Annotated in this window: 57 protein-coding genes and 1 tRNA gene (1 of these 58 only partly in view); 42 read left to right on the top strand and 16 right to left on the bottom strand. The window is 74.0% G+C overall.

Features of this window, described 5'->3' with window-relative positions; translation table 11 throughout:
- Together PHK61_RS25265 and PHK61_RS25260 are read left to right on the top strand one after the other, a co-directional pair.
- On the top strand, positions 1 to 288 hold the 3' end of the coding sequence (locus PHK61_RS25265) for an NUDIX hydrolase (RefSeq protein ID WP_274283787.1). 528 nt of this gene lie to the left of the window's left edge; the window shows 288 of its 816 coding nt (coding positions 529-816); the start codon falls outside the window, past its left edge; its stop codon occupies positions 286 to 288.
- Positions 285 to 1103, top strand: a complete 819-nt coding sequence (locus PHK61_RS25260; protein ID WP_274283786.1) for an MBL fold metallo-hydrolase — start codon at positions 285 to 287, stop codon at positions 1101 to 1103. Before PHK61_RS25265 ends, PHK61_RS25260 begins: the two co-directional genes overlap by 4 nt.
- A 10-nt stretch (positions 1104 to 1113) precedes the next feature.
- On the opposite strand, the gene PHK61_RS25255 is transcribed toward PHK61_RS25260, so the two are convergent.
- From PHK61_RS25255 to PHK61_RS25240, 4 genes are all read right to left on the bottom strand, one after another.
- Positions 1114 to 1920 carry an alpha/beta fold hydrolase gene (locus PHK61_RS25255; protein WP_274283785.1) on the bottom strand — a complete coding sequence of 269 codons (807 nt, stop codon included), beginning with the start codon at positions 1918 to 1920 and terminating at the stop codon, positions 1114 to 1116.
- A gap of 9 nt (positions 1921 to 1929) precedes the next feature.
- The gene (locus PHK61_RS25250; protein ID WP_274283784.1) at positions 1930 to 2646 is read right to left on the bottom strand and encodes a helix-turn-helix domain-containing protein; all 717 of its coding nucleotides are present in this window, start codon (positions 2644 to 2646) and stop codon (positions 1930 to 1932) included.
- 44 nt (positions 2647 to 2690) lie between these two features.
- Positions 2691 to 3365, bottom strand: coding sequence for a Crp/Fnr family transcriptional regulator (locus PHK61_RS25245; protein ID WP_116708603.1), 675 nt, complete (start codon positions 3363 to 3365; stop codon positions 2691 to 2693).
- 247 nt (positions 3366 to 3612) lie between these two features.
- The gene (locus tag PHK61_RS25240) at positions 3613 to 3861 is read right to left on the bottom strand and encodes a hypothetical protein (RefSeq protein ID WP_274283783.1); all 249 of its coding nucleotides are present in this window, start codon (positions 3859 to 3861) and stop codon (positions 3613 to 3615) included.
- Between the two features lie 159 nt (positions 3862 to 4020).
- Between PHK61_RS25240 and nth the strand changes: the two genes are divergently transcribed.
- Genes nth through PHK61_RS25220 form a run of 4 tightly spaced genes read left to right on the top strand, consistent with a single transcriptional unit; the run spans position 4021 to position 7353 of the window.
- Positions 4021 to 4773 carry an endonuclease III gene (nth, locus tag PHK61_RS25235; RefSeq protein ID WP_274283782.1) on the top strand — a complete coding sequence of 251 codons (753 nt, stop codon included), beginning with the start codon at positions 4021 to 4023 and terminating at the stop codon, positions 4771 to 4773.
- Positions 4770 to 5417: a TlpA family protein disulfide reductase gene (locus tag PHK61_RS25230; protein ID WP_274283781.1), complete on the top strand. Its 648-nt coding sequence runs from the start codon at positions 4770 to 4772 to the stop codon at positions 5415 to 5417. Before nth ends, PHK61_RS25230 begins: the two co-directional genes overlap by 4 nt.
- A complete protein-coding gene (locus PHK61_RS25225) occupies positions 5414 to 6160 on the top strand; it encodes an NUDIX hydrolase (RefSeq protein WP_274283780.1) in 747 nt (248 codons plus the stop codon). The genes PHK61_RS25230 and PHK61_RS25225 overlap by 4 nt, the downstream gene beginning before the upstream one ends.
- The gene (locus PHK61_RS25220; RefSeq protein WP_274283779.1) at positions 6157 to 7353 is read left to right on the top strand and encodes a MarP family serine protease; all 1197 of its coding nucleotides are present in this window, start codon (positions 6157 to 6159) and stop codon (positions 7351 to 7353) included. The genes PHK61_RS25225 and PHK61_RS25220 overlap by 4 nt, the downstream gene beginning before the upstream one ends.
- An 88-nt stretch (positions 7354 to 7441) precedes the next feature.
- Here the strand turns inward: PHK61_RS25220 and PHK61_RS25215 are convergent, their stop codons facing one another.
- The 4 genes from PHK61_RS25215 to PHK61_RS25200 all read right to left on the bottom strand — a co-directional run bounded on the left by PHK61_RS25215 (position 7442) and on the right by PHK61_RS25200 (position 10165).
- Entirely contained in the window at positions 7442 to 8359 is a 918-nt protein-coding gene (locus tag PHK61_RS25215) for an alpha/beta fold hydrolase (RefSeq protein WP_274283778.1), read from the bottom strand.
- Between the two features lie 14 nt (positions 8360 to 8373).
- Entirely contained in the window at positions 8374 to 8853 is a 480-nt protein-coding gene (locus PHK61_RS25210) for a phage holin family protein (RefSeq protein WP_274283777.1), read from the bottom strand.
- 179 nt (positions 8854 to 9032) lie between these two features.
- Positions 9033 to 9488, bottom strand: coding sequence for an alternative ribosome rescue aminoacyl-tRNA hydrolase ArfB (gene arfB / locus PHK61_RS25205; RefSeq protein WP_274283776.1), 456 nt, complete (start codon positions 9486 to 9488; stop codon positions 9033 to 9035).
- Positions 9489 to 9505: 17 nt separating this feature from the next.
- Positions 9506 to 10165, bottom strand: a complete 660-nt coding sequence (locus PHK61_RS25200; protein WP_274283775.1) for an acetate uptake transporter — start codon at positions 10163 to 10165, stop codon at positions 9506 to 9508.
- A 191-nt stretch (positions 10166 to 10356) separates the two neighbouring features.
- On the opposite strand from PHK61_RS25200, the gene PHK61_RS25195 reads away from it, so the two are divergent.
- From PHK61_RS25195 to PHK61_RS25155, 9 genes are all read left to right on the top strand, one after another.
- The gene (locus PHK61_RS25195; protein WP_274283774.1) at positions 10357 to 11094 is read left to right on the top strand and encodes an oxidoreductase; all 738 of its coding nucleotides are present in this window, start codon (positions 10357 to 10359) and stop codon (positions 11092 to 11094) included.
- Positions 11095 to 11268: 174 nt separating this feature from the next.
- Positions 11269 to 12381 carry a septum site-determining protein Ssd gene (gene ssd / locus PHK61_RS25190; protein WP_274283773.1) on the top strand — a complete coding sequence of 371 codons (1113 nt, stop codon included), beginning with the start codon at positions 11269 to 11271 and terminating at the stop codon, positions 12379 to 12381.
- Positions 12378 to 13691: a TadA family conjugal transfer-associated ATPase gene (locus PHK61_RS25185; protein WP_274283772.1), complete on the top strand. Its 1314-nt coding sequence runs from the start codon at positions 12378 to 12380 to the stop codon at positions 13689 to 13691. The genes ssd and PHK61_RS25185 overlap by 4 nt, the downstream gene beginning before the upstream one ends.
- Complete coding sequence (locus tag PHK61_RS25180; protein WP_274283771.1) at positions 13688 to 14494, top strand: type II secretion system F family protein; 807 nt, start codon at positions 13688 to 13690, stop codon at positions 14492 to 14494. The genes PHK61_RS25185 and PHK61_RS25180 overlap by 4 nt, the downstream gene beginning before the upstream one ends.
- On the top strand, positions 14491 to 15210 hold the full coding sequence (locus PHK61_RS25175) for a type II secretion system F family protein (protein ID WP_274283770.1): 720 nt from the start codon (positions 14491 to 14493) through the stop codon (positions 15208 to 15210). The genes PHK61_RS25180 and PHK61_RS25175 overlap by 4 nt, the downstream gene beginning before the upstream one ends.
- A gap of 42 nt (positions 15211 to 15252) precedes the next feature.
- On the top strand, positions 15253 to 15477 hold the full coding sequence (locus PHK61_RS25170) for a DUF4244 domain-containing protein (RefSeq protein ID WP_274283769.1): 225 nt from the start codon (positions 15253 to 15255) through the stop codon (positions 15475 to 15477).
- Positions 15420 to 15938, top strand: coding sequence for a TadE family type IV pilus minor pilin (locus tag PHK61_RS31955; RefSeq protein WP_337994001.1), 519 nt, complete (start codon positions 15420 to 15422; stop codon positions 15936 to 15938). The genes PHK61_RS25170 and PHK61_RS31955 overlap by 58 nt, the downstream gene beginning before the upstream one ends.
- Entirely contained in the window at positions 15935 to 16393 is a 459-nt protein-coding gene (locus PHK61_RS25160) for an Rv3654c family TadE-like protein (protein ID WP_274283768.1), read from the top strand. Before PHK61_RS31955 ends, PHK61_RS25160 begins: the two co-directional genes overlap by 4 nt.
- 188 nt (positions 16394 to 16581) lie before the next feature.
- Complete coding sequence (locus PHK61_RS25155; protein WP_274283767.1) at positions 16582 to 17226, top strand: bifunctional DNA primase/polymerase; 645 nt, start codon at positions 16582 to 16584, stop codon at positions 17224 to 17226.
- A 308-nt stretch (positions 17227 to 17534) separates the two neighbouring features.
- On the opposite strand, the gene PHK61_RS25150 is transcribed toward PHK61_RS25155, so the two are convergent.
- Positions 17535 to 19895, bottom strand: a complete 2361-nt coding sequence (locus PHK61_RS25150) for a DEAD/DEAH box helicase (RefSeq protein ID WP_274283766.1) — start codon at positions 19893 to 19895, stop codon at positions 17535 to 17537.
- A gap of 229 nt (positions 19896 to 20124) precedes the next feature.
- On the opposite strand from PHK61_RS25150, the gene PHK61_RS25145 reads away from it, so the two are divergent.
- On the top strand, positions 20125 to 22443 hold the full coding sequence (locus PHK61_RS25145; protein WP_274283765.1) for a sodium-translocating pyrophosphatase: 2319 nt from the start codon (positions 20125 to 20127) through the stop codon (positions 22441 to 22443).
- A gap of 40 nt (positions 22444 to 22483) precedes the next feature.
- Here the strand turns inward: PHK61_RS25145 and PHK61_RS25140 are convergent, their stop codons facing one another.
- Entirely contained in the window at positions 22484 to 22615 is a 132-nt protein-coding gene (locus PHK61_RS25140) for a hypothetical protein (protein ID WP_274283764.1), read from the bottom strand.
- A 70-nt stretch (positions 22616 to 22685) separates the two neighbouring features.
- Here PHK61_RS25140 and PHK61_RS25135 point away from each other — a divergent pair, with 70 nt between their 5' ends.
- Both PHK61_RS25135 and topA read left to right on the top strand, forming a co-directional pair.
- Positions 22686 to 23663, top strand: coding sequence for a hypothetical protein (locus tag PHK61_RS25135; protein ID WP_274283763.1), 978 nt, complete (start codon positions 22686 to 22688; stop codon positions 23661 to 23663).
- Between the two features lie 204 nt (positions 23664 to 23867).
- Entirely contained in the window at positions 23868 to 26873 is a 3006-nt protein-coding gene (topA, locus tag PHK61_RS25130) for a type I DNA topoisomerase (protein WP_274283762.1), read from the top strand.
- A gap of 42 nt (positions 26874 to 26915) precedes the next feature.
- Here the strand turns inward: topA and PHK61_RS25125 are convergent, their stop codons facing one another.
- On the bottom strand, positions 26916 to 27572 hold the full coding sequence (locus PHK61_RS25125; RefSeq protein ID WP_274283761.1) for an FMN-dependent NADH-azoreductase: 657 nt from the start codon (positions 27570 to 27572) through the stop codon (positions 26916 to 26918).
- Between the two features lie 98 nt (positions 27573 to 27670).
- Between PHK61_RS25125 and PHK61_RS25120 the strand changes: the two genes are divergently transcribed.
- The 5 genes from PHK61_RS25120 to PHK61_RS25100 all read left to right on the top strand — a co-directional run bounded on the left by PHK61_RS25120 (position 27671) and on the right by PHK61_RS25100 (position 33347).
- Entirely contained in the window at positions 27671 to 28159 is a 489-nt protein-coding gene (locus tag PHK61_RS25120) for a MarR family winged helix-turn-helix transcriptional regulator (protein ID WP_274283760.1), read from the top strand.
- A gap of 139 nt (positions 28160 to 28298) precedes the next feature.
- Complete coding sequence (locus PHK61_RS25115) at positions 28299 to 30236, top strand: bifunctional MFS transporter/dTMP kinase (RefSeq protein WP_274283759.1); 1938 nt, start codon at positions 28299 to 28301, stop codon at positions 30234 to 30236.
- Between the two features lie 185 nt (positions 30237 to 30421).
- Positions 30422 to 31630, top strand: a complete 1209-nt coding sequence (locus tag PHK61_RS25110; protein WP_274283758.1) for a DNA polymerase III subunit delta' — start codon at positions 30422 to 30424, stop codon at positions 31628 to 31630.
- Positions 31631 to 31711: 81 nt separating this feature from the next.
- The gene (locus PHK61_RS25105) at positions 31712 to 32863 is read left to right on the top strand and encodes a serine hydrolase (RefSeq protein ID WP_274283801.1); all 1152 of its coding nucleotides are present in this window, start codon (positions 31712 to 31714) and stop codon (positions 32861 to 32863) included.
- A gap of 4 nt (positions 32864 to 32867) precedes the next feature.
- A complete protein-coding gene (locus tag PHK61_RS25100) occupies positions 32868 to 33347 on the top strand; it encodes a helix-turn-helix domain-containing protein (protein ID WP_274283757.1) in 480 nt (159 codons plus the stop codon).
- 24 nt (positions 33348 to 33371) lie between these two features.
- On the opposite strand, the gene PHK61_RS25095 is transcribed toward PHK61_RS25100, so the two are convergent.
- Entirely contained in the window at positions 33372 to 33959 is a 588-nt protein-coding gene (locus PHK61_RS25095) for a CGNR zinc finger domain-containing protein (RefSeq protein WP_274283756.1), read from the bottom strand.
- Positions 33960 to 34022: 63 nt separating this feature from the next.
- Between PHK61_RS25095 and PHK61_RS25090 the strand changes: the two genes are divergently transcribed.
- Entirely contained in the window at positions 34023 to 34862 is an 840-nt protein-coding gene (locus PHK61_RS25090) for an alpha/beta fold hydrolase (protein ID WP_274283755.1), read from the top strand.
- Between the two features lie 101 nt (positions 34863 to 34963).
- Positions 34964 to 35329: a hypothetical protein gene (locus tag PHK61_RS25085; protein ID WP_274283754.1), complete on the top strand. Its 366-nt coding sequence runs from the start codon at positions 34964 to 34966 to the stop codon at positions 35327 to 35329.
- Here PHK61_RS25085 and PHK61_RS25080 read toward each other — a convergent pair.
- Entirely contained in the window at positions 35326 to 36114 is a 789-nt protein-coding gene (locus PHK61_RS25080; RefSeq protein ID WP_274283753.1) for a carbon-nitrogen hydrolase family protein, read from the bottom strand. The genes PHK61_RS25085 and PHK61_RS25080 overlap by 4 nt on opposite strands.
- Before the next feature lie 20 nt (positions 36115 to 36134).
- Between PHK61_RS25080 and PHK61_RS25075 the strand changes: the two genes are divergently transcribed.
- The 4 genes from PHK61_RS25075 to PHK61_RS25060 all read left to right on the top strand — a co-directional run bounded on the left by PHK61_RS25075 (position 36135) and on the right by PHK61_RS25060 (position 38969).
- The gene (locus PHK61_RS25075; protein ID WP_274283752.1) at positions 36135 to 36881 is read left to right on the top strand and encodes an arylamine N-acetyltransferase family protein; all 747 of its coding nucleotides are present in this window, start codon (positions 36135 to 36137) and stop codon (positions 36879 to 36881) included.
- A 108-nt stretch (positions 36882 to 36989) separates the two neighbouring features.
- A complete protein-coding gene (locus tag PHK61_RS25070; protein WP_274283800.1) occupies positions 36990 to 37367 on the top strand; it encodes a hypothetical protein in 378 nt (125 codons plus the stop codon).
- A gap of 48 nt (positions 37368 to 37415) precedes the next feature.
- A tRNA-Thr gene (locus tag PHK61_RS25065) sits at positions 37416 to 37489 on the top strand.
- 106 nt (positions 37490 to 37595) lie between these two features.
- Positions 37596 to 38969: a tyrosine-type recombinase/integrase gene (locus PHK61_RS25060; protein ID WP_274283751.1), complete on the top strand. Its 1374-nt coding sequence runs from the start codon at positions 37596 to 37598 to the stop codon at positions 38967 to 38969.
- 47 nt (positions 38970 to 39016) lie between these two features.
- Here PHK61_RS25060 and PHK61_RS25055 read toward each other — a convergent pair whose 3' ends face one another.
- Positions 39017 to 39769, bottom strand: a complete 753-nt coding sequence (locus PHK61_RS25055) for a class I SAM-dependent methyltransferase (protein WP_274283750.1) — start codon at positions 39767 to 39769, stop codon at positions 39017 to 39019.
- Positions 39753 to 40781: a hypothetical protein gene (locus PHK61_RS25050; protein ID WP_274283749.1), complete on the bottom strand. Its 1029-nt coding sequence runs from the start codon at positions 40779 to 40781 to the stop codon at positions 39753 to 39755. Before PHK61_RS25050 ends, PHK61_RS25055 begins: the two co-directional genes overlap by 17 nt.
- Before the next feature lie 265 nt (positions 40782 to 41046).
- Here PHK61_RS25050 and PHK61_RS25045 point away from each other — a divergent pair, with 265 nt between their 5' ends.
- The 12 genes from PHK61_RS25045 to mobF all read left to right on the top strand — a co-directional run bounded on the left by PHK61_RS25045 (position 41047) and on the right by mobF (position 54503).
- Positions 41047 to 41250: a helix-turn-helix domain-containing protein gene (locus PHK61_RS25045; protein WP_274283748.1), complete on the top strand. Its 204-nt coding sequence runs from the start codon at positions 41047 to 41049 to the stop codon at positions 41248 to 41250.
- Positions 41250 to 41480 (top strand): hypothetical protein, encoded by a 231-nt coding sequence (locus tag PHK61_RS25040; RefSeq protein ID WP_274283747.1) that lies wholly within the window; start codon positions 41250 to 41252, stop codon positions 41478 to 41480. The genes PHK61_RS25045 and PHK61_RS25040 overlap by 1 nt, the downstream gene beginning before the upstream one ends.
- A 303-nt stretch (positions 41481 to 41783) precedes the next feature.
- Positions 41784 to 42236, top strand: a complete 453-nt coding sequence (ssb, locus tag PHK61_RS25035) for a single-stranded DNA-binding protein (RefSeq protein ID WP_274283746.1) — start codon at positions 41784 to 41786, stop codon at positions 42234 to 42236.
- Positions 42229 to 42705, top strand: a complete 477-nt coding sequence (locus tag PHK61_RS32140; RefSeq protein WP_420791438.1) for a WhiB family transcriptional regulator — start codon at positions 42229 to 42231, stop codon at positions 42703 to 42705. Before ssb ends, PHK61_RS32140 begins: the two co-directional genes overlap by 8 nt.
- On the top strand, positions 42702 to 43298 hold the full coding sequence (locus PHK61_RS25025; RefSeq protein ID WP_274283745.1) for a hypothetical protein: 597 nt from the start codon (positions 42702 to 42704) through the stop codon (positions 43296 to 43298). Before PHK61_RS32140 ends, PHK61_RS25025 begins: the two co-directional genes overlap by 4 nt.
- 31 nt (positions 43299 to 43329) lie before the next feature.
- On the top strand, positions 43330 to 43689 hold the full coding sequence (locus tag PHK61_RS25020) for a hypothetical protein (protein WP_274283744.1): 360 nt from the start codon (positions 43330 to 43332) through the stop codon (positions 43687 to 43689).
- Entirely contained in the window at positions 43689 to 45539 is a 1851-nt protein-coding gene (locus PHK61_RS25015) for a type IV secretory system conjugative DNA transfer family protein (RefSeq protein WP_274283743.1), read from the top strand. Before PHK61_RS25020 ends, PHK61_RS25015 begins: the two co-directional genes overlap by 1 nt.
- Before the next feature lie 203 nt (positions 45540 to 45742).
- Entirely contained in the window at positions 45743 to 47746 is a 2004-nt protein-coding gene (locus PHK61_RS25010; RefSeq protein ID WP_274283742.1) for a hypothetical protein, read from the top strand.
- A complete protein-coding gene (locus tag PHK61_RS25005) occupies positions 47743 to 48513 on the top strand; it encodes a hypothetical protein (RefSeq protein ID WP_274283741.1) in 771 nt (256 codons plus the stop codon). Before PHK61_RS25010 ends, PHK61_RS25005 begins: the two co-directional genes overlap by 4 nt.
- A complete protein-coding gene (locus tag PHK61_RS25000; RefSeq protein ID WP_274283740.1) occupies positions 48510 to 48926 on the top strand; it encodes a hypothetical protein in 417 nt (138 codons plus the stop codon). The genes PHK61_RS25005 and PHK61_RS25000 overlap by 4 nt, the downstream gene beginning before the upstream one ends.
- 62 nt (positions 48927 to 48988) lie before the next feature.
- The gene (locus PHK61_RS24995; protein ID WP_274283739.1) at positions 48989 to 49741 is read left to right on the top strand and encodes a hypothetical protein; all 753 of its coding nucleotides are present in this window, start codon (positions 48989 to 48991) and stop codon (positions 49739 to 49741) included.
- A 277-nt stretch (positions 49742 to 50018) separates the two neighbouring features.
- Positions 50019 to 54503: a MobF family relaxase gene (gene mobF / locus PHK61_RS24990; RefSeq protein ID WP_274283738.1), complete on the top strand. Its 4485-nt coding sequence runs from the start codon at positions 50019 to 50021 to the stop codon at positions 54501 to 54503.
- 10 nt (positions 54504 to 54513) lie between these two features.
- Here the strand turns inward: mobF and PHK61_RS24985 are convergent, their stop codons facing one another.
- Positions 54514 to 54936, bottom strand: coding sequence for a hypothetical protein (locus PHK61_RS24985; RefSeq protein WP_274283737.1), 423 nt, complete (start codon positions 54934 to 54936; stop codon positions 54514 to 54516).
- A gap of 274 nt (positions 54937 to 55210) precedes the next feature.
- Between PHK61_RS24985 and PHK61_RS24980 the strand changes: the two genes are divergently transcribed.
- Positions 55211 to 56287 (top strand): three-Cys-motif partner protein TcmP, encoded by a 1077-nt coding sequence (locus PHK61_RS24980; protein ID WP_274283736.1) that lies wholly within the window; start codon positions 55211 to 55213, stop codon positions 56285 to 56287.
- Positions 56288 to 56325: the final 38 nt, after the last annotated feature.

Genomic DNA, 56325 nt, shown 5'->3' with positions numbered 1-56325 from the left:
GTCGCCGCCGTCCCGGAGGGCCAGGAGCCCGACGGCGCGACGAGCGAGGCGGTCGGGGCCGGGTGGTGCGCGCCGACCCGCGCGCTGCGGGAGTGGGACGAGAAGGACCGGGCGCTGATGCCGCCGACGTGGGCCGTCCTGACCGAGCTGGCTGCGGCGCCGGACGTCGCGTCCCTGCTGGCCGCGGCGGCCGACCGGCGCCCGCGACCGGTGACCCCGAGCCTGCGGCCCGCCGGTGAGCGGGTCGGGATCGCGGTGCCGGCGCACGCGATCGGAGCGGCCCGGTGAGCGGGCGCCTCGTCCCCGGACCCGACACGGCGCCGCACCCGGCCTACGAGCAGCTGCGCCCGGTGACGGAGGCCGCGTCGGTGGTGCTCGCCGACAACCCGTCGCCGATGACCCTCGACGGCACCAACACCTGGATCCTGCGCGCGCCGGGCCAGCCGGGGTGCGTGGTGGTCGACCCGGGTCCCGAGGACACGGTCCACCTCGACCGCCTCGCCGCGTGCGGGCCCGTCGAGCTCGTGGTGCTGACCCACCGCCACCTCGACCACACCGAGGCGGCCCGCACGTTCGCCGAGCGTGTGGGCGCGCCGGTCCGGGCCCTCGACCCGGAGCTGAGCCTGGGCGCGGAGGGGCTCGGCGCGGGGGAGCGCCTCGCCGTCGCCGGACTCGACCTGCGCGTGCTGGTGACGCCGGGCCACACCGACGACTCGCTGTGCCTGGTCGTCGACGACGACGGCAGCGTGCTCACCGGCGACACGGTCCTCGGGCGCGGCACCACCGTGCTCGGGGACTACGACGGCGCGCTGACCGACTACCTCGCCTCCCTGCGCGGCCTCGCGGAGCTGCCGCCCGGCACCACGCTGCTGCCAGGGCACGGCCCGGACCTCCCCGACGCCGGCGACACGGCGCGGTACTACCTCCGCCACCGCGAGGAGCGCCTCGACCAGGTGCGCGCGGCGCTGCGCGAGCTCGGACCGGCGCCGTCGCCGCGCCAGGTCGTCGAGATCGTCTACGCCGACGTCGACCGGTCGCTGTGGCCGGCGGCCGACCAGTCGGTGGCCGCGCAGCTCGCGCACCTGGGCCGGGTCGACTCCTAGCGCAAGCCGCTCAGGCGCCGGTGGCGATGAAGTCGAGGAGGTCGGCGGTGACCGCCTCCTTGGCGGTGACGTAGAGGCCGTGCGGGCCGCCGGGGTACAGGCGCAGGCGGGCCTTCGGGAGGAGCTCCGCGGTCGGCCTGCCGGTGATCTCGAACGGGGCGGACGCGTCCGCGTCCCCGTGCACGACCAGGGTCGGCACCTCGACCCGCGTGAGGTCCTCGGTGAGGTCGGTGCCGGCGAAGGTCCGCAGGCAGGCGATCTGCACCTCGAGCGGGGTCCGCAGGATCGTGCGGACCCCGTCGTCGACCAGCGCCTGCGACACCCACGCCCCGGTGCCGCGGGTCGCGAAGTACGCGGGCGCCCCGTCGGCGAACCACGCCGGGCGGTCCGCGCGCAGGTCGGCGACGAGCGACGCGACGAACTCCGGCCCGACGACCCCGACCAGGTGGGGCGTCATCGCGCCGACGAGCACCGCGCGGGCGACGCGGTCGGTGCCGCGGGCGAGCCAGCGGACGGCCTCGCAGGTCCCCATGCTGTGGGCGACGAGCGTGACCTCGCGCAGGTCGAGGTGCGCGGCGAGGGCGTCGACGTCGCCGGCCAGGGTGTCGAGGTCGTACCCGGAGCCGGTCACCTCGGACCGTCCGTGGCCGCGGCGGTCGGGCGTCACGCAGCGGTACCCGGCCTCGACGAGCGCCGAGACCTGGTACTCCCACATGGAGGCGTCGAGCGACCAGCCGTGGAGCAGCAGGACCGCGGGACCGGTCCCGACGTCGGTGTAGGCCAGGTGGGCCCCGTCCGGGGCGGTGAAGGTCGGCATGCCGAGAAGCTAGGAGCGGGCCGGGGCGTCGGCCTTGTACGCGAGCGACACGTCGACGTCGCGCGCCCGCAGCCCCGAGGCGCTGCGGCCGACGAAGCGGACCATCGCGTGGGCCAGGTGCGGGTGGTCGTGGTAGTCCAGCAGCCCGACGACCTCGAGCGGGGTGCGGCCCTCGCTGAGCAGCACTGCGGCCGCGCGGGCCCGCTCGATCTGCGCGATGGCGCGGTGGTTGAGCCCGGTCGCGGCCCGGATGCGCCGCTCGCGCGACCGCGCGGTGATCGGGGTGCTCCCGCCGCGCAGGACGTCGTCGACGAGCGGGTCGCGCCGCAGGACGCCGGCGCGGACCAGGCGCTCGACGAGCAGCTCGGCGTCGTCGAACGCCGGCGCGGCCCACTCCTCGCCGCGCAGCACGAACCGGCGGGGCGCGGTGCTCGGGCACGGGACGGTCGCGTCGACCAGCGCCGGCGCCGGGAGGTGCGGCATCGAGGTGCCGTGCGCGAGGACGATCCCGACGGCGGTGAGCCCGGCCGGGACGTCGAGGGTGGCCGGGCGGGTCTCCGGCCCGCGGACCTCGACCTCCACGGCCCCCGGCCCGCCCCAGACGACGATCTCCTGGTGCGCGCCCGCGACCGAGGCCATCGGACCGCCCGCCGCGACGCTGCGCCACACGAGGTCGAGGTACGGCGAGTCCGACGCCCGGACCTGCAGGTCGAGCATCCGGGTCATGCCCCGACGGTAGTGGGCGGCGCGACCCGTTCCGCCTGTTCTGCCTAGCGGGCCCGCCGGGCCAGGCGGTCCGGCTCGAGGATGAGGACGCTCTTGCCCTCGAGGCGCAGCCAGCCGCGGGCGGCGAAGTCGGCGAGCGCCTTGTTCACGGTCTCGCGGGACGCGCCGACGAGCTGGGCGATCTCCTCCTGCGTGAGGTCGTGCGTGACGCGCAGCAGGCCGGCCTCCTGCGAGCCGAAGCGCTGCGCGAGCTGGAGCAGCGCCTTCGCGACGCGGCCGGGCACGTCGGTGAAGATGAGGTCGGCGAGCAGGTTGTTCGTGCGGCGCAGCCGGCGGGCGACGACGCGCAGGAGCTGCTCGGCGATCTCGGGGCGCTGCGCGATCCACTCGCGCAGCGCGTTGCGGTCCATCGTGTAGGCGCGCACGTCGGTGACGGTCGTCGCCGTCGAGGTGCGCGGCCCCGGGTCGAAGATCGAGAGCTCGCCGAACATGTCCGACGGGCCGAAGATCGACAGCAGGTTCTCGCGACCGTCCGGGGACCGGCGGCCGATCTTCACCTTGCCGGTCGACACGATGTAGAGCCGGTCGCCGGGCTCACCCTCGTTGAAGATGACCGTCCCGCGGGGGAACTCCACGCGCTCGAGGGACTCGGTGAGCACCTCGATCGCGGCAGGGTCGACCCCCTGGAAGATCCCGGCCCGCGCCAGTACCTCGTCCACCGTGCGCTCCTCGCCCACTCTCATTCCGACCGCGCGCGGGCCCCGGGCCCCTCGGCCCGCGTCCGCACCTCTGTGTCACCAGTCACGTTCGCCGCCGCAGCATAGTCACGTCCGTCCCCATGATCTCGCCACGGCGTTCGCCGGGACCCACCGCCTCGGGGCTGATCCCCCGGGCCGGGGCCCGGCGTTCGCCCGATCGGACCATCATAGCCCCGAGATCCCGTCGCGTCGCTGCCGTGAGTGAGCGTCAGGCTCGGTCCCGGGTTCGCCGCGGACCCCCGCGCTTACCGAGGTTCCGCAGCCGGAAGAGCTGGAGCGCGCCGCCGATGCCCTGACGGAACAGGGCCTTGACCTCGTCGGGCCGGGCGCGCTCGAGGAAGTCCTCGACCTCGTCCTCGCGCACGGTGCCCGACCGCAGGCGGGTCTCGAGGCGCTCCATGCCGAGCGCGAAGACCATCACCAGCAGAGGGATGAGGATGGCGAACCAGGCGGTCATGGTCTGCGCATCGTCCCGCACCGACCTGCGGCGTCACGCACCGGGGCCCCGTCGGGCGTGTCGCGCGACCGTCCCGACCAGCGCGTCCGACCCCGCGCCGGATCCCGGGAGGGCCGGGCACCGGCCGAGCGCCGTCGGGTCGCGTCCTACCCTGGGTGGGTGAGCAGGGCAGCCCGCGCCGTCGGGGACGAGAGCCGACTCGCCCTCGTGCGGAGGGCCCGGCGGATCGACCGTGAGCTGGCGGTCGCGCACCCCGACGCGCACTGCGAGCTGGACTTCACCTCGCCGCTCGAGCTGCTGGTCGCCACCGTCCTGTCGGCCCAGACCACCGACGTGACGGTCAACCGCGTGACGCCGGGGCTGTTCGCCCGCTACCCGGACGCCGCCGCGTTCGCGGGCGCCGACCGCGAGGAGCTCGAGGAGATCCTGCGCCCGACCGGCTTCTTCCGCGCCAAGGCGGAGTCGGTGACGAAGCTGGGCGCGGCGCTGGTCGAGCGCTTCGACGGCGTCGTGCCCGCCCGCCTGGAGGACCTCGTCACCCTGCCCGGCGTCGGGCGCAAGACCGCGAACGTCGTGCTCGGCAACGCGTTCGGCATCCCGGGTATCACCGTCGACACGCACTTCGGACGCCTCGCGCGCCGGTTCGCGTGGACGACGTCGGAGGACCCGGTGCAGGTGGAGAAGGAGGTGGGCGAGCTGATCCCGCGCAAGGACTGGACGATGCTCTCCCACCGGCTGATCTTCCACGGCCGCCGTGTCTGCCACGCCAAGAAGCCGGCGTGCGGCGCCTGCTCGATCCGGCGCGACTGCCCGTCGTCGCAGACCGGCGAGCTCGACCCGGTCAAGGCCGCGAAGCTCGTCAAGGGCCCGGACGCCGACCACCTCCTCGCCCTCGTCGGCCTCGAGCGGTGACCCGCTCGGAGATCCGGGCCACGCTCGTCGTCGTGGTGCTGGTCGTCGTCGGGGTCATCGCGCTGTGGCCGCGGGAGTCGGCGCCGCCCGCGGCGGACTCCGCGTCGGTCCTGCAGCCCGCCCCGGACGTGGGCCCCGACGAGCCGGGCGCGCTCGCCGACGCCCGCGCCGCCGCCGAGCTCGCGCCGTGCCCGACCCCGGTGCCCGGCGCGGCGCCGGTCGGCGCGCTCGCGGGCGTGACGCTGGAGTGCCTGGGGGCGCCGGGGCCGGTCGACCTCGGCGCCGCGCTCGGCGGGCGCGACACGCTGGTCAACCTCTGGGCGTCCTGGTGCGCGCCGTGCCGCGAGGAGATCCCGGCGCTGCAGGCGTACGCCGCGCAGCCCGGTGCGGTCGCCGTGCTCGGCGTCGACGCCGCGGACCGCGCGAGCACCGCGCTCGGACTGCTCGAGAGCCTGGGCGCGCGCTACCCCTCGGTCAGCGACCCCGGCCAGGTCGTCGGGCCGCGGGTGGGCGCGCCGCCGATCCTGCCCGCGAGCGTGCTCGTGCGCGCCGACGGCAGCGTCGTCGACATCCCGCCGCAGGTGCTGCGCACGCCCGAGCAGGTGCGCGCGGCCGTCGACGCGGCGCGGGGGGCGGCCCGATGACTCCCGAGGACGTCCGCCCCGACGCCGCGCCGGACTGGCTCGCGCCGCTGGTCGAGGCGTGCCGCCGGCTCGGTCCCGACGATGTCCCGTTCCGCCGTCGCCTCCTCGGCACCGCGCCGAACGGGCGCCGCGCCGCGGTCCTCATGCTCTTCGCCGACGACGGCCGCGGCCCCGAGCTGCTGCTCACCGAGCGGGCCGCGGAGATGCGCGCCCACGCGGGCCAGGCGGCGTTCCCCGGCGGGGCGATCGACCCCGAGGACACCGGGCCGGTGGGCGCGTCGCTACGCGAGGCGCAGGAGGAGACCGGCCTCGACCCGGCCGGCGTCGTCCCGCTGCTGACGATCCCACCGCTGACCATCCCGGTCACCGGCTTCGCCGTGACGCCCGTGCTCGCCCACTGGGCGCGCCCGTCCCCGGTGCAGGTCGTCGACCCCGGCGAGACCGCCGCGGTGGTGCGCGTGCCCATCGCGACGCTGGCCGACCCGGGCACGCGCTTCCGTGTCACGGGGCCCTCGGGATACACCGGTCCTGCGTTCGCCGCAGGAGGATTGCTCGTCTGGGGCTTCACGGCCGGCCTCGTGGACTGGATGCTCACCCTGGGCGGGTGGGCGAGACCCTGGGACGGTTCCGACGTGCGTGACCTCGACGAGGTGTGGGCGCAGCGGCACGACCTGAGCTCGGCGAGCACCGCGCACCCCGCACCGACCGGGCCGGACACGGCCGAAGGAGGGCCGATCCGGTGAGCTGGGTCGACGTCGTCGTCGTGCTGCTCGCGATCGCCGCGGGCATCTCGGGCTGGCGCCACGGTCTTGCCGTGGCCGCCCTGAGCTTCCTCGGTGTGCTCGGCGGCGCGCTGCTGGGCCTGAAGATCGCGCCCGCGATCGTCGACACCTTCGAGGGCACCACATCGAAGATCGTCGTGAGCGTGCTGCTCGTGGTCGCGCTCGTCGCGCTGGGCGAGACCCTCGGGGTCTACCTGGGGCGGGCGCTGCGCGACCGCATGCGCCTGCCCGCCGTCCGCACCGTCGACTCGTTCTTCGGCTCGATCCTGCAGGCGCTCACCGCACTGATCGTCGCCTGGCTGATCGCGCTGCCCCTGGCGGGCTCGTCGGAGACCGCGCTCGCGTCCTCGCTGCGCGACTCGCGGGTGCTCGCCGGCGTCGACGCGGTCATGCCGACCCCGCTGCGCCAGCTGCCCAACGAGCTGCGCGCGCTGTTCGACGCGTCGGGCTTCCCGGACGTCCTGAGCCCGTTCTCGTCGACCCCGATCGCCGACGTGCCGCCTCCGGAGCAGGCGCTCGTCGAGGACCCCGTGGTGCAGCAGGCCCGCTCCAGCGTGCTCAAGGTCCGCGGCCGCGCGCCGTCGTGCCAGCGCGCCCTCGAGGGCACCGGGTTCGTCATCGGCGAGGACCGGGTGATGACCAACGCGCACGTCGTCGCGGGCACCGACGAGGTGTCGGTGGAGGTCCCGACCTCCGACGGCGACGCCCGCACCCGCTCGGCGCGGGTCGTCTACTACGACGACGAGGTCGACGTCGCCGTGCTCGCGGTGCCGGGCCTGGACGCCGACCCGCTGGAGTTCGACTTCGCGAGCGCCGAGACCGGCGACAACGCGGTGGCGCTCGGCTACCCGCTCGACGGCCCGTTCTCGTCGTCGCCGGCGAAGGTCCGCCAGCGGATCCAGCTGCGCGGCCCGAACATCTACGAGAGCGAGACCGTCACCCGCGACGTCTACACGATCCGCGGTCAGGTGCGGTCCGGGAACTCCGGCGGCCCGCTCGTCGACCCCCAGGGCCGCGTGATCGGCGTCGTCTTCGGTGCCGCGGTCGACCAGGGCGACACCGGCTTCGTCCTCACCGCCGACCAGGTCCGCCCGGCCCTCGACGCCGCCCCGAACGCGACCGGCCGCGTCAGCACCGGTTCCTGCGCGGCGTAGCGGGAGTCGCACACCGGTGTGCGAGCGATGCGCCATCGCTGGCATGTGACGCCAGGATCGCCACATCCTCGCCGGCGCGACACGCCGATCAGGGGGTGTCGAGGAAGTCCAGCAACGCGTCGGTGACGTGCTGGGGCGCCTCCTGGTGCGGGAAGTGCCCGACGCCGTCGAGGGTCCGGTGCTCGTGCCCCGCGTCGCACCACCGGGCCGAGGCACGGGCGACCCGGTCGGGCACCCACGGGTCGGCGCCGCCGTGGATCTGCAGCACGGGCACGGTGACGCGACGGTCCATCGCGGCGGCGTAGCGGGCCCCGTCGGGCCGGAACTGCGAGCGCACGCTCCAGCGGAAGCCCTCGAGCGCGGTGTGCGACACGCGGGGCAGGAGCATCGCGGCGCGGTGGTGGGCGGCGACCTCGGCGAACTCCGGCGCGGCGGCCCAGTCGGGCCCGGAGCCGGTGCGCAGCAGCTCGGCGACCCACGCGCCCCCGTCCGCGCGCACCCGCCGCTCGGGCACCCGCGGCGGCTGCAGCGACACCAGGGTGCGCAGCGCGGGACCCCAGGGACGCCGGCGGGCCGCGGCCCGCAGCGCGCGCGGGTGCGGCGCGGCGACGACGCCCAGGCGGGACACGATCCCCGGGCGCAGCGTGGCGAGCGTCCACGCGACGGCCCCGCCCCACCCGTGGCCGACCACGCTCGCCTCCCGCGACCCGAGCGACCGGACGAGGCCGGCGGCGTCACCGGCGAGCGTCCACAGGTCGTAGCCGCGGGGCGGCCGGTCGGAGTCGCCGTAGCCGCGCAGGTCGGCGGCGGCGACCCGGAACCCCGCCGCGGCGAGCGCGGGCAGCTGGTGGCGCCAGGCCCACCAGAAGCCCGGGAACCCGTGCAGCAGCAGCACCAGCGGCCCGGACTCCGGGCCGGCCTCGGCGACGTGCAGCTGGATGCCGTTGGCCGAGACCGTCCGGTGGCTCCAGGGGCCGGGGATGTCGACGGCGGACCCCGCGGTCACGCCGGGAACGGTGCTCAGGCGGCGTCGGAGCGGCCGCGACTGAACACGGCGACCGACTCCTTGGCGGTCTCGATGGTCCGCTCCGGCGCCTTGATCCGGCGGACCTTGAGGTAGCCGAGCAGCCCCATGAGGCCGGCGAACAGGATCATGAGCCCGAACGTCACCGCGTAGCCGGCCCACTGCTGGGTCGGCCAGATGAGGTTGAAGGCCTCGGACACCGCGATGAACAGGAAGAAGAGGCTGAACAGCGCGACGACACCCGCGACGACGAAGAAGACGCTGCCCTGCACCCCCTTCTTGACCTCGGCGGTGATCTCGGTCTTCGCCAGCTCGACCTCGGCCCGGACGAGGGTCGAGACGTGGGTCGTGACCTCCTTGACGAGCGACCCGACGGAGGCGTCGCCGTCCTGGCGCACGGGCTCGGCGTGGAGGGGGATCGACGGCACGATCGGCGGCGTGGACGAGCCGCTGGCCGGCTGCTCGGGGCGGGTCACGGGCGCTCCTGGCGGTGTTCGGTCGCTCGGGTCGGATCGTCGAGCGGGTGCTGAGGACGGTCATCGTGCCACGTCACCGGCGGTACTCCGCGCCACACGGGGTGCCGTCCGCTGATCACGCTCGGCCCCGGTCTTCCCCTCGGCGCCGGTGCGTACTCCGCCGATTACCCCGAACGGGGCTACTCGCCGGTCGGGCGCCGGCGCAGCGCCTTCACCGCGCCCTGTCGGCGCTTGCTCTCGAGGCGGCGGCGGCGCGCCGCGCGGGACGGCCCGGTGGGGCGGCGGTCGGGCGGGTCGGGGGCCAGCGCGTCGCGGACCAGGGCGGCGAGACGATCGCGGGCGGAGCGCCGGTTGCGGCGCTGGGAGCGGTCGTCGGCGGCGACGACGGTCAGGACGCCGTCGTGGAGACGGCCGGCGAGACGCGCGAGCAGCCGGTCGCGGTCGGCGTCGCGCAGCGGTGCCTCCCGCAGGTCGACCGAGAGCTCCACGCGCGAGTCGGTGGTGTTGACGCCCTGCCCGCCGGGTCCGCCCGCGCGGGAGAAGCGCCACTGCAGCGAGGCCGCGGGAAACACGACGTCGCGGGTGATCCGGAGATCACCCGCGACGTCGGTGCTCGAGGGTTCCGCCGGCGGCACACCGGCAGGATGCCCGCTCAGCTGCGCGGGCCCACCGGCAGCACCGTGCGGCCCCACGTGGCGTTGGTGACCACGGCGGCGGAGGCGTACCAGGCGATCAGCGCGGACAGCAGGCCCACGAAGCCGCCCACGGTGGCGATCGCGTCGGCGCCGGTGAGGTCGCCGACGGCGAGCAGCGCGAACGTCAGGAACAGCGTGGCGAACACGCCGACCAGCGCGCCCGTGGTGCGCAGCGACGCGATCAGCATGTAGAGCGTGAAGATGGCCCAGCCGACGAGGAAGAGGCCGGTGGCGGTGGTGATCCCGGCCTCGGGGACGCCCTTGGCCTGCATCTCCGGCTCGATGACCTGGACGTAGGCGGCGAAGGCGAGCCAGAAGGCGCCGTAGGAGCAGAACGCGGTGGCGCCGAACGTGTTCGCCTTGCGGAACTCCCACAACCCGGCGACGAACTGTGCGATCCCGCCGTAGAACAGGGCCAGCGGCAGGACGGCGGGCTCCAGGGACTCGGGGGCCAGCCCGGCGTTGAAGAGGCTGAGCACGAAGGTGGTCAGCGCGAAGGCGGCCAGGCCGAGGGGTCCGGGGTCGGCGATGCTCTGGGTCGGGTCTGCGGGTGCGGGAGCGCGTTCCGGCGTCGTCCTCGTGGTGCGCTCGTCGCGCATCTCGGTCGTGCTGGACATGGGGGCTCCACTCCGTCGGCTGTGCTGCGGGTCACGTGGGCCCGGGGCTGCCCGCATTCGCGATCGGGATAATCCGAAGCGATTGACCGGACCGATACAGGTCCGTTCGGCGGTTGCCAGGACGGCCGTTCGGACGTACGGGATGAGCTGTGACGTGGGCCGTCGGGTCCGTCCTGCAACCATGGTCCGTCGTGGCCGACCCGCTGGAGCCCCTGACCCGCCTGCCCGGCGTCGCCGACGACGCCGCCGCCGTCCGCGAGGCGCTGACGACGGTGCACAACCACCGCGCGAACCGCCGCGGCTGGCCCGCCACCGCGGCCGAGGCCTCGGTCCGGGCGGCCCGGGCGTCGGCGAGCCTCGACGGCGGCTCCGCCGAGCTGCCGGCCGACGGACCGGTCGACGACCCTGTGCTCGCCGGCTCCCTGCGCGTCGCGGAGGCCCTCGGGGGGCTGCTGTCGGCGTGGCGCTCGGCCCCGCGGCAGGCGCTCGCGCGGCTGCACGTGCTCGCCGCCGCCGACCTGCCGGGGGTGACCGACGACGACCTCGGCCGGCCCCGCCTCGACGCCGGTGTCGGCGAGCGCCTCGACGCCCTCGCCGGGCTCGTCACGGGCGGGACGTCGGTGCCCGCGCCCGTCCTCGTCGCCGTCGTGCACGGCGAGCTGCTCGCCCTCGCGCCGTTCCCGACCGCGACCGGTGTCGTCGCACGCGCCGCGGCCCGGCTCACCGCCGTCGCGACGGGCCTCGACCCCAAGGGCCTCGCCGTCCCCGAGGTCGGGCACTACCGCGCCGCCGACGAGTACCGCGCCTCGGTGGCGGCCTTCGCCACCGGCGAGCCGGACGGGCTCGCGCGCTGGTTCGCCCACTGCGCCCGGGCCTGGCAGGTCGGGGCCCGCGAGGGGCTCGGCATCGCGGACGCGGCGGCCGCGTAGGCACCGGACGGCCGCCCCGGTTGGGGCGTCCGGCCGCAGGTCGCGGCCCACCGCGCGGCGCGGCCATCCCCACCCCGGCCCGCCGTCCACAGGCCGGATCCCGACGCTCACGGCGCCGGCCCGCCGCGCGGCAGCGTGCTCCTCGTCAGGCGACGAGCGGGGAGGACACGGGCGATGACGGCGAGGGCGGCGAGGGGTGGCACGGCCGAGCGGCGCGTGGTCGTGATGACCGACGACGAGGAGCTCCTCGACGAGGTCGTGCGGCTCGCGGCCGCCGCGGAGGCCGAGCTCGAACGGGTGCCCGACGCGGCGGGCCTGCGGCGCCGGTGGCACACCGCCGCGCTGGTGCTGGTCGACGAGGCCGCCGCGCGTGCCGTCGGCCCGCTGCGGCTCGGGCGCCGCGACGGCGTGGTGCTGCTGTGCCGGGGCGATCCGCCGGGCTCGCTGTGGGAGCACGCGGTCGGGGTGGGCGCCGAGCACGTCGTCTCGCTGCCCGAGGGCGAGGAGTGGCTGGTCGCCGAGCTCGCCGACACCGGGCCCCGCGACGACGCGCCGCCCGGGCGGGTGGTCGCGGTGGTCGGCGGGCGCGGCGGCGCCGGGGCCTCGGTGCTCGCGGTCGCCGTCGCGGCATGTGCCCGGACCCGGGGCACGCGGGTGCTGCTCGTCGACTGCGACCCGCTCGGCGGGGGTCTCGACCTCCTCGCCGGCGCCGAGGAGCTCGAGGGCCTGCGCTGGAGCGGGCTCGCGCTCGGCGGCGGGGGCGGCGGCCGGGTGGCGGCCGCGTCGCTGCACGAGGCGCTCCCGTCTCCCGACGGGGTGCTCACGGTGCTGGCGTGCGACCGGGCGGGCACGGGTCCGGACCCCGGCGCGGCCGTCGCCGTGGTCGAGGCGGGGCGGCGGGGCGGCGAGGTCGTGGTGTGCGACCTCCCGCGCCACCCCACCGACACCGCACTGGCCGTCGCCGACGTCGCCGACCTGGTCGTCGTGGTGGTGCCGGCCGAGGTCCGTGCCGTCGCCGCGGCCGGCCGTGTCGTCGAGCCGCTGGCCGAGCGCGGGGCGGTGCTGCGCCTGGTGGTCCGCGGGCCCGCGCCGGGCGGGCTCGACGCCGACGACGTGGCGAACGCCCTCGGCCTCGCCGTGCTCGCCTCCGTGGACCAGGAGCCCGGCCTGGGCCGGGCGCTCGACCAGGGCAAGGTGCCCGGCCTGCGCCGCGGGCCGCTGCAGGACGCCGCGGAGGCCGTCCTCGACGCGCTCGAGGCCGTCGCCGAGCGGGGGCGGGCGGCATGAGCACCGCGCCCGGGTCCGCGCCGACCGCGCTGGTCGACCGCGTCCGGACCCGCCTGGTGACCTCGGGCGGGCAGGCCGGCGTGGGCGAGCTCGCCGCCGCGGTGCGCGCCGAGGCCCGAGGGGTCGTCGGCGACGCCGACGTCCTCACGGCCGTGCGCGGCCTGCAGCGCGAGCTGGTCGGGGCCGGGCCGCTCGAGGACCTCCTGCGCGAGCCGGGCACCTCCGACGTGCTCGTCACCGCGCCGGACGCGGTGTGGGTCGACCGCGGCGCCGGCCTCGAGCGCACCGCGGTCTCCTTCCCCGACGAGGACGCCGTGCGCCGCCTGGCCCAGCGCCTCGCGAGCGCCGCGGGCCGGCGCCTCGACGACGCCAGCCCGTACGTCGACGCCCGCCTGCCGGGCTCGGGCGTGCGGCTGCACGCGGTGCTCGCGCCGGTCGCGGCGGACGGCACGTGCGTGTCGCTGCGCGTGCTCCGCCCGGCCCGCCACGACCTCGCGACCCTCGCGGCCACGGGCACCCTCGACGCCGACGGCGCGGCCCTGCTGCGCGCGGTGGTGGCCGCGCGGCTCGCCTTCCTCGTGGTGGGCGGGACCGGGTCGGGCAAGACCACGCTGCTCTCGGCGCTGCTCGGCGAGGTCGCGCCCAGCGAGCGCATCGTGTGCGTCGAGGACGCCGAGGAGCTGCGGCCCGTCCACCCCCACGTCGTGCGGATGGTGTCGCGCCCGGCGAACGTCGAGGGCGCCGGCCAGGTGCTCCTGCGCGACCTCGTGCGCCAGGCGCTGCGGATGCGCCCCGACCGGCTCGTCGTCGGCGAGGTGCGCGGCGGCGAGGTCGTCGAGCTGCTCGCGGCCCTCAACACCGGCCACGACGGCGGGGCGGGCACGGTGCACGCCAACGCCCCGCGCGAGGTGCCCGCCCGCCTGGAGGCCCTCGCGGCGCTCGGCGGGCTCGGTCCGGCCGCCCTGCACAGCCAGCTCGCCGCGGCCGTGCAGGTGGTCCTCCAGGTGCGGCGCGGACGCGACGGCGCGCGGACCCTCGACGCCGTCGGCATCCTGCGCCGCCGCGACGGGGCCGGCGAGGTCGTCGTCGTGCCGGCCTGGACCCGCGGCGACGGCTGGGCGGTCGGGCGCGCCGACCTCGCGGCGATGCTGCGCGAGCGCGGGGTCGCGCCGCCGTGGGAGGACGCGCCCGACCCGCAGGGCCCGCCGGAGCCGCCCGACCCCGCGGCACCGGTGCTCGCCCCCGCGCGGCCGCCGCGAGCCGTGTCCGTGGCCGCCGGTGTCGCCGTGCTGCACCGGGAGCCGGCGTGAGCGTGGTCCTGGCGCTCGTCGCCGCGGCGCTCGCGACCTGGCCGGCCCCGAGCGCGGCGCGGCGCCTCGCGACCCCCGCGACGCCCCGCCGGGGCCGGCCCGCGCTGTCGGGACTCCTGCGCCGCCGTGCCGTCCTGCTGCCCGGAGCGGCCGTCCTCGGGCTCGGCGTCGCCGGCGTCGGAGGGGCGCTCGCCGCGGTCGTGCTCGCCGCGACCCTGTCCCGGCACCGGGCGGCCGCGGGTGCCGAGCGCGAGCGCACCGCCGCCACCGGCGCGCTCGCCGAGGCCCTGTCCTCGTTCGCCGCGGAGATCCGCGCCGGTGCGCCGCCCGCCACCGCGGCCGCGTCGGCGGGCGCGGACGCGCATCCCGCCGCGGCACGCGTGATGACGCTGCTCGGGGCCACGGCCCACCTGGGCGGCGACGTCCCCGCCGCCCTGCGCGCCGCGCGGACACGGGAACCGGCCCTCGGGGCGCACCTCGACCGCCTCGCCGGGGCCTGGGCGCTCGCCGACCGCCACGGCATCGCGCTCGCCGGGCCCGCCGGCGCCGTGGCGCACGACCTGCGCGCCCGCGCACGGATGGCCGGCGGGCTGCGGGCGCGCCTGGCGGGGCCGCGCGCGACCGCCGCGGTGCTGGCCGGGCTTCCGGTGCTCGGGCTGCTGCTCGGGGAGGGCATCGGCGCGCGGCCGTGGGCGGTGCTCACCGGCGGGCTCGTCGGCCAGGGGCTGCTCGTGGTCGGGGTCGGGCTGGTGTGCGCCGGACTCGCGTGGACCGAGCGGATCGTCGCCGGGGTGACCCGGTGAGCGTCCCGGTCGGGGTGGCCTTCGCCCTGGTGTCCCTGGCCGCCGCGCTCGTGGTGGCGCCGGGCCCGGTCGCGGCCCACTGCCGGACGGCGCCGCCAGCCCCGGCACGGCGCGCGGCCCGGGAGGGCCTGGTGCCCGGTCTCGCGCTCGCCGCGGTGGGCCTCGCCGCGCTGGCGGCCGGGGCCGGCATTGCCGGTGTGTTCGTGCTCGCGGCCGGCGTCGCCGTGGTCGCCCTGCTGCCCCGCTGGCGGGCGCACCGGGCCCGCCCGCGCCCCGACCCGCTGGCGCTCGCGGGGGCGTGGGACCAGCTCGCAGCCTGCCTGCGCGCCGGGCTCTCGCTCGATCGCGCGGCCCGGGCCGTCGTGCCGGTGCTGCCCGCGGCCGCCGGCGAGGCTCTGGGCCGCGTGGCCGACCTCGTCGCGCTGGGCGCCGACCCGGCCGCGGCCTGGGCGCCCGCGCTCGAGGTGCCGGACACCGTGCGCCTCGCCCGCGCGGCACGTCGGTCGTCGCGCAGCGGAGCCGCGGTCGCCGACGTCGTCGAGGCCGTCGCCGCCGATCTGCGCGCCGAAGCCGCCGACGCCGTCGAGGCACGCGCTGAGCGCGCGGGCGTGCTCGTCACCGGGCCGCTCGGCCTGTGCTTCCTGCCGGCGTTCCTGGCCCTGGGCATTGTCCCGGTGGTCGTGGGGCTCGCCGGACCGCTGCTGGAGCAGCGATGAGGCCGCCCGCCCCGCCGGGGCGTGGGAGGAGAGGAGAACCCCATGACCGCACCGACCGCACCGACCGCACCGACCGCACGATCTCGCCTGCGGGACCGCCTGGCGCACCTGCGCGACGACGACGCCGGGATGTCGACGGCCGAGTACGCGATCGGCACCGTGGCCGCCGCGGCCTTCGGCGCGATCCTCTACCAGGTCGTCACCGGCGAATCGATCGTCGGCGCCCTCACCGGGATCGTGCAGCGGGCGCTCACCAGCACCTTCTGAGCGACGACACCGGCTCGGTCACCGTCGAGGCCGCGTTCGCGGTCGGCACGCTCGTCGTGGTGCTGGGCGTGGTCCTCGCGGCGATGGGGGCGGTGGTGCTCCAGCTGCGCTGCGTCGACGCCGCCACCGAGGCGGCCCGGTTCGCGGCGCGCGGCGACGAGGACGGCGCCCGGCTCGCGGCGCAGCGGCTGCTCCCCGGCGGCGCGGAGGTCGTCGTCGACGTCCGGGGCGACGACGTGGTGGCCCGTGTCCGCGCCGTGCCGCTGGGCTCGGCGCTGCCGGGCGTGCGCGTCGGCGCGGAGGCGCTGGCGTCCCGCGAACCCTCGCCGGTGGCGCCGGCCGAGGGCCCCGATCCGCTCCCCGGCGAGCCGCCGGAGGTCGACGCCGGGACGGACCCGGCGTCGGCCTCCGGACCGGCCTCCGGACCCGCGGTGAGCGGCGGCGGCGGGGGTGCGCGGTGAGCGGCACGGCGGGCGGTCGACGAGCGGTCGACGACGCCGGGTCGGCCACGGTGCTGGCGGCGGCCGCGGTGGGCGTCCTCGTGTGCCTGCTGGGCCTGGGCCTGCAGGTGGGCGCGGCCACGCTCGCCCGGCACCGGGCCGAATCCGCCGCCGATCTCGCTGCGCTCGCCGGTGCCCGCGAGGCCGTACGCGGGGCCGATGTGGCCTGTGAGCGGTCCCGGGAGATCGCGGCGGGCAACGGCGCGCGGCTCGTGGACTGCGCCGTCGAGGGCTGGACGGTGAGAGTGATCACGGCGGCGCGGTGCGCCTGCCTGCCGAGCGTGTCCGGTGAGGCGACCGGGCGAGCCCGGGCGGGTCCGGTGGCGCTCGGCGGGCCCCCGTCCGGTCCCTCGGTGGTGACCCGTGGCGACCGGGAGGTGAACGGGCCGGGACGAGCGGAGGGCGGCCCCGGGTGAGCGGCGGACCGGGTGGGCGATCGGGCACGGGCCCGCTGCCCGTAGCGCGCTCGCCCGCTGAACGGGGCCGACCGTCACGCTCGGCGTGTGATCACGGCCGATGGGCGATGACGGGTGGCGAAGTGACGTGTGCGGGCCGTTACTGGTCACAGCACGCCGGGAGCAGGAACCGGTCCAGGAGGAAGCCGATGCAGTGGTGGGACAGCTATCGAGCCGTCTACGGCACGGAGCTCCGCGCTGAGGCCATGGTGCTCGCCGACCACGGCTGGGCCGTCGTCCCGGGCACGTTCCCGCAGGGCGAGGTCTGGAGCGGTTGCCCGGACGCCTCCCAGGACGGGCCGTGCCCGGTGCTCGACGACTGGGCGCGCAAGGCGTCGACCGACTGCGACCAGATCGCCGACTGGTGGTCCGGCCTGCCCTACTCGATCCTCCTGCCCACCGGGCTGACGTTCGACGTGCTCGAGGTCCCCGCCACCGTCGGGCGTCGCGCCGCCGCCGTGCTGCGCGCGGTCGGCGTCCCGGTGCCGATCGCGGCCACCCCGACCGGGGAGTGGCTGTTCCCGGTCCTCGCCGGCGAGCCCCTGCGCCCCGACCTCGCCGAGCGCGCCGGCATCGTGCTCCACGGTCGCGGCAGCTGGTTCGTGGCGCCGCCCTCCACCCACCCGCAGGGGTCGGCGCACTGGCGGGTCCGGCCCGCCGCGTGCGGCTGGAACCTGCCCGACCCGTTCCGCGTCCAGGACGCGCTGGTCGAGGCCGTCGCCCAGCGCCCGGCCGTCGCCGGCGGCGGGTCGACCTACCGCCTCGCCACCGTCGCCACCGGGGTCCGCTCCTAGCGACGGCAGCACCGACCACAACTCCACACTTCGGGTCCCCTCGGGGCGCCGCCGGATCCGCGAGGCCGAGCAGGCCGCGCCCGCCGCCCCACCCGAACCGCACGCCGACGCGCCGGTGCACCCGTCGCGACCGACGCGGTCGGGTCCGGGAGGACCCCGCGGCGGTGGGCCGCCCGCGACCGCGTCGCGCGCCCACCGCCGCCCCATACGGCGCCGCAGGCCGGGTCGAGCCCCCTCCCCGGCCTGCGGCGCTCCAGACCTCGCCGCGGGTCGGGCCGGAGATCCCCCGACCCGCGGCGGAGCCAACGTCAGTCCGGTCCGGCGCCCAGCCGCCCCAGCACCGCGTCGAGGACGAGGATCGCGCCGGACTTGTCGAGCGGGTCGTTGCCGTTCCCGCACTTGGGCGACTGCACGCAGGACGGGCACCCCGAGGGACACTCGCAGTCCGAGATCGCGGCCCGGGTGGCCGTGAGCCACTCCCGCAGGGCCTCGTGGGCCCGGTCGGCGAAGCCTGCGCCGCCGGGGTGGCCGTCGTGCACGAACACCGTCGGGTGCCCGGTGTCGGGGTGCAGCGCGGTCGAGACGCCGCCGATGTCCCAGCGGTCGCAGGTCGCCACCAGCGGGAGCAGCCCGATCGCCGCGTGCTCGGCGGCGTGCAGGGCGCCGGGCCAGCGCGCCGGCACCAGACCTGCCGCCAGCAGCGCGGACTCGGTCAGCGTGTACCAGACCGCGCGCGTCCGCAGGGACCGCGCGGGCATGTCCAGCGGGTTCGAGTCGAGCACGCGCCCCGTGGGGAGCTTGCGCAGGTAGCCCACCACCTGCTCGGTGACCTCCACCGAGCCCAGGCAGACCTGCAGCTCGCCGTACCCCGCGCACTGCTCGGTCTCCTCGACCGAGATGTCGATCACGGTGCGGGCCTGGGTCGTCCACTCCGGGTCCTCGGCGTGCACGTGGGCCAGGCCCTCGTCGAGGTCGAGGGCGTCGACCACGTAGCTCTCGCCCTGGTGCAGGTGCACCGCGCCGGGGTGGACGGTCGCCGGCGCGGTACCGGGGTCGACGGTGCCGAGCATCCGCCCGGTGTCCGACTCGACGAGCACGACCTGCTCGCCGCCGCTGCCCCGGATGTCGACCCCGGCGTGCGGCCGGTCGGTGGGGTGCGACCAGAACCAGCCACCCCGGCGCCGGCGCAGCAGCCCCTCGGCGACGAGGTCGTCGACCACCGCGAGCGCCGCATCGCACCCCAGCGCCGACACGTCGTCCCGCGTCAGCGGGATCTCCGACGCCGCGCAGGCCAGGTGGGGCGCGAGCACGTAGGGGTTGGTCGGGTCGAGCACGCAGCGCTCCAGGGGCGCGCCGAGCATCGCCCGGGGGTGGTGCACGAGGTAGGTGTCGAGCGGGTCGTCGCGGGCGACGAGCACGACGAGCGCGTCGTCGCCCGAGCGCCCGGCGCGTCCGGCCTGCTGCCAGAACGACGCCCGCGTGCCCGGGAACCCCGCGACGACGACGGCGTCCAGGCCCGCGATGTCGACCCCGAGCTCGAGCGCGTTGGTGGTCGCGACGCCCCGCAGCGCACCGGTCAGCAGTGCCTGCTCCAGCTCGCGCCGCTCCTCGGGGAGGTAGCCCGCCCGGTACGCCGCGACCTGGGCGGCGAGCTGCGGATCCACCTCCGCCAGGACCCGGCGCGCCCCGAGCGCCGTCAGCTCGGCCCCGCGCCGCGAGCGGACGAACGCCAGCGACCGGGCGCCCTCGAGCACGAGGTCGGCGAGCATGCGCGCGGTCTCCGCGCCCGCCGAGCGCCGCACCGGCGCGCCGTTCTCGCCGGTGATCTCCTCGAGCAGCGGCGGCTCCCACAGCGCGACCGCCCGGGCTCCGCGCGGCGAGCCGTCGTCGGTGACTTCCACCACGTCCAGACCGGTCAGCACCGAGGCCGAGACGGCGGGCTCGGAGACCGTCGCGGACGCGAGGACGAAGGTCGGGTGCGCGCCGTACCGCGCGCAGACCCGCCGCAGCCGGCGCACGAGCAGCGCCACGTGCGAGCCGAAGAGGCCGCGGTAGGTGTGGCACTCGTCGATCACGACGTAGCGCAGGCGCCGCAGGAACGTCGTCCAGCGTCCGTGCCGCGGCAGGACCCCGCGGTGGAGCATGTCGGGGTTCGTGAACACCCAGTTGGCGTGCTGGCGCACCCAGTCGCGCTCGGGGATCGGGGTGTCCCCGTCGTAGGACGCGGCACGCACGCCCTCGACGCGCAGATCGTGGACGGTGCGCAGCTGGTCGGCGCCCAGCGCCTTGGTCGGCGAGAGGTACAGCGCGGTGGCCCGCGGGTCCGTGTGCAGCGACGACAGCACCGGCAGCTGGTAGGCCAGCGACTTCCCCGAGGCCGTGCCGGTCGAGACGACGACGTGCTCGCCGGCCCACGCGTGCTCGGCGGCGGCCGCCTGGTGCCCCCACGGGCGCTCGACGCCGCGGGCGAGGAACGGGGCGCGCACGGTCTCGGGGACCCAGTCGGGCCAGCCGGCAGTGCGCCCGTCGCGGGCGGGGACGATCTCGGCGTGGGTCAACGGGCTCTCGCCGGAGGGGGTGCCGGCGAGCACCCGGCGCAGCAGGTGCGCGCCCCGCGTGTCCCCGGGCAGCGCGGCGGGCCCGTCGACCAGCCCGTGTTCGCCGCCCACGCACACCGACCCTGACACAGGCCCCGCACTCCCGCTCTCGTTCGTGAAAGAAACGCACCTCACAGCGCCCGGGGGAACTGCCGTGAGACCAGGTGACGCCCACCTCCTACACTGCGGCACCTGTCCACCACCCGGTGTCCTCGGGTCGGTGGCCTGGATTCATCACGCGCCGAGGTCGCCGCGAGGCCTGGCCGGGCGCGTCGAGCAGAAGTGCCAACCGGGAGGCTGGATGCAAGCGTCCGTCCTCGCCGCGGGGATCTCGTTCTCCGCCGGCGACAACATCGTGGTCGTCGTGGTGGCGGTCGTGGCCGTCATCGCGCTGATCATCGGCGTCGTCCTGCGCCAGCAGGTCCTCGCGGCCGACGAGGGCACGCAGGGGATGCGTGACATCGGCCGCGCGGTGCAGGAGGGCGCGAGTGCGTTCCTCACGCGCCAGTTCAAGACGCTCGCACCGTTCATCGTCGTGGTCTTCCTGGTGCTCTTCGCGCTGCCGGCCGGCAGCACGGGCGAGCTGATCGGACGCTCGGTCGCCTTCGTCGTCGGCGCCCTGTTCTCCATGGCGATCGGCGCGCTGGGCATGAACCTCGCGACCCAGGCGAACATCCGCGTCGCCGCCGCGGCCAACGAGCCGGGCGGGCGCGACAAGGGCGCCAAGATCGCGTTCCGCACCGGCGGCGTGGTCGGCATGGCCACCGTCGGTCTCGGCCTCCTGGGCGCGGCGATCGTCGTGCTGATCTTCGTCGAGGAGGCCCCGCGCGTCCTCGAGGGCTTCGGTCTCGGCGCCGCCCTGCTCGCCATGTTCATGCGTGTCGGCGGCGGCATCTTCACCAAGGCCGCGGACGTCGGCGCCGACCTCGTCGGCAAGGTCGAGCAGAACATCCCCGAGGACGACCCCCGCAACGCCGCGACGATCGCCGACAACGTGGGCGACAACGTCGGTGACTGCGCCGGCATGGCCGCCGACCTGTTCGAGTCCTACGCGGTCACCCTGGTCGCCGCGCTCATCCTGGGCTCGGTCGCGTTCGGCACGCTGGGCCTGACGTTCCCGCTGATCATCCCGGCGATCGGTGTCCTCACCGCCATCGTCGGCGTGTTCATCACCCGCACCCGCGAGGGCGAGAACGCGCTGCGCGCCATCAACCGCAGCTTCTACATCTCGGCGATCATCTCGATCATCGCCTGCTCGTTCGCGGCGTTCTACTACCTGCCCTCGAGCTTCGCGGAGCTGCCCGGCGTCGACGCCGAGCGCATCGGCGACCTCGCCGCCGCCGGCAACCCGCAGGTCATCGCCGCGGTCGCCGTCGTCATCGGCATCGTGCTCGCGATCATCATCCTGTCGCTGACCGGCTACTACACCGGCACCGAGACCCAGCCGGTCAAGGACGTCGGCACGAGCTCGCTCACCGGTGCAGCGACGGTCATCCTCGCGGGCATCTCGGTCGGCTTCGAGTCGGCGGTCTACACCGCGATCGTCATCGGTGCGGCCGTCTACGGCTCGTTCCTGCTCTCGGGCTCGGTGTTCGTCGCGCTGTTCGCCGTCGCCCTGGCCGGCACCGGCCTGCTGACCACGGTCGGCGTCATCGTCGCCATGGACACCTTCGGCCCGGTCTCGGACAACGCGCAGGGCATCGCCGAGATGTCCGGCGACGTCGAGGGCGCCGGTGCGGACATCCTCACCGAGCTCGACGCGGTCGGGAACACCACGAAGGCGATCACCAAGGGCATCGCCATCGCCACCGCGGTGCTCGCCGCGACGGCGCTGTTCGGGTCGTACAACGACGCGATCACCCAGGCCTACAGCGAGGCGGGCCAGGCGCTCGGCGACATCTACAACATCACCGCCCCGAACATCCTCGTCGGCGTCGTCATCGGCGCGGCCGTGGTGTTCATGTTCTCGGGTCTCGCGGTCAACGCCGTGTCCCGCGCCGCGGGCGCCGTGGTCTACGAGGTGCGCCGCCAGTTCAACTCGATCCCCGGGATCATGCAGTACCGCGGCGGCCAGGGTGAGGGTCGGCCCGAGTACGGCAAGGTCGTCGACCTCTGCACCCGTGACGCGCTGCGCGAGCTGGCCACCCCGGGTCTGCTCGCGATCCTCGCCCCGATCGCCGTCGGCTTCGGCCTGGGCGTAGGTCCGCTCGCCGGCTACCTCGGCGGCGCGATCGCCGCGGGCACGCTGATGGCCGTGTTCCTCGCCAACTCCGGTGGTGCCTGGGACAACGCCAAGAAGCTGGTCGAGGACGGCAACCACGGCGGCAAGGGCTCCGACGCCCACGAGGCGACGATCATCGGTGACACCGTCGGTGACCCGTTCAAGGACACCGCCGGCCCGTCGATCAACCCGCTGATCAAGGTCATGAACCTGGTCTCGGTGCTGATCGCCCCGGCCGTCGTGGCCCTGTCGGTCGGCGTGGACGCCAACCCGGCCGTCCGGATCACCATCGCCGTCGTCGCGGTGATCGGGATCGCGGTGGCGATCTACGTGTCCAAGCGCCGCTCGACCGCGATCGCCGACTCCAACCAGGACGCGGCGGCTCCCGCCCAGGCCTGAGGTCCGGCGCAGTACTGAGTGAAGGGCCCCTTCGGTCGATCTACTCGACCGGAGGGGCCTTCGCTCGTTCCTCACCGGGGCACGACGCCGTCACGCGGCAAGGAAGCGGGCCGGTGGTGTCGAGGGCGGCCGCCCCGATCGCGTCGAGCTGCTCGACCTCCGGCGGGGTCATGGGACTGCGGACCGTGTGCGGCGCGGCGGTTCCGCCGTTGGTTCGAACGCGTGTTCTAGGCTCCGCGGCCGTGGGGCAGCTGTCGTTCTGGTCGGCGGACGCCCGTCCGCGCGCCCTGGGCGACCTGGAGGGGCTGCTCTGCGGGCCCGGACGCGCCGAGCTCTTCGGCCGGGGCTCGGCGGCGCGGCTGACGATCGTCCTGGGACCGGAGCCCGAGCCGGAGCCCGAGCCGGAGGACGCGGACGTCGAGGAGGACGAGCCGCCGATCGACGACGCGCCCGACCCCGTTCCCGCACCCGACGCGGACGTGGAGGGGCCCGCCCTCGACCCGGACGAGCTCGCCCACCTCGACCTCGACCCCGACGAGATCGCCGCGCGCCTGGGCCGAGGGGGCGGGTTTCCTGACGATCACCGCCAGTACGCCGCCTCCGGCGCGGCAGCTCTCGCTCCGCTTCGTGCCGCAGGTGGCCGCCACGCCGACGACCACGCGGAGCCCGACCCCGAGCACGCCGGCGTGTCGCCGCCGCGAGGATGTGGCGATCCTGGCGTCACACGCCAGCGACGCCGCATCGCTCGCACCCCTGACCACGTCGACGACCCGCTCCTGGCGTGGCGCGTGCGGGCGCTGTGCTGCGCGCTGCGGGCGCGGGGGGTGCCGGCCGAGGTCGGGCGTACCGAGGACGGGCGGCCGGAGGTCCGCACGGCGTTCCGGGCCGATCTGGCGGGCCTCGCCCGGGCCTGGACCCGCGGCGGGGGAATGAAGCGCGTTCCCGAGGGGTTCGAGCTCGACGGACCGCGGTTGCGGCTCTGGGTGCTGGCCGCCGGCGCGCTCGACGGGACGGCGTACACGCTCGGGCTCGACCCGGACGCGCCGGGATCGAGTGACCGTCTGCTCACGGCGAGTCGTCACGCGGGCCTCGGTGCGACCCTGGCGGGCGCGGCGAGGACCCCGGTGCTGCGTATCGTCGGGAGGCGCCGGCACGGTCGTCTCGGCGAGCTGCTGGGCCGCCCGCCCCGCGATCTCGCCGACGGCGTCTGGCCGGTGTGAGCCCGCCGACACCGGCGCGCACACCACCCGAACGGTCCGCTGACCAGCACCGATCGGTCCAGGATCCCGGTCGCCGGACCGGGGGACGACAGCTGTCACCACCCGCGTGCCGACCCCGGACCACCGGTAGCGCCTGGCGCAGCGGACACCGTGAGGCACACTGGCGGCGAGTGGCGACCCGCCATGAGTACGACGAGACGAGGCATGCCCGTGGCACCGACGAAGGGCTCGACGACGGCACGCAGCGCGACGACCGAGGCCGAGACCCCGACGCAGAACGGGTCGACGGCCGGGTCCGGCGCGCGCGCGAAGTCGGGTGCGAAGTCCTCGGGCGGCGGCCGGAAGACCGGTCGCGGCGGCGCGACGCCCGCCGGCGACGGCGGTCGCCGGCTGGTGATCGTCGAGTCCCCGGCGAAGGCCCGCAAGATCGCCGACTACCTGGGCTCGCGGTACATCGTGGAGTCCAGCCGCGGCCACATCCGCGACCTTCCCCGCGGCGCCGCCGACGTGCCCGCCAAGTACAAGGGCGAGTCGTGGGCGCGCCTGGGCGTCGACGTCGACAACTCCTTCGAGCCGCTCTACATCGTGACGCCGGACAAGAAGTCGACGGTCACCGAGCTCAAGGAGGCCCTCAAGGAGGTCGACGAGCTCTACCTCGCGACGGACGGCGACCGCGAGGGCGAGGCCATCGCCTGGCACCTGCTCGAGACGCTCAAGCCCAAGGTGCCGGTCCGGCGCATGGTGTTCCACGAGATCACCGAGTCGGCGATCCAGGCGGCCGCGGCCAACCCCCGCGACCTCGACCAGGACCTCGTCGACGCGCAGGAGACCCGGCGCATCCTCGACCGCCTCTACGGCTACGAGGTCAGCCCCGTGCTGTGGAAGAAGGTCATGCCGAAGCTCTCGGCGGGCCGGGTGCAGTCGGTCGCGACCCGGGTCATCGTCGAGCGCGAGCGCGAGCGGATGGCGTTCGTGTCGGCCGGCTACTGGGGCATCGACGCGGTCCTGCGCTCCCTCAAGGAGCAGGACTCCGCCAACACGCCGACCTTCAAGGCCGGTCTCGTCGAGATCGACGGCGCGCGGGTGGCCACCGGCCGCGACTTCGACTCCCTCGGGCAGCTCACAGCCAGTGAGAAGTCGGGCGCAGCGGGCGTCCGCCGGCTCGACGAGGCCAGCGCGCGCCGCCTGGCCGAGGCGCTGGCCGACCGCGACTTCACGGTCTCCTCGGTCGAGGAGAAGCCGTACACGCGCAAGCCCTACGCGCCGTTCATGACCTCCACGCTCCAGCAGGAGGGTGGGCGCAAGCTGCGGTTCTCGGCCGAGCGGACGATGCGCACCGCGCAGCGCCTGTACGAGAACGGCTACATCACCTACATGCGCACGGACTCCACGACGCTGTCCGACACCGCGATCAACGCCGCGCGCAGCCAGGCCCGCGACCTCTACGGCGCCGAGAACGTCGCCGAGAAGCCGCGCCAGTACACGCGCAAGGTCAAGAACGCGCAGGAGGCCCACGAGGCGATCCGGCCGGCGGGGGAGTCGTTCCGGACCCCCGGCCAGGTCGCCGGTGAGCTCTCCAACGACGAGTTCCGCGTCTACGAGCTGATCTGGCAGCGCACGATCGCGAGCCAGATGCGCGACGCGCGGGGTACGACGATGACCGTCCGGATCCACGCCTCGGCCGCCACCGGCGAGGAGTGCACGTTCTCCGCGTCCGGGCGCACCATCACCTTCCCCGGCTTCCTGCGGGCCTACGTCGAGACCGTCGACGAAGAGGCCGGCGGGCAGGCCGACGACGCCGAGAGCCGGCTGCCGCGCCTCGAGAAGGACGAGCGGGTCGCTCCCGACGAGCTCGAGCCCTCGGGGCACAGCACCAACCCGCCCGCGCGCTACACCGAGGCGAGCCTGGTCAAGACGCTCGAGGAGCGCGGCATCGGCCGTCCCTCGACCTACGCGTCGATCATCAACACGATCCAGGAGCGCGGCTACGTCTGGAAGAAGGGCAGCGCGCTCGTCCCCAGCTGGATCGCGTTCGCGGTGGTCGGACTGATGGAGGCACATTTCGGTCGCCTCGTCGACTACGACTTCACCGCCGCGCTCGAGGACGAGCTCGATGCCATCGCGGCCGGCGACGCGCAGCGCGAGACGTGGCTGTCGCACTTCTACTTCGGCGCGAACGGCAACGGCAACGGTGCCAAGGCTGCCAACGGGTCGAGCACGTCGCACGGCGAGGGCGTCGAGGCGTCCATGTCGAACCTGGGCGGGCTCAAGAAGCTCGTCGGCGACAAGCTCGAGGGCATCGACGCCCGCGAGGTCAACTCGCTGCGGATGTTCGCCGACGAGCAGGGACGCGACGTGGTCGTGCGCGTCGGCCGGTACGGGCCCTATCTCGAGCGGATCGTCACCGAGGACGGCGAGGAGAAGTCCCAGCGGGCCAACCTGCCCGACGACCTCCCGCCCGACGAGCTCGACCTGGCGCTCGCCGAGGAGCTGTTCGCGACCCCGCAGGAGGGCCGCTCGCTGGGCACCGACCCGGAGTCGGGCCACGAGATCCTCGCCAAGGAGGGCCGCTTCGGGCCCTACGTCACCGAGTCGCTGCCCGAGGGGGTGAAGGAGAAGCCCCGCACCGGCTCGCTGTTCAAGTCGATGACGCTCTCGGAGATCACCCTCGAGGACGCGCTGAAGCTGTTGAGCCTGCCGCGCGTGGTCGGCACGGACCCGGACTCGGGCGAGGAGATCACCGCCCAGAACGGGCGGTACGGGCCGTACCTCAAGAAGGGCAAGGACTCCCGGTCGCTGGACAGCGAGGACAAGCTGTTCACGGTGACGCTGGAGGAGGCCCAGAAGCTCTACGCCCAGCCCAAGCAGCGGGGCCGGGCCGCGGCCAAGCCGCCGCTCAAGGAGCTCGGCACGGATCCCGCGTCGGGTGAGCCGATGGTGGTCAAGGACGGCCGGTTCGGGCCCTACGTCACCGACGGCACGGGCGTGAACGCCTCGCTGCGCAAGGGCGACGACGTCGAGACGCTCACCGACGAGCGGGCCGCCGAGCTGCTGGCCGAGAAGCGGTCGAAGGACGGCATCAAGCCGGGGGCCAAGAAGGCCCCGGCCAAGAAGGCGCCCGCGAAGAAGACGGCCACGAAGACCGGCGCCGCGAAGAAGACCACCGCGAAGTCGGGTACGGGCACGAAGCGCGGGACGCCGACCAGCTGACGCCCCGGGACCCGTGTCCCGGGGACACGGGTCCCGGCCGGCTCACGCCACCCGCGCGGCGCCGGCACGCGCCATGTCGCGTCCGGCGTCCCCGGCCAGCTCGTGGGCGCGGGCGCGCACCTGGTCGGCGAGCGGGCGCAGCTCGGCCATCGCCGGGACGGTGTCGGCGAGGGTCAGCTCGGCCTCGACGAGGGTGACGTCGCCGCCCCAGACGTCGGCGAGGATGCGCACGATCCAGCCGGTGGCGTGGTCCCAGCCGGCGCGCGGGGTGCCCTCGCCGTAGCCGCCGCCGCGCGCGATCACGAGCGTCACCGGCGTGCCGGCCAGCGGCGAGGCTCCCGGGGCGAACCGGGGGTCGGTGATGAGCAGGTCGATCCACATCTTGAGCTGCTGCGACACCCCGAAGTTGTAGAGCGGGGTGGCGACGACCAGCGCGTCCGCCTCCTCGACCTCGTCGGCCAGCCGGGCTGCGAGGTCGACGGCGGCGCGCTGGTCGTCGCTGCGCTGGTCCTCGGGCGTGAACCCCGCGAGCGCCGCGGTGGGCCAGGCGTCGGCGGGCACGGGATCGGTGCGCAGGTCGCGGCGCACGACGGTGCCGCCGGGGTGCTGCTCGAGGTAGGCCCGCTCGAGCGTGTCGGCGACCTCGCGGCTCACCGAGCCCGCGGTGCGGATGCTGCTGTCGAGACGGAACAGGGTCACGGGGTCCTCCGGAGGAGCAGGACGAGCTGTCACCAAGATGTTCTGTCGCACAGACGTTCTTGTCAACAGACGTGCTCGGCGGCCGCTAGTCTGTGTCCATGACCACCCCGCGCGTCGAGGCCGACCTGGGCTGGGCCCTGGGTCGGGTCACGCGCGCGCACCTGCGCACCGCGCAGGACGTGGTGTCCGACCTGCCGGGTGGGCCGCGCGGCTACCACGTGCTGGCCGGCCTGGAGGACGGTCCGCCGCGCACCCAGCTCGCGCTGGCCCGCTCGCTCGGCGTCGACCGGACGGTCATGACCTATCTGCTCGACGAGCTCGAGGGCGCCGGCCTCGTCGCCCGCCGGCCCGACCCGGCCGACCGGCGCGCGCGCCAGGTGCTGCTCACCGACACCGGCCGCGCGCGGCGCTGCGAGCTCGAGCGCCGGCTGCGGGAGGCCGAGGACGAGCTCCTGGCCCCGCTCGACCCCGCCGAGCGCGACCAGCTGCGCTCCCTGCTGCAGCGGCTCGCCCTCGGGTCGGACGGCGCGACCCCCTGCCAGGTGGCGGCCGAGATCCGCGAGATGCAGGCCGACGGCACCTGCTGAGCGACACCTCACGACCCGGATGCCCGCCGCGGCTACCCTGCGGAGACGGTCGGGGAGACGCGAGGGGTGACCGACGATCGACGAGCAGCCCGCTGCCGAGGGGACCGGCGCGCCGTCCGCGACGCACCGTATCCGCAGCGTGCTCGCCATCCGCCCGTTCCGCAGGCTCTGGGCGGTCACCGCGGTCGCGAGCTTCGGCGACTGGCTCTCCCTGCTGGCCCTGACCGCGCTCGCCACCCAGCTCACCACCGGCTACCAGGCCCAGAGCTTCGCGCTCGGCGGCGTCGTCGCGACCAAGCTGCTGCCCGCGCTGTTCATGGCCCCGCTGGGCGGTGTGCTGGCCGACAAGTTCGACCGCCGCACGGTGATGGTCACCTGCGACGTCCTCAAGGCGCTGCTGTTCCTGTCGATCCCGCTGGTGGGGTCGCTGTGGTGGCTGTTCGCCGCGACGTTCCTCATCGAGCTGTGCGCGCTGGTGTGGATCCCGGCCAAGGACTCGTCGGTCCCGAACCTGCTCAAGCGCTCCGACCAGATCGAGACGGCCAACCAGCTCTCCCTGGTGATGACCTACGGCGTCGCGGTCATCAGCGCCGCCGGCGTGTTCGCGCTGATCTCGAAGTCGGGCAACATCGGGGGCTGGCACCCGAGCCCGACCACCACGGTCTACCTCGCGCTCGTCGTCAACGGCCTCGCCGCGCTGCTCACCGCGGCCACCGTCGCCTTCCGCATCCCCGAGATCTCGGGCCGCAGCGCGGAACGGCGCGCCGCCGCCCCCGGCCTGCTGGCGATGCTGCGCGACGGCATGCAGTTCGTGTCGACGACGCCGCTGGTGCGCGGACTCGTGGTCGGCATCGTCGGCGCGTTCGCGGCCGGCGGTGCGGTCATCGCCAGTGCCCGGCTCTACGCGACGAGCCTCGGCGGCGGGGACGCGGCGTACTCGGTGCTGTTCATCGCGCTGTTCACCGGGCTCGCGCTCGGCATGGCGCTGGTGCCGCGGTTCTCCCGGCGGATGCCCCACCACCGCCTGTTCGGGGTGGCGATCGTCGGAGCCGGGACCTCGCTGCTCGCCGTCGCCGTGGCCTGGCACCTCTACCTCGCGCTCGCCACCGTCGTGCTCGTCGGCTTCTTCGCCGGGACGGCGCTGCTCACCGGGCTGACGATCATCGGCGCGCAGGTCGAGGACGCGGTGCGCGGGCGGGTCGTCGCGTTCGTGCAGTCGATCGTGCGGGTCGACCTGCTGGCGTCGATGTCGGTGGTGCCGCTGCTGGTCGGGCTCGTGCAGTCGCGGACGCTGACGCTGTTCGGCCAGACCTCGCAGGTCGACGGCACCCGGTTCGTGCTCTTCGGCGCCGGGCTCGTCGCCGCGGCCGTCGGCGTGCTCGCCTACCACCAGATGGACGACCGGCGCGACCGCACGATCCTCGCCGACGTCAAGCGCGCGCTACGCCGCAGCCGCCACGGCGAGCCCGGCCTGCTCGTGGCCGTCGAGGGCGCCTCGGGCACCGACACCGCCGAGCAGAGCGAGCGCCTCGTGCGCTGGCTCGGCGAGCAGGGCGCCGACGTGGTGCTCGCCGGCCGCAGCGCCGCCGACGCCGCGCGGGTGTCGGCGGCGGTCTCCGCGAGCGGGCTCGACGGGCAGCGCGCGCGGGCGCTGGTCGCCGCGGCCGTGCGCGCCGACGTGCTCGCCCACGAGGTGCTGCCGGCCCTGCGCGCGGGCCGGGTCGTCGTCATCGAGGGCTTCCTGGACTCGCCGCTGGCCCGCGTCGGCGACGAGCTCGACGCCGCCGACCTGCAGCGTCTCGGCGCGTGGGCCACCGGCGCGGTGCGCCCCGACGTCACCGTCCTGCTCGACCGCGACCCGAGCGTCCGCGACCCGGCGCCGGTCACCGGGGGCATCGTCGACACCTGGCAGGTCCAGCGCACGCTCACCGAGATGGCCGCGGCCGACCCCTCCCGCTACCTGCGCGTCGACGCCGACGGCGACCCCGCCGTCGTCGCGGCCCGCGTGCGCGAGCTGCTCGCCCCGCTGGTGGCGCGGGTGCTGTCGGCGCGCGAGGAGAACGCCCGCGCGAGCTAGGGGTGGCCGGCACCGCGAGCCCCGCGACCGCGTCGGGGCGCGCCGCGACGTCGAGCGTTGTCCACCGGCCCGGGGAGGCGGTCAGCCGGCGCAGGTCCTCGGGGACGGACATCGTGGCCGCAGCGTGCCGGCACGTCCCGGTGGTCCGCGCCGCTCCGTCGGACCGGTGGGGCATCATCGACGGCGTGAGCGTCTGGTCGCAGGTCGTCGGTCAGCCCGCCGCGGTGGCGGAGCTGCAGGCCGCGGCCGAGCGCGGGGCGCGGGTGCGCTTCTCCGACGAGCTCGACGACGGCGCGCCCGAGGAGGGCGTCGGGGCGGGGATGACGCACGCCTGGCTCTTCACCGGCCCGCCCGGCTCGGGGCGCTCGGTGGCCGCGCGGGCCTTCGCGGCCGCCCTGCAGTGCCCGTACCAGGGGTGCGGCGAGTGCCCCGCGTGCCACACCGTCATGGCCGGCACCCACGCCGACGTGCGCGAGATCGTCCCCGAGGGCCTCTCGATCAGCGTCCGCGAGGTGCGGACCACCATCGACGTCGCCGCCCGCCGGCCCACCACGGCGCGCTGGCAGATCGTCATCGTCGAGGACGCCGACCGGCTCACCGAGCAGGCCTCGAACGCGCTGCTCAAGTCGGTGGAGGAGCCGGCGGAGCGCACGGTGTTCCTGCTGTGCTGCCCGTCGGAGCACCCCGACGACATCTCCGTGACCATCCGCTCGCGCTGCCGCGCGGTCCGCCTGCGCTCGCCCGCGCCCGAGGCGATCGCCGCGGTGCTCGTCGAGCGCGACGGCGTGCCCGAGGCCGACGCGACGTGGGCGGCCTCGGTCTGCGGCGGGCACATCGGGCGGGCGCGCCGCCTGGCGCGCGTGCCCGAGGCGCGCGAGGAGCGCGACGCCGTCCTCGCCCTGCCCCGCGCGCTGCGCTCGCCCGCCGACGCCTTCGCCGCGTCCGACGCCATGGTCGGCGCGGCCGAGACCGAGGCCGCCGCCCTCGCCGCCTCCCGCGACGAGGCCGAGCGCGAGGAGCTCGCCGTCTCCCTCGGCGCCGGCGGGACGGGCAAGGGCACCGCGCAGGCCCAGCGCTCGGCGCGCGCGGCGGAGAAGGACCTCGAGAAGAAGCAGAAGTCGCGGCTGACCCGCACCAAGCGCGACGCCCTCGACCGTGCGCTGGTCGACCTCGCCGGCTACTACCGCGACGTCCTCGTCCGCGGGGTCGGCGCCTCGGTCACGTCGACCCACCCCGACCGCGCCACCGAGATCGGCAACGCCGCCCGCGACAGCACGCCCGAGGCGTCCCTGCGTCGCCTCGAGGCCATCCTCGCGTGCCGCGACGCCCTGGCCGCGAACGTGAAGCCCGAGATCGCGATCGACGCGCTCGTCACGGCGCTGCGCGCGGGCTGAGCCCGCCGCGGTGGCGCGGGCGTCGGCGAACGGGCTAGCGTCCCCGCCATGCCGGAATTTCGGAAAAGCGGATTCACGGTGATGGCCCTCGCCGTCGCGCTGCTCGTCCCCGTCGCCTGCTCGCCGGGCGGGGACGTCGCGCAGGCGCCCGCGTCCGTGCCGGCGGCGTCCGTGCCCGCGAACCCCCCGCGGCCCGCGGACTGCGCGCCGGCCCCCGCCGCCGATCCGACGACGGCCGAGGGCTGGCTGGGCATCACGGCGGCGACACCCGACGACGTCGGCCTGGTGGTGGACGACGGCCGTGGCGCGGTCGTCTCGCACGCCCCCGGCGCGCAGATGCCGATCGCGTCGGCGGCCAAGGTCGTGCACGTCGCGGCCTACGGCCGAGCGGTGGCCGAGGGCCGGCTGCGTCCCGACGAGCAGGTCCGCGTCGGCGACTGGGAGAACTGGTACCTCGCCGCCGACGCCGGAGCGCACGTCGGCGCGCTGGACGCCCTCGGCATCCCGCGCGACGGCCTGCAGGGTGCGCTCGACCCGAATCGCACGGTGACGCTGCAGCAGGTGGTGGCGGCGATGGTGCAGTTCAGCGACAACGCCGCCGCGGACCTCCTGCGCGACCGCCTCGGCGACCAGGAGCTGGTCGGCGCGGCCGCGAGCGGCGGGTGGCGCGACCTCGACCTGCCCTCCGAGCTCGGCGCGCAGCTCGCCCTGGTCCGCCCGCAGGAGGCGCCGCCGCTGTCGGCGCCGCGCTCGGTCCGGGGCCCCGCGGAGCTCGCGATGGCGCAGCGCTTCGCGTCCGACCCCGCCTACCGCGAGGACTCGCGACGCCGCCTCGCCGCCCGGGCCGAGGACATCGAGGCGTTCCTGCTCGAGAGCGAGCGGTGGGCGCGCTCGACGTCGACGGGCTCGGCGGCGCAGCTCGCCGGTCTGTGGCGCGCGGTGATCAGCGGGTCGTTCGGGCCGGGGGCGGACGTGGCCCGGGCCGAGCTGGAGCCCGATGCGCCCCGCCCGGACGGGCAGGTCCGCGCGATCAAGGGCGGATCGTTCCCGGGCATCGGGACCATGGCGCTGAGCGTGCGCCGGCCCGACGGCACGATCGGCATCGGCGTGCTGCTCGGGCGGGGCTTCGCGCCGGGCACGGCCCTCGACGAGGTGGCCACCGGTCAGCTGCGGCTGCTCGTCCAGGCGGTCGAGGGCCCGGCCGCGCGGTCCCGTGTGCTCTGCGCGGCGTGACGCAATGACCGGTCCCGACGCCGACGCGCGCCTCGACGCCCTCGAGGCACGCGTCGCCGCGCTCGAGGAGCGCGCGGGCGGCCCCGCGCCGGTCGACCCCGGCCGCGAGACGGGTGAGATCGGCTACCACGGCGACGTGCGCCTGCAGGAGGACCGCGGGCCGGTCACCTGGACGATCGGGTACGACGCCGCCGCCACCCTCGGCCTCGCCACCGGCCCGGTCGCCGAGGTGCTCGCCGCCCTCGGCCACCCGGTGCGCCTCGCGCTCGTGCGCCGCCTGCTCGCGGGGCCGGCGGGGACGGGCGAGCTGGTCGAGGCCGCCGAGCTCTCCTCCTCCGGTCAGCTCTACCACCATCTGCGGACGCTGACCGCCGCCCGCGTCGTCGAGCAGGACGGCCGGACCTACCACGTCCCCGACTCGGGCGTCGTGCCCGTGCTCGTCGCCCTCCTCGCGGCCGCCGACCTCGCCGGCACCCTCCGCTGAACCCTGCGTCGCACCCGGGGTGAGTCAGCGTGGGGGGCGCTGCTGACGTTGGACGTCAGGAAGGCCCCCGCTCGCCTTCTGCCGCGCGCGGTAGGCCGCCACGTTGGCGCGGTTGCCGCAGAGGTCGGGCATGCAGTAGCGCCGCCGTCCCGGCCGGCTCGTGTCGATGAAGACGCCCGAGCAGGTGTCCGACGCGCAGTCGCGGAACCGCTCGGGCCCCAGCGTCCGCAGCGCGCCGAGCACACCGACCCCGCCGATCAGGGCGAGCCGGTCGGCCAGCGTGGCGTCCGCCGCCGGCCGCGCGATCCACTGCAGCCGACCCCGCTCGTCGGGCTCGAGGCCCACCGTGCCGAGCCCCCGCCCGACGAGCACGGACGCCTCGCGCTCGATCGCCTCCTCGTCCCGCAGGTCGAGCACGGCGCGCAGCCGGTCGCGCAGCTCGTGCACCGCGGCGAGGTCGCCGTCGCCGGACAGCCCGTATGCACCGACGAAGGCGGCCAGCGTCGCGTCGTCCGGGAGCTGGTCCTCGCCGTGCCACACCCCGGGCGCGGTGTTGACGAGCTCCGTCGCCAGACCGGCCGCCGCCACGTAATCGTCAAAGACCGCTTGCATCCCTTACGCACTCCTCGTAGAGTAAGGCTCATACCGATAGTACAACCCTGTCGAGGAGGGCTCGTGGCCACCGATCTCGCGACCTGGGCGCTGCGCGACCGCGTGGCCCTGCCCACCGGCACCATCGCCGTCGACGTCCTCGGCGCCGACCGCCCCGGGGTCCCCGTCGTCCTCACGCACGGGACGCCGTCCTGGTCCTACCTCTGGCGCTGCGTCGCGCCGGCGCTCGCGCAGCACCGCCCCGTGCACCTCTGGGACCTCCCGACCTACGGCGACTCCACCGGCGAGCAGCCCTCCGTCGACGGGCACGCCCGCACACTGGCCGCGCTCGTGGAGCACTGGGGGCTCGACGCGCCCGTGCTCGTCGGGCACGACATCGGCGCCGCGACCACCCTGCGCGCCCACCTGGTGTACGGCGTCCCGGCACGGGCCCTCGTCGTCGTCGACGCCGCCGTCCTGTCGCCGTGGGTCACCGGGGCGACCCAGCACGTCCGGGCGCACCTCGACACCTACCGGGAGATGCCCCATCACCTGTTCACCGCGATGATCACGGCGCACCTGCGCACCACCGTGGCCGGCGCCCTCGCCGACGACGCGGAGTGGGCCTACCTCGCCCGCTACGCCGGCCCGGAGGGACAGCAGCGCTACCTCGACCAGGTCGCCGGCTTCACCGAGGACCACACCCGCGACGTCGTCGCCCGCCTCGGCGAGATCGCCGTGCCGACCGACGTCGTGTGGGGCGCCGAGGACACCTGGATCCCGCGCACGGTGGGCACCACGCTGCGCAACGCGTTGCCGGAAGCGCAACTGCACGTCGTGCCCGGCGCCGGCCACTTCCTTCCCGAGGAGGCGTCCGACACCTTGATCGATCTTTTCGCCGGGATCCTGCCCTGCGGTGCCTGACGTCACAGGACACCGAAGTCCACGCCATGCGTCTATGGATATGTACGACGAACAGCGTCGCCGGACCGTCCCGTCCGAGGCGCACGATCTGGGAGTTCACGATGACCACCCGCGCCGCCGGTAGCACCCCGGCAGCGACCGCCCTGCCCGTCCCCACCCCCCGCGAGACCCCCGACGCCGAACGCGTCCTGGTCGTGGCCGCCCGACCCGACGCCGACGGCCTCGCCGCCGCGCAGGTCTATGCCGACCGCGTCGGCGGCGAAGCCACCCACGCCGGCGACTCCGGACTCGACGCCGCCGTCCGTGAGGCGTCGAAGGTGCTCGTGCTCGACCCCGGTGCCATGCGTGCGCGGATGACCCGCGACCGCGCCTTCACGGCGACGGCCGCCCCGGCCGCGCGCCGCCGGCTGCTCACCCGCCTCGCGCCCTACCAGGAGCGCGTGAGCTGGCTCAGCCGCCCGGCCTAGAGTCTGCGGTTCGCGAGGACCGGCAGGGTCGCGCGGACCTCGGGGATCTGCTCGGGGTCGACATCGACCACGAGCAGCCCCGGCTCCGCGCCGAGCTCGTCGATCGTCACGCCGAACGGAGACGCCGCCAGGCTGTGGCCGACGCCGCGCGGGGCCTTGCCGGGGTCGATGCCGCGGCTCGTCGGGTCGGCCTGGTCGGCGGCGAGCACGAAGGTGGTCGCGTCGAGTGCCCGGGCGCGGACCATGAGCTGCCACTGCTCGACCTTGCCGGGCCCGGCGCCCCAGCTCGCCGGCAGCAGCGTCACCGTGGCGCCCTGGTCGGCGAGAGCGCGGAAGAGCTCCGGGTAGCGGATGTCGTAGCAGGTCGCGAGGCCGAGCGTCGTCCCGTCGACGGTCACCGTGGTGGGCTTCGAGCCCGGCGCCACGGTGTCGGACTCCCGGAAGCCGAACGCGTCGTAGAGGTGGATCTTGTCGTAGGCCGTGTCGATCCCGCGGCCGGTGACGAGCAGCGTGTTGGTGATCCGGCCGTCCGGGGTCGGGGTGAACATGCCCGCCACGATCAGCACGTCGTGGCGCTCGGCGATGCGCCGGACCTCGTTCGCCCACGGGCCGTCCAGCGGCTCGGCGACGGGCTTCAGCGGCACCCCGAACCGGCACATCGTCGCCTCGGGGAACACCACGACCGTCGCGCCCTGCTGGGCGGCGAGGGCGGCGTGGTCGGCGACGATCTCGAGGTTCGCCGACGGGTCATCGGTGGCGAGGATCTGGGCCAGGGCAACGCGCATGCACCGTGTATACCGGGTGTGTGGACGCGACGGCCTACCTGGCGCGGATCGGCGCGGGCGCCGACGACCCGCTGGACGCGCTGATGGCGCGCCATCTCGAGACCGTGCCCTTCGAGAACCTGTCGGTGCACCAGCGCGACCGCGTTCCGCTCGAGGACCCCGCGCTGGTCGAGAAGATCGTCGACCGTCGCCGCGGCGGATTCTGCTATGAGCTCAACGGCGCCTTCGCGTGGCTGCTCGGCGCGCTGGGACGGGAGGTGTGGCGCTGCTCGGCGCGCGTCGCCACCGACGACGGGTTCAGCTTCCCCGGCGACCACATGGCGCTCGTGGTCGACCGCACCACCCTCGTCGACGTCGGGTTCGGTCGCTTCGCCGTCGGCCCGATCGACCTGGACTCCCGCGACGAGCAGCCGGACCGCGCCGGCGTCTTCACCGTCCGCGACGCCCCCGACGGCGAGTTCGACATCGTCTGGGACGGCAGGACGCAGTACCGCCTCGACCCGCGCCCGCGGTCACTCGCCGACTTCGTCCCGATGGCCTGGTGGCACCGGACCTCGCCGACGTCCCCGTTCACCCAGGCCCTGCTCGCATCCCGCCTCACGCCCACCGCGCGCGTGACGATCTCCGGTGACCTGTTCATCGAGACCCCGGACGACGGCGAGCGCACCGAGAAGAAGCTCCCGGTCGACGAGCAGCTCGCCACCTACCGCGACACCTTCGGCATCGTCCTCGACGCCGTGCCCCCGGCGCTCTGCCCGCCGGACTGACTCACCGCGCGGTACCGACCCGCGCTGCCGGCACGACGAGCCCCGTCGTTCCCGAGTACAAACGGGCACGTGGCAGTGGCGACGGCGGCGACCTTCGTGTGGCTCGGCATGGTGCTGGCGATCTCGTTCCTCGAGGCGCCGTTGAAGTTCCGCGCGCCCGGGGTCACGACGGTCATCGGCCTCGGCATCGGGCGCCTGGTATTCCGGGCGCTCAACGTCGCCGAGCTCGTGCTCGCGGTCGCCGTCATCGTCGGTGTCGTGCTCGCCGGCGTCCCGGCTGCCCAGGCCGTGCTCGTCGCGGTGCTCGTGGTGCTGCTCGTCGTGCAGCTGGCGATCGTGCGCCCGGTGCTCAACCGCCGTTCCGACCGCGTCCTCGCGGGCGACGACCCGCCGCGCTCCCGGGCGCACCTGGCCTACATCGCGCTCGAGGGCGCCAAGGTCGTCGCGCTCGTCTGGCTCGGCGTCCTGCTGCTGGTCGCGGCGTAGACCCGCCCGATCGTCGCGGTGGAGCCCTGCCCTACACTGGCACGCACTGCCGCCTTAGCTCAGTCGGCCAGAGCAACGCACTCGTAATGCGTAGGTCTCGGGTTCGAATCCCGAAGGCGGCTCCGCAGGTGAGGGCCCTGTCGCAGTGCGGCAGGGCCCTCCTTTCGTTCGTTCTGTGGCCTCCTTCGTGGCCTCCTTCGTGACCTCGAGCCCGTCTATGGTGCTTTCGTGGCCCCCGCGAAGACCCGCCAGCGTGGCTCGATCGGCTGGCTCCCCAGCGGGTCGGCGCGGGTCAAGGTCTACGCCGGGATCGACCAACTCACCGGCGAGAAGATGTGGCTCCGCGAGACGGTGCTGGCACGTGCGACCCGGCGCGAGACCGAGCGGGAGGCCGAGAAGGTCCGGACGCGTCTGCTGAACCAGGTCGACGAGCGGCGCAACCCCCGAACCGGCGCTACAGTCCATGAGCTCATAGACCGGTACCTCGAGGTCGTCGATATCGACCGCAAGACTCGAGCTGGCTACGGCGGCAAGATCGAGAAACACATCCGCCCAGAGCTCGGGAAGCGGCAGGTCGGAGCGGTCAAGGCCGAGCACATCGAGCGCCTCTACGCACAGCTCCGTCGGTGCCGTGATCACTGCAACGGTCGGGTGTTCGTCCAGCACCGCACCGACCACCAGCATGCGTGCGACGAGCACACCAGCCGCCGCAAGTGCGCGAAGGTCGCGCAGGGCGATCTCGAGGTCGAGTGCCGGTGGTGCGAGAGGGCATGTAGGACGCATACCTGCCGTCCCCTTGCCCCTGGGAGCATTCGTGTCGTCCACGCGATCCTCAGCGGCGCCTTCGGTCGTGCTGTGCGCTGGGGATGGATCGCGGTCAGCCCCGTCGATCAGACCGAGCCACCCGGCACACCGCGGCCGAATCCAGACCCGCCGACGCCCGCCGAAGCTGCCCTACTCCTCAAAGAAGCATGGGACGCCGATCCCGACTGGGGCACGCTCGTGTGGCTCATCATGACGACCGGCTCGCGTCGCGGGGAGGTTTGCGGCCTGCGCTGGTCACGGCTCGACCTCGACCACGCCGGCGTCGCCATCTTCAAACGAAGCACCGGACAGATTGGTGGTCGTGTGTGGGAGAAGGACACCAAGACCCACCAGGACCGACGTGTCACGCTAGACCTCGAGATCATCGAGGTACTCAAAGAGCACAGAGCTCGCTGCGAACAGCGTGCAACCGAACTCGGCGTCTCCCTCGCCCCTGACGCTTACGTCTTCTCGCCATCGCCCGACGGCTCCACGCCCACCAAGCCGGATAGCGTCACACAGCGATACCTCCGCCTTGCAGCGCGGCTCGGGATCGCCACCCGGCTCCACAGCTTGCGGCACTACTCCGCTACCGAGCTCATCGCTGCTGGCGTCGACGTCCGCACCGTCGCTGGCCGACTCGGCCATAGCGGCGGGGGGTCAACAACCCTGCGCATCTACACGGCATTCGTCAACGAGGCCGACCAGCGAGCGGCTACAGCGCTCGCCGATCGACGGGTCCGACCGCCGAATCGTCGGACACCGACGGAGCGCGCTGCGGCCTTTCCCGAGGACTAACAATCCTCCTGAAGGCTGTCGCGGCCTCTAGTCCGAGGACTAGATTTTCAAGGCCGAAGCTCCGCCGATATCAGCAAGAAGAGCGGTCTTACGAAGTTCTTCTTCCACCAGGCGACTTCTCGGAGCCATTCTGCTGGCGGATGCGGTTCCGACAGACCGCTGATCAGGAACCCTGCGTCAGTGATCGCCTGCGAGTAGAACTCGAGCGGGCGAAAGTTCATGTGGACCTCAGCGGGGGATTCTAAGCCCGCTACAACGAAGGGCTGATCTACGCGCCGCTCGGAGAAATACGTGGCAACCGGGATGCTGCCAGACGCGTCGCGCTCAGCGTGGGCTGTGTAGAAGCATGGGTGAAGCATCAGGGCGACCAGTCGACCGCCAGGGCGCAGCACTCGGCCCAACTCGCGTAACGCCGACGCCGGGTCGGCCACGTCGCTAAGAACGTGGTTGCACACGGCGATATCGAAGGTCGCATCAGGTTCCGGAAGGTTCTCCAGGTTTGCGACCTTATAGTCGATTCCAAGTGTGCGGGCGTCGGGGTGATGTCGTGCAGACGCAATCAATGTCTCCGAGGTGTCGACGCCCACCACTGATGCTCCGCGCTCTGCGAGCAACCGGGACATATAGCCTTCGCCGCAGCCACCGTCCAAGACTCGCGTGCCGGAGCAATCGCCTACAGCGTCTAACACGCTTCCATCGGTCAGCTCGGTTCGGTATCTGTCGAGCTGCTCGCGGATGATCTTTACCCAGAAGTCGGCGTTGGCGGCGTAGGTGTCCGCCGGGCTACCAGGCGTAGTCAAACTTGGTGCCTCCGAGCTCCCGATCGTCTTTGCCTAGCTCGGAGAGGATAGCGTCGCAGGCTACGCCCGTCTCTGGGAGTGCGACGCGTTCCCGTCTCGCTGCGAGGCGAGCGCCGAGCTCGTCTCGCCTCAAGCCGAAGGTGCCGTCGCGGCCAAGGAGCGTCGGTAGGGCTGTGAGGGCTAGATACAGCAGGTACGCATCGTTGTAGGTCTCGATCTCCCGGATGATCTCAGGAGCAGTCTGTCTCATCAGCAATGACCGGGGAAGGGAGAAGTCTTGCGACGGCTTCACGTCGTGGCAGTAAGTGGGGAACGCCCACTCCTCCACCATCTTGAGCAGCTGTGATTCGTCGACCTTTCGTGAGTAGGCGAACGCTATCTCGGGATCGTTCGTCGAGATGAGTCGACCCATAGTGGAGCTACGGAAGGCAAGTGCGGTGTTGCGGTTGAGGTCGGGCGGCAGTGCTCGCGGCGTCTCGCCAGTACTTAGTGATAGATGGTGGAGGAGGTTTGCCTGCGCAAGGATGGCGTGGAACGAATTGGGCCGCTCGCCAAGCTCGACCGCCATTCCCAGGGCGGCAGCGTGCAGAGGGGTAGCGTCGACAAGTAGGGCTCCGATAGCAGTGGACCCGAAAACAGCACCCATCGCATAGTCCTGGTCGCGTCCCCAGAATCTGGCAAGATGAGCGGCCGCCTGCTTGGCGTCCCCATCAAGAACGCATGCTGCGGTCTCTAAGGCATTGCTGAGGTATTGCTCAGGGACCCGTTTTTCGCTCGCTAGTCTCCCGAAGGTTGCCGTGTCGACTTCCACGCCCTTCGAGCTGAGCCTGTCTGCGAGTCGGCTTCGGCGGTCGGCGAGTGAGTAACCGAGGACATACTCACCGACCCCAGGTAGCGCCCCGACAAGGGCTTGAAGCGTTCGGCCCTTGATCCTGTCAAGCCAGTCTGGGTCGTCCCATAGCCGGCAGACCGTGCTCTCGTCTAGCCCGGCTAGGAAAGCGACGTCGGCCATGCCGAATCCAGAGGACTCGGCTATCCGGGCCAGTGAGCGGGGCGAGATCGCCATAGTTTGCACCTGCAAATCTGGAAGATCTTACGAGCAACCGTAGCACGCGGCTTGCGGCGACTGATGACACTTGCGCACAAGCAAGTCCCTTAAGCCTCAGCGTCCACCGCCTGCCACCAGCAAGGATCGATGACTGGCATCGACTCCCTCCCTGACTCTCGATGCACAGACGCCGCCATCTCGGGCCAGCGTCCGCAGCGAGGAGTCAGCGTTGTCGATCAGAAGCAGTGAGAGGGCACCGACGTTCTACGACGTCGCCGAGGTCGCGCAGATGCTCAAGATGTCGCGGATGACCGTCTACCGGGCAATCAGCTCCGGTGAGCTTCGCGCGGTTCGAATCCGGGGTCGTTGGCTGATCCCCGGTCCCGTCATCGACGCACTTGTGTCAGGAGCCATCGAAGGGGGTGCTTCCTGATGTCGAGCGTCGGGCTATTGATCTTATTCGCGATCCTGGGCGCGTTCATCTGCGCCAAGACTCGGTCCGCCGCCGGCGCGGTGGTGTTCTCCCTCGTTGCCCTGGTGCTGTTCATCGGTACGCCGGTCGGGCAGGGGCTACCGGCAGCGATCGGCGGGTTGATGTCGGCGCTCGATCAGGCCACCACGCCGGCTCTCGAGGGCGCGGCGGGAGCACCCGCGGACGGCTAGAGACCGCCCGTGGCCGGGGCGCTCAAGGCCGCGGGGCCGAGGAAGCAGGGCGAGTCGCCGGGGGCGACGCCGCGCCGTGGTGTCCCGCCGAGTGTGAGCCGGCCGTTCCTCCGGCTTCAAGGGCGCCGGTGGCGCCGCTGCGCGGCCGGACTGCGTCCGGCCCTTGACCCCGGAGACCTCGACGGCCGGCGGCGCCCGCACGCGGGGTGGAGGCAGCCAGGACGCCTCCACCCGCCTTTCGGCGGGACCCAGAACCACCCAGCTGCGCGACGGGCGCGGCTGACCAGTCATTGAGGAGAAGTCATGAACGAGACCACCCTGACCATCGTCGGGAACCTGACCGACGCCCCGGAGCTGCGGTATCTGCCCAGCGGCGCAGCCCGAGCGGGGTTCACCGTGGCGTCGACGCCGAGGCGTTTCGACCGCCAGTCCGGCGAGTGGACCGACGGGGATGCGCTGTTCCTGCGCGCCGTGGCGTGGGGCGCGCTCGCCGAGCACGCCGCGGAGTCGCTGTCCAGGGGCGACCGGGTGGTGGTGACCGGGCGGCTGCGGCAGCGCTCGTTCGAGACCGCCGAGGGTCAGCGCCGGCAGGTGATCGAGCTCGAGGTCGACGAGGTCGGGGTGTCGCTGCGCTACGCCACCGCCCGCCCGCAGCGCATGTCGGCCGTCGCGCCCGCTGCTCGGAACGGGGCGGCGGAGAGCGGTGACGACTCGGTCGACCACTTGGTGGACGAGCTGGTGGGCGGCGATGACTGACACGAACTGGCAGGCATGGGCGGCGTGCCGGGGCGTCGACCCGGAGCTGTTCTTCCCGGAAGCCACCGACCAGACGCTGGGCCAGGTGCTGGACGACGGGCGGGGCGGGGCGGCGGCGAGCGACTCGTTGGTGGGCCGGCAGGTGGAGGCGGCGAAGGCGGTGTGCCGCGGCTGTTCGGTGCGGGAGCGGTGTCTGGTTGAGGCGCTCGAGCGGTTGCCGTACGGGATCGCGGGCGGGATGACCGAGCAGGAGCGTCGACGAGCCCGGGCGCAGCGCGAACACGCGACCGTGCGTGCCGGGCGGCGCAAGCCGCGGTGGCTGGCGCTGCTCGAGGCCGGGTCGTCGCCGCTGGAGGTGGCCAGGGAGTACGGGGTCAGCGCCCGCACCATCGCGCGGTGGGCCGCCCGCGTGCCTGCCGAGCTGCGAGCTGAGCGGCCAACGAGGACTGCGGGGGGTGGCGCGCGGTGAGCGCGCTGGAGGTGAGCCGCCGGGAGCAGGCGGCATGGTCGACCCGCGAGCACGTGCGCCGGGTCGCGGTCACCGCGTTCGACACCACTGAGCAGCAAGAGCCGATCGAGGGCTTCCACGGGCTCTCGCGTCCGGTGCTGGCCGATCCGCTGGCCGGAGTGCGGGCGGGGCGGCTGGTGGCCGAGGTCGCGGCGGGCGCGCTGCGGGAGTGGGCGCTGCGCGCCCGCGGGGCCGGGCACAGCTGGGACGCCGTCGGCCAGGCCCTCGAGCTCCCCACAGCTCAAGAAGGAAGCGCGCGGGAGGAGGCGGCGTGGGAGTGGCTCATCGAGCACCGACCGCCACCCCCCACGGCCAGCGCCAGCGCCACGGCCGGCGCTGACGCCGGCTGTGGGTCGGTCTCGGCGGTGTGGACGTGCACCACGTGCCGGGCGCGGGTGCGTGACAGCGGCCCGTTCGCCTCGCATCCCGACGACCGCGAGCAGGGCCACGAGCACGACTGCGCTCGCCGCGCCGCGGCCCTAGAGGCCTGGCAGCGCCATGCGGGCGACGGCGAGGACGACGAGGACGGCGACGAGGGAGGAAGCGATGCGTAGCCGGCGAACGGCCAGTGCGAGCGGGGTGTTGGTGCTGGGGGAGCAGGTGCACGCGACGCTGCCGCTGCTGCTGGGGGTGGAGCTGGTCCGCGCCGATATCGCCGCGGCGGTGCTCGGGGTCGGGCTCGGGGAGGTGCCGTGCGGCGGCCCGATCACCTGGGCGCTGCTGATCGACGGCGCGGTGGCGGGCCGCACCGACGAGCCGTTGACCGATGACGCCGCCCAGGACTGGGCGCGCCGCATGCTCGGCGAGGGGACGCGTTTCCAGCTCGCCCACTCCGGCGGCGGCTACTGGCTCACTGACACCACCGACCTTCCCCAGCCCCCCGACCTCCGCCAGCGCCTCGAGCTCCCGGGGTCGTCGAGCACGCACGGTGGGTGGTCACGGTGATGGCGACGCTGCTGATCCTGGTGCTGCTGACCGCCGCGACCGCGCTGCTGCTGGCGCGGGGCGCCCGGCTCTGGGCCTGTGTGCCGGGCCTGCTGGCCCTGTTGCCGACGCTGACGCTGCTGCAGGCCGTGTCGTGGCCGGCGCTGCTCGTCGCCGCCGTGTTGCTCGCGGTGGTGGGCTGGCACCGCTGGTCGCGTAGCCGGTCCATCGTCTCCCGCTGGTCGGCGCGCTCGCGGCGCCGCGCCGGGGTCGCTTCGACCCTGGATGTGGCGCGGCATGCTGGCACGGTCGCCACCCGCCGGCGGGCGGGCACGGTCCGCCCGTCGCTGGCGCTGCTGTCACGGCGGGAGCGGCTCGGGGTGCCCACGACCGCGGTGGGGGTGGAGCTGTGCCGGGTCGGGGTGCAGCGGGTGTGGTCCTCGGTCGAGGACGTGACCCTGGTCTTCGGCGGGCCCAGGACCGGCAAGACCGGCTGGCTGGCCGGCCGCGTCCTCGACGCGCCCGGCGCCGCGGTCGTCACCTCTACCCGCACCGACCTGCTCGAGCTGTGCGCCCCGATCCGGCAGCACAGCCGGGGGCCGGTGTTCGTGTTCAACCCGGTCGGGCTCGGCGGTATCCGCTCCACGATCAGCTTCGACCCGCTGACCAGTTGCACCGACCCGGTGACCGCGATGGAGCGCGCCACCGACATGGTCGCCGCCACCTCCCGAGCGAGTCACGGGGACGCGGAGCGGTGGGACGCCCAGGCCCGCCGGGTCCTGGCCGCCCTGTTGCACGCCGCCGCACTCGGGGGCGGGTCGATGCGCGACGTGCTCGGCTGGGTGGCCGACAACGACCGCGCCTCACGTGAGGTGCCGGCGCTGCTGCGCCGCAGTCAGGTGGAGACGTTCGGCAAGGCCGCCGAGCAGTTCGTCACCACCAACGACCGCACACGCACCTCGATCACCAACTCGATCATGCCGGCGCTGGGGTGGCTGAACCATCCCGACGCGGCAGCCGCCGCGGCGCCGACCGATCAACCGTTCGACGTCGAGGCTCTGCTCGCCGGGCGGGCGACGGTGTTCCTGCTCGGCGCGGAGGAAGCCGACACCGGCCCGTTGGTGTGTGCGCTGACCGGGCACATCGCCCGCGAGGCCCGCCGCCTCGCCACCGCGAAGCCGGCCGGGCGGCTCGATCCGCCACTGCTGCTGGCGCTGGACGAGGCGGCGCTCATCTCGCCGGTGCCGTTGGAGAACTGGACTGCGGACATGGGTGGGCGCGGGGTCACGATCATCGCCCCGTTCCAGTCCCGCGCTCAGCTGCTCGCCCGCTACGGGGAGCACAAGACCGCCACGATCCTGAACAACACCGGCTCGGTGCTGCTGTTCGGCGGCACCCGCGACCAGGCCGACCTGCAGTTCTGGTCCACCCTGGCCGGGGAGCGCGACGAGCGGATCACCACCACCGACCTCCACGGCCGCGTCGCGAGCCGCACCGTGCGGAAGGTGCTGGTGCTGGCGCCGGCGCAGCTGGCGAACCTGCCCGCGGGGAAGGTCGTGGTCTACCGGCGCGGTATCGCTCCGGTGATCGGGCGGGCGCGGATGGCCTGGACCCGCCGCGACGTCCGCGCCCTGCACGCCCCTGTGCAGGCGATCGGGTGGCGCGGCCGGTGGCGGCGGGGGCGGGCGTGGGTCGAGGTCGGCCTCAGGGCGCTGTGGCGCCGCGCCACCACCCCCAGGCGAGGGGAACCGGCACCGCCTGCGCGCCCGGAGCCGGAGTTCGGCCGGGTACCGCTGGTGATCGACGTCGAGCCCGTCGTCGACCCCGTCATCGGCGAGTCGCCTAGCCGTGCCGGGTCGTGGCCGCGGTGACCACCCAGGAGCCGATCTCGGAGTCGACGAGGGAGCCGACCCCGAGCTTGCAGCGGCTGCTTGCGACCTGGCAGGCGTGGAACAGCCGGGACGTCCTCGCCCAGGCCGCCGCACGCGCGGCCAGCAGCGGCGACTCTGACCGAGCCGCACTGCTGCAGGGGCTGCTCGATGAGCAGCAGGCGCCGTCAGCGACCCCGTCAGCGATGGAAGCACTCGCCGCCCAGCACCAACTCCCGAGTCGGCTGGGCGGGTGGCAGTGGCAGACCGTGGCCGCCGCCCGCAGCGAGGGCGCCACCTGGCACGACATCGCCGCTGCCACCGCCACCACCCCCGACGATGCCGAGTTCACGCACGTCGCCGCGCTCGAGCGCGCCGAACAGGCCGCAGCCGCCGCCGGGGTCGCCTTCAACGACGCCCGCTACCGGGCCGCCGAACCCGACAACGAGCGCGACGACACCACCTCACACGACCACGCCGACGTCGAACGAGGCGCCGCTGCTGCAGGAGAGACCGCCATGACCGAGCCCACCGATCCCACCGACCGCCCGACGGCGACGGCGGCTGGCGCCGATGCGACGGGTGTCGCGTGGGCGACGCCTGATCCGACGCTGCCGCTCGCGCAGCTCTCGGAGCGGGAGCTGATCGCCCGCGCCGAGTACTGCGACGAGGTCGCCCATTCCGGTAGTCCCGCCGATCAGGCCGGCGCCCTGCGCGAGCTCGACGCCACCTGGGACGAGGCCGAGCGCCGGGCGCACGGTCTCCCGGCGGTCAGCGTCCCCGCGCAGGTCGCCGGCTACATCGGGCTGGTCCGCGAGGACTACGACCACGCCCTGGCGGCCGAGACCGCTACCTGGCGCCGCCAGCTCGACGCCGCGCTCCAACCCCTCGAGATCGACCCCGAGCGTGACCTCGACCTCGGCGAGGTTGGTTCTGGTGGCCTGATCCCCACGGCGCACGATCTTGATGCCGAACGCGCGAAGGCCGACCCTGCGTTGGTCGACACCGGGTGGGCGTGGGGCCGCTACGCGGGGCGGGAGCTGACCCTCACCGAGCGAGCCGACCGGGCCCAGAGCATCGCCCAAGGCGCCGGAGTCGACGTAGCCGGATACGACCCGGACACCGACATCTACACCGACCCCGCCACCGGGCAGGTCGTCCGCCTCGACAGGCACCAGACCGACCCTGGGGCGGATTCGGCTCGCGGCGAGCATGCAGCCGACCACGAGGCCGTCGAGGAGAACCAGGCGGACGTGGGGGACTGGGACACGGCGGCCGCGATCGCCGAGCGCGACGGCTACGTCGTGTTCGACCCGACCGTCGCGGGAGGCTTCCGCCCCCTGGCCGCCGCCGAGCGCGCCACCCTGGCCGGCCAAGCCCCTACCGACCATGCCCTGGCAGACCAGGCCTTGCCTGACCATGCACTGAGCGACCAGGCGCGCGCCGCGGGGCCGGAACGTTGGACCGCGGCCGAGCACGAGGCCTACCTCGACGCCCGTCCGGGCGCGAGCACGAGCTACAACCCGGCTGCCGAGTACGGCGACCCGGACTGGCGCGAGCCGGCCTCCGACGACGAGGCCACCGCCCGCACCACCTGGCTGGGCGAGAACACCGCTCCCGCTTCGGGGTGGCGGTCGCGCCCGTTGACCGCGGTCGAGGACGCGCTGCAGGACGCGCAGGAGCGCGCGGTGCTCTCCGACCGCGCCCACGACTCCGACCCCTACGCCTGGGCCGAGTACCACCGGCTCCAGGCCCTCGAGAAGCTCGCCCCGATCCCCGAGCGCGACGCGCTCGACGAGCTCCAGCGCGACGAGCACGGCGAGCCCGACACCCTCGCGGCCCCCGACTGGCCCCGCGCCGATGACGCGGCTCCCGACGAACCGGTCGACGAGGTCGCCCTCGACAGCCGTCACTACCGGCGGAGCACCGACTTCGGCCAGGCTCCAGACTCCGACGATGGAGATCGCCTGCGGGCCCGGCTCGAGGACGTCCGTGCCCGGCTCACCGCCCGCGACGCCTTCACCGGCCTCGCGCCTGGCGCCGACCTGCGCAGCGACGCAGGTATCAACGCAGGTGTCGACGCGAGCGTCGAAGAGCAGAGGCGCGAGCAGCGAGCACGGTGGCACGTGGATGACCGCGCGTCCGCCCCCGCCGAGGCCGGCGGCGACGGCGACGGCGGCGAGAACGGGTCGCCGGGGTGGTTCCGGTGAGCCGCCGCCCCACCAGCCAGTCCGGCAGCGGGGAGGGGGAGTTCGCGCGGGTCGAGGCGCTGGCCGGGTTGGCCCGGGAGGTCGACGGGCTCCGCCGCGGGCTCGACGCGCTGATCGGTACCCCGACCCGGGTCGACGACCTGGCCCGCACGGTGGCTCAGCTCGCCGATGCCGTGGCCGCCACCCCCGCCCGCCCGGGTCCGACGGTGGCGCCGTCGTGGGTGACCGCGCCCACCGACCCGGCAGCAGCGGCGCAGCTGCTCGAGGGGTTGTGTCGGTGGCTGCACCGGGTGTTCCTGCGCTACCCCGACGGGGTCGCGGTGCTGCCCGAGTGCTGGCTCTGGCACCCCGAGGTCGTCGAGGAACTGCTGTGGCTCTCCCACGCCTGGCGTGCCGCCTATGAGGAACGGGGCGCGTCGGTGCAGTTGGCCGGGGACTGGCACGACCGCCAACGCCCCGGGGTGGTGCGCCGGCTCAAGACTTCGGTGGGGTCGTGCTCGCGGGAACGTCATCAGACCCGCGCGGGCTGGTCCCAGGCCCCGACCGGTGCGACACCGGTGCCCGGTCTCGACGCGCTCGGCTCGATCGCCGCGTGGTGGGCCGACGGGCGCGATCAGGCGCCTCCCGAGCCCACCCCCGATCAGGAGACACGTGGTCGGGGCGGGATCGGGACGCACCTCCACGGCCCAGCGAACAGCGCCACCAGCGGGACAGCGAACGGGACGGCGAACGGGGCAGCCGGCCGCGAGGGGCGGTGGTCACGGTGACCGGCGCCGAGGCGGGGGAGACCCGCGCGCAGCGCCGCGAGCGCGAGCGCGCGGAGCGCGCCCAGTGGGACTACCTCACCGAACGGCTCGGGGTCCTGTGGCCGAACTACGACTGCTTCTGCGGAAGCCTCGACGACCTGCGCCGCACAGTTGCCGAGCTGGAGCGCAAAGCCGCCCGTGGTCGCCCTGCTCGCGAACGCACCGACCGTGCACGCAGTGCGCGCGGCACTGACGCGGCGGCACCCGCCCCTGCACGCCAAGTCTCTTCGGTCGCGCGGGCGGGGTTGCGGGCGAACCGGCAGATCAGCGAGGACATCGAGCAGGACCAGTCGCGCCGCGAGCAGCTCACCAGCTGGCACACCGCCGACCGCGCCCTCGAGCACGGCAGCGCCGACGACGATGGCGCGGGTTGAACCCGATGGACGACGTCGACTCCGAAGGCGAGCCCGGAGCAACCTCCCGCCGTGAGGCTGGAGTGGGCGCCCTGCTCTGGCTGCCCGGGCTGGCGGTCGCGCTTGGCGCGGCCGTGGCCACCGCTCACGGCCTGTTCGAGGTAGCTGTCGCCGCCCGGGTGCCGGCTGGGATCGCCTGGCTCTACCCGCTGATAACCGACGGGCTCGCGCTGGTCGCCTACTCCGCCACCGCGCGCCTGCGCGACGGAGCGGCCCGCTACGCGTGGACGGTTGTCGTCACCGCGGCGGGCCTGTCCGGGCTCGCCCAAGCGACTTACCTGGCCGGCGGACCCACCGTCGAGGTCGCCCCCGCGCTGCGATTCGGGGTCGGCGCCTGGCCCGCCGTCGCCGCCGCCGTCGTCGCGCACCTGCTCTACCTGCTCGCCGCCGCGAGCCCCCGTGCCGTTCAGCCCGAACCCGTTCACCGGACATCGTTCAACGCCGCCGCTGTACAGGCGCACGTCCAGCCCGGCGTCGTTCAGCCCGAGCCCGGCAAGGACGCGGAGCCGCTGGGCGCCGAGCTCGCCGACGACGACCGATCGGCTGTCTTGCCCCCGCGGCCGGCGGCCTCGCCGGCCCGCGACCGGGCCGAGGCGGCCGCGTCGCGCCACGCCCAGCGCCACGGCGCCTGGCCAACGGTCACCGAGCTCGAGACCGCCGCCGAGGTCTCCCGCGGCACCGCCGCCGCCGCGCTCAAAGCACTCCGCGACCGCCCGCTGCCCCTCCGTCTGATCAACACCAACACGAACGACCCCACCGACGAGGCCCAACCATGAACCCTCAGCAACCGATCACCGCGACCACAAGCACGAACCAGAGCCACGACGAAGAGCAAGAACCAAGACCACTTCCCGACACCGATCACTACACCGAACAGACGACACGACACGAGCAACAAGACTCAGGAACGAAAAGATCAAGGGAAAGATCAGAAGACGCACACCTAGGCATCACGATCCGAGGGGCCGGGCCGGCCTCCGGCCGCCCGCAAGAGCCGCCTACCGCCGCCGTCCTCTCGGACACCCTTCCGTCGATCTTCACCGGGTCGTCCGGATGCTGAGCGTCTCGTCCGGCTACTCGCCGGAATATCTGCTCAACGAGGTCGCGACGGGCCGCGAGTCCTACTACACCGGTGCGGTCACCGACGGCGAACCTCCGGGTCGCTGGTGGGGCTCCGGCGCGGAGAAGCTCGGCCTGAGCGGGCTCGTCGACGCCCAGGACATGCGTGGGCTCTACGAGCGCTTCCTCGACCCACGCCACGAAGGGTTCGCCGACCCGGACCGGTGGGACGAGGTCCCGACCCTCGGCCACACCGGCCGCCGCTACGCGACCGAGGACGAGTTGTACGCCACCGCGCTTGAACGCGAGTCTGACGCTTCCGCTGAACGCCGCGCTGAACTACGGGTCGAGGCGGGCAAGCAGGCTCGGCACAACGTCGCCTTCCTCGACGCGACGTTCAGCGTTCAGAAGAGCGTGACCGTGCTGCACACCGCGTTCGAAGCCGAGGAAGTCAGGGCTCGAGCAGCCGGCGACGAGGACGCCGCCGCGGCGTGGGGCGAGTACCGCCAGGCCGTGGAGGACGCCATCTGGGCGGGCAACAACGCCGCTCTCTCCTATCTGCAGGACAAGGCCGGTTACGCCCGGGTCGGACATCACGGTGGGGCAGCCGGTCGGTGGGTCGACGCGCACGGCTGGGTGGTGGCGTCGTTCTTCCAGCACGACTCGCGCGATCACGACCCGCAGCTGCACATCCACAACCCGATCCTCAACCGCGCCCCAGGCGACTCCGACGACGAGTGGCGCACTCTGGACTCGCGCGCGATCCACAAGTTCCGGCCCGCCGCGGCCGCGGTCGGCGAGCGCACCACCGAGGAGCACCTCGCCCGCGCGCTCGGGCTCCGGCTGGCCATGCGCCCGGACGGCAAGGCCCGCGAGGTCATCGGCATCGACGACACGGTCACTGACCTGTTCTCCTCGCGGCGCCGGGCGGTCACCGAGAAGGCCGCCGAGCTCATCGCCGAGTTCGAGGCCCACCACGACCGCGACGCCAACGGCCTCGAGCGCGACCGGCTCTCCCGGCAGGCCACCATGGCCACCCGGAAGGCGAAGTCCCACGACGGCGAGACCCGCAGCCAGTTCCTCGACCGGGTCGACACCCAGCTGCGCGGCGAGGTCGCCGGCGGGCTGCGCGCCGTTGCCGACGAGGTCCTCAAGGCCCGCGACGAGGACCGGCCGGTGGCGGGCGAGTGGTCACCGAAGGAGGTCCTGGAGACCGCGCTGGCCGACGTGCAAACGCGCAAGGCCGCCTGGACCCGTGCCGACCTCACCCGCGCGATCAACGACGCCCTGCCCGACACCCTCGGCCTGACCGACGGCCAGGACGTCGCCGGGCTGCTGGACTGGCTCACCGACGAGGGACTCGACCTCGCCACCCCACTGGACGCCGCCCGCCCTGGTGACGACGCCCTGCCCGACGAACTGCGCCTGACCAGTGGCCGGTCGGCCTACGACGCCCCCGGCGCGAAGCTCTACGCCACTCCCGAGCACGTCCACACCGAACGCGCGCTGACCGCCGCCACCCGCCGCGGGGACGCCAGCGCGACACCGACCACGGTCGCGAACCGCTTCCTCGGACAACTCCGCGAGTCCGGCCTCGAGCTCGGCGTCGACCAGGCCGCCGCCGTCCGCGGCGTGCTCACCTCCGGCGCGCGGATCGAGACGCTGGTCGGGCCGGCCGGCACCGGCAAGAGCTTCGTCGTCGGCACCCTCGCCAAGGCGTGGTCCGACCCGGAGCTGCGGGGCAGCTCTGCGGGCCGAGTGGTCGGGCTGGCCAGCAGCCAGATCGCTACTGGTGTTCTTGCCGACGAGGGCCTCGACGCCCGCAACGTGAAGCGCTGGCTCAACACCCAGGGCCGCCTCGCTGTGGGTGGAGAGGTCGATGACGCCGCGACGTGGCGGCTGCGATCCGGTGACCTGGTCGTGGTCGACGAGTCGGCCATGGCCGACACCACGGCACTGGCCGCGATCTACGGGCACGTCGAGGCCGCCGACGCCAAGCTGCTCCTGGTCGGCGACCACCGCCAGCTCGCCGCCGTCGGCGCCGGCGGCGAGATGGACCTGCTCGCCCAGGCCGGCGCCCGCTACGAGCTCACCGAGACCCGCCGCTTCCGCGAGGATTGGGAAGGACCCGCATCCCTGCGGCTGCGCGACGGCGACGAGACCGTGCTGCGCGACTACCACCGCCACGGGCGACTCATCGACGCCGGCACCCTCGAGGATGCCGAGGCCTCCGCCAGCCGCGCCTGGCTCGCCGACACCCTCGCCGGGCACCGGTCGGTGCTCGTGGTCGACACCAACGACCAGGCCGACCGCCTCTCCGCCGCGCTGCGCAGCGAGCTCATCCGTCTCGGCTACGTCGACCAGCACGGCGTCCGCCTCGGACGTGACGGCAACTACGCCGGAGTCGGCGACCTGGTCGCCGCACGCAGGAACGGCTGGGAGCTGGCGGGCCACGAGGGGAACAAGCAGGGTCCGATCAACCGCGAGACCTACCGAGTCACCGCCGTCAGCGAGGACGGTGGGCTCACCGTCGCGCGCGTGCACGGCCGCGAACCCAATGGTCGGGATGTCCTCGGCGAACCGATCTCGCTGCCGAGCGACTACGTCGCCGCCGATGTCTCCCTGGCCTACGCCGGCACCGTCCACGCCACCCAAGGCGCGACGGTCGAGACCAGCCACCTCGTTGCAGGACCTGGAACCAGCCGCGCTGCAAGCTATGTGGGGCTCACTCGCGGCCGGGACGCCAACACCGCCCACGTCGCCACGATCACCGGCCCTACCGACCCCGCACAGGGGCTCACCACCGACCACTCGCTGCACCGAGACCCCGTCGCCGTTCTCGCCAGCGTCATCGCCAGAGACGACCACGCCGACTCCGCCTCCGCGCTCGCCACCGCGACGGAGTCCGCGGCTGACTCCGGCAGCACCCGCACCGCTGGTGAGCTGTTCGCCGACGCGGCCCACCTCGCCGCGACCGAGCGCACCGGCCGCTGGCTCGACGCCCTCGCCGCCGCCGGCACCATCACCGACCACGACCGCGCACGACTCGCCGCCGAGGACGGCGCCGCCTCGCTCACCCGCATCCTGCGCCGTGCCGAGATCGCCGGCCACGACCCCGACACCGTGCTGCGCGAGGCCCTCGCCGACCGGCCCCTCGACGGGGCCCGCAACCTCACCAACGTCATCCACGGCCGCATCCGCGACGCCCACACCTTCGACCCGACCGGGCAAACTTGGGCCGACTGGACCCCCGCCACCGGACACGCCGACTGGGACCGCTACCTCACCTCCCTCGCCCAGGCCGCCGACCGACGCAGCGCCGAACTCGGCCAGCAGCTAGCGGCCACCCTGCCGCGCTGGCTCACCGAGGCCCTCGGTCCCGTCCCCGAATCCCTCGCAGACCGCGGGCAGTGGCAAGACCGAGCCAGCGCGGTCGCCGCCTGGCGCGAACTCAGCGGCCACGACGACGCCGAGGACGCCCTCGGCCCCGCACCTGGGCCGGGCAAGGTCGAGGCCTACGCCGCCTACCGCTCCGCCTGGCGCGCCCTCGGCCGACCCGAGATCGACCGCGAAGAGCTCGAGCTCTCCGACGGCCAGCTCCGCGTCCGCGTCCGTGCCCACGAACGCGAAGCCGCCTGGGCACCCCGCTACGTCGCCAACGAGCTCGCCGGCACCCACCAAGCCGCCACCCGCGCCGGGCACGACGCCCAGGTCCGACGCGCCGAAGCGGGCGCCGCCACCGAGCCCGAGGAGCAGACTCGCCTCAGCGCGGAGGCGGAACAGACCGCGACCCTCGCCTCCACCCTCGAAGCACGCGCCGCCGAGCTCAACGACGTCGACGAAGCCCGTTCCCGGTGGCTCGCCCACACCGCCGGCACCCGATCCGCCGCCGAACGAGCCAAGGCCGAGCTCGCCGCCCGTCACGCCGACGACGAACCCGAGCAGCGCACCACCGCCGCCGAATGGCTCGCCGCCCATAGAGCCGCCATCGCTGACGACGAGGCCCACCGCGACGTCACCGAGGACGACGTCACCGATCGACCACACGACCTCGACGAGCAGACTCCCGAAGAGAAGCAGCCCGACGATGAACAGGCGAAGGCCGAGCCAGCCGAGGCCGAAACAGCCGAGGACGTCCACGCCGACGACGAACAGGCCGAGGAGCCGACCGAGGTCGAGCCGGCTGGACCCGACATCCGCGAGGTGGTGTCATCGGAGCCAAGGCCCGTCGCCGAGGACCACGTCCGCGTACCGACCGCCGACGAGACCTCGGCCGCGGTCGGGAAGGCCAACCGGGCCTTGGCCGAGATCCGTGCCCGCGACGAGGCCGACGCGAAGGCCGAAGCCGACCAGCGCGCGGAGCAGCTCGCACAGTGGCGAACCCGTGACGAACTGGTCGAGACCTCGAACGACACCATCGAGCCGAACGACCACGTCGAGTCGGACGACGTCGGGGACCTCGACGAGGTCGACACATAGTCGCCCGAGGTCAGAGTTCGGCCGGGACCTCGGCGTCGAGGGGCGGAGGGCCCTGGCGACGCCATGCCCACCGCAAGGTCGCCCGGACCCCCTCACACCATCCGGGGCGCGATTGCGTGAGCTCTGGGCGCGTCTCCGCGAGCCGCTCAGCAGCGAGGAACTCCGCTTCGATCAACTCCTCGTACGCCAAGGCCGTCCGATGAGTCGCTGGCGCCGGCGTCGGGTCAGTCAGGCCGTTCGCCAACCGCGACGGTGCCGTCGCGAGCCACCGGCACGTCGTGGCCACCCCGGCCGCGTACCAGCCCTGGCCACCGCGGGAGAAGTCCTCGTGATCCCGGTCGGACGCCGCGCGCCACACGGCCACGAAATCGGCGTGTGGCACGCAGATGTTGCCTACCGGGATCGCCGCCACGTCCGCGTCGGTCACGTCCATGCTCGACACGGTGACACTCGGGACTGACAGGCGGAAGCACGAGAGCCTCGAGAACGTCCGGGCGGCGCAGCTGGCGTCGATCGACGCAGCAGGTCCGGACCGTCGAAGAGCGCCATGGCGCGAGTCCGGCGCACTATTCGAGCGGCCGGCGACGCGGGTTGAACAAGGAGCGCGGTATCAGGCCGGATGAGCGCCTGGGCGCGACCTTGGGCACCGCCAATTGGGTGCTCCTTGCGGCCTCTAGTCCGTTTGGACGCGTAACAACTTCGACGTCATGCCCGATATGATTGCGGCACACCACTTGATCAAGGGGGCTCTTCCCGGGATGCCGAAGTCGACGACTTGGGAACTGCCAGCCCACACTCGCGCGAAACACGACCTGTTGAAGTACTACCTCGGGGGTTGGTTTCCCATCCTCAGCAGGTACAACGAACGTGTGGTGTTTCTCGACGGTTTTGCCGGACCTGGTGTCTACCAAGGAGGCGAACCGGGGTCGCCGCAGATTGCGCTCGACGCACTACTCAAGCACAACTACTTCCCGCAGATGTCAAACAAGCAATTTGTCTTTATCTTCAACGAGATGCAGGCCGACCGATGCGATAGCCTCGCCGAGATCGTTGCGGAGTTCCAGCGTCAGAACAGCCCCTGGCCCAATAATGTGGGCGTCTCCGTTAACAACTCCAGCTTCGAGGAAGTTGCCAGCGAGATGCTCCAGTACCTGGAGCAACAAAAGGCAAATCTGGCGCCCACCTTCGCCTTTGTCGATCCATTTGGCGTTAAGGGCATCCCCATGGCGTTGCTGGCGCGCCTGCTTGCGTTCCGGCAATGCGAACTGTTCGTCTACTTCGACTTCAACACGGTCAATCGTTTCGCCGCGGCCGGCAACATTGACGATCGCCTGACCGAGCTGTTCGGCACGGACCTCTACAAGAACGCCCGCGATCTGGCGGGTACAGACCGGAAGCTCTTCCTGCACAACCTCTATCAAGATCAGCTCAGAAGTGTGTGCGGCTTCCCCTACGTGCACAGCTTTGAGATGATCAGAGAGGACGGCAAGACCGGGTACTTCCTCTTCTACGGGACCCGCAGCGTCACAGGACTTCGAGTGATGAAGGACGCGATGTGGCGGGTCGATCCCGGTGGAGGGCAAAAGTTCTCTGACTTCTTCGCGGGCCAAGACGTACTCTTCGACGTCGAGGTTGATACCTATCCGCTGAGACTTGAGTTGCAGAGCCACTTTGCGGGGAACTTGGTGAGTGTAGAGGAGCTTGAGCAGTATGTCCTCGTGAATACACCTTACGCAGCGTCTCATCTCAAGAGGCTCACCCTAAAGCGGCTCTTCCGGATTTAGAGTGCAAGAGATCCACAGTGCAGCAGCGACCGGATGCG

It is taken from the genome of Actinomycetospora lutea (genome assembly GCF_028737205.1).
GTDB lineage: Bacteria > Actinomycetota > Actinomycetes > Mycobacteriales > Pseudonocardiaceae > Actinomycetospora > Actinomycetospora lutea.
Note: the sequence above shows the minus strand (reverse complement) of the source record. Positions and strands in the feature narration are given on the sequence as shown.

What these genes read in the sequence shown, in the direction of transcription:
- PHK61_RS25255 (WP_274283785.1), bottom strand. Translation starts at nt 1,920, where the DNA reads ATGCCGACCTTCACCGCCCCGGACGGGGCCCACCTGGCCTACACCGAC.
- PHK61_RS25250 (WP_274283784.1), bottom strand. Translation starts at nt 2,646, where the DNA reads ATGACCCGGATGCTCGACCTGCAGGTCCGGGCGTCGGACTCGCCGTAC.
- PHK61_RS25240 (WP_274283783.1), bottom strand. Translation starts at nt 3,861, where the DNA reads ATGACCGCCTGGTTCGCCATCCTCATCCCTCTGCTGGTGATGGTCTTC.
- PHK61_RS25225 (WP_274283780.1), top strand. Translation starts at nt 5,414, where the DNA reads ATGACTCCCGAGGACGTCCGCCCCGACGCCGCGCCGGACTGGCTCGCG.
- PHK61_RS25200 (WP_274283775.1), bottom strand. Translation starts at nt 10,165, where the DNA reads ATGTCCAGCACGACCGAGATGCGCGACGAGCGCACCACGAGGACGACG.
- ssd (WP_274283773.1), top strand. Translation starts at nt 11,269, where the DNA reads ATGACGGCGAGGGCGGCGAGGGGTGGCACGGCCGAGCGGCGCGTGGTC.
- PHK61_RS25185 (WP_274283772.1), top strand. Translation starts at nt 12,378, where the DNA reads ATGAGCACCGCGCCCGGGTCCGCGCCGACCGCGCTGGTCGACCGCGTC.
- PHK61_RS25170 (WP_274283769.1), top strand. Translation starts at nt 15,253, where the DNA reads ATGACCGCACCGACCGCACCGACCGCACCGACCGCACGATCTCGCCTG.
- PHK61_RS25155 (WP_274283767.1), top strand. Translation starts at nt 16,582, where the DNA reads ATGCAGTGGTGGGACAGCTATCGAGCCGTCTACGGCACGGAGCTCCGC.
- PHK61_RS25145 (WP_274283765.1), top strand. Translation starts at nt 20,125, where the DNA reads ATGCAAGCGTCCGTCCTCGCCGCGGGGATCTCGTTCTCCGCCGGCGAC.
- PHK61_RS25140 (WP_274283764.1), bottom strand. Translation starts at nt 22,615, where the DNA reads ATGACCCCGCCGGAGGTCGAGCAGCTCGACGCGATCGGGGCGGCCGCC.
- topA (WP_274283762.1), top strand. Translation starts at nt 23,868, where the DNA reads ATGCCCGTGGCACCGACGAAGGGCTCGACGACGGCACGCAGCGCGACG.
- PHK61_RS25120 (WP_274283760.1), top strand. Translation starts at nt 27,671, where the DNA reads ATGACCACCCCGCGCGTCGAGGCCGACCTGGGCTGGGCCCTGGGTCGG.
- PHK61_RS25105 (WP_274283801.1), top strand. Translation starts at nt 31,712, where the DNA reads ATGGCCCTCGCCGTCGCGCTGCTCGTCCCCGTCGCCTGCTCGCCGGGC.
- PHK61_RS25100 (WP_274283757.1), top strand. Translation starts at nt 32,868, where the DNA reads ATGACCGGTCCCGACGCCGACGCGCGCCTCGACGCCCTCGAGGCACGC.
- PHK61_RS25095 (WP_274283756.1), bottom strand. Translation starts at nt 33,959, where the DNA reads ATGCAAGCGGTCTTTGACGATTACGTGGCGGCGGCCGGTCTGGCGACG.
- PHK61_RS25085 (WP_274283754.1), top strand. Translation starts at nt 34,964, where the DNA reads ATGACCACCCGCGCCGCCGGTAGCACCCCGGCAGCGACCGCCCTGCCC.
- PHK61_RS25080 (WP_274283753.1), bottom strand. Translation starts at nt 36,114, where the DNA reads ATGCGCGTTGCCCTGGCCCAGATCCTCGCCACCGATGACCCGTCGGCG.
- PHK61_RS25070 (WP_274283800.1), top strand. Translation starts at nt 36,990, where the DNA reads ATGGTGCTGGCGATCTCGTTCCTCGAGGCGCCGTTGAAGTTCCGCGCG.
- PHK61_RS25050 (WP_274283749.1), bottom strand. Translation starts at nt 40,781, where the DNA reads ATGGCCGACGTCGCTTTCCTAGCCGGGCTAGACGAGAGCACGGTCTGC.
- PHK61_RS25040 (WP_274283747.1), top strand. Translation starts at nt 41,250, where the DNA reads ATGTCGAGCGTCGGGCTATTGATCTTATTCGCGATCCTGGGCGCGTTC.
- ssb (WP_274283746.1), top strand. Translation starts at nt 41,784, where the DNA reads ATGAACGAGACCACCCTGACCATCGTCGGGAACCTGACCGACGCCCCG.
- PHK61_RS32140 (WP_420791438.1), top strand. Translation starts at nt 42,229, where the DNA reads ATGACTGACACGAACTGGCAGGCATGGGCGGCGTGCCGGGGCGTCGAC.
- PHK61_RS25015 (WP_274283743.1), top strand. Translation starts at nt 43,689, where the DNA reads ATGGCGACGCTGCTGATCCTGGTGCTGCTGACCGCCGCGACCGCGCTG.
- PHK61_RS25010 (WP_274283742.1), top strand. Translation starts at nt 45,743, where the DNA reads ATGGAAGCACTCGCCGCCCAGCACCAACTCCCGAGTCGGCTGGGCGGG.
- mobF (WP_274283738.1), top strand. Translation starts at nt 50,019, where the DNA reads ATGCTGAGCGTCTCGTCCGGCTACTCGCCGGAATATCTGCTCAACGAG.
- PHK61_RS24985 (WP_274283737.1), bottom strand. Translation starts at nt 54,936, where the DNA reads ATGGACGTGACCGACGCGGACGTGGCGGCGATCCCGGTAGGCAACATC.
- PHK61_RS24980 (WP_274283736.1), top strand. Translation starts at nt 55,211, where the DNA reads ATGCCCGATATGATTGCGGCACACCACTTGATCAAGGGGGCTCTTCCC.